The 57,671-nt window shown below is 51.8% G+C and carries 53 protein-coding genes, 2 tRNA genes and 1 pseudogene (2 of these 56 only partly in view); 32 read left to right on the top strand and 24 right to left on the bottom strand.

Annotated features, from left to right (window positions below; translation table 11 throughout):
* From M0646_RS08450 to M0646_RS08435, 4 genes are all read right to left on the bottom strand, one after another.
* Positions 1–609 carry the 5' portion of an ATP-dependent endonuclease gene (locus M0646_RS08450; protein ID WP_286625323.1) on the bottom strand. It extends 1,329 nt beyond the left edge of the window, so only the first 609 of its 1,938 coding nucleotides appear in the window; its start codon is at positions 607–609; its stop codon lies beyond the left edge, outside the window.
* The gene (locus M0646_RS08445; protein WP_286649515.1) at positions 606–2,819 is read right to left on the bottom strand and encodes a DUF559 domain-containing protein; all 2,214 of its coding nucleotides are present in this window, start codon (positions 2,817–2,819) and stop codon (positions 606–608) included. The genes M0646_RS08450 and M0646_RS08445 overlap by 4 nt, the downstream gene beginning before the upstream one ends.
* A gap of 348 nt (positions 2,820–3,167) precedes the next feature.
* Positions 3,168–4,001, bottom strand: a complete 834-nt coding sequence (locus M0646_RS08440) for a DNA methyltransferase (RefSeq protein WP_286625321.1) — start codon at positions 3,999–4,001, stop codon at positions 3,168–3,170.
* Between the two features lie 437 nt (positions 4,002–4,438).
* Positions 4,439–7,282: a UPF0182 family protein gene (locus tag M0646_RS08435; protein ID WP_286625320.1), complete on the bottom strand. Its 2,844-nt coding sequence runs from the start codon at positions 7,280–7,282 to the stop codon at positions 4,439–4,441.
* A 102-nt stretch (positions 7,283–7,384) separates the two neighbouring features.
* On the opposite strand from M0646_RS08435, the gene M0646_RS08430 reads away from it, so the two are divergent.
* A complete protein-coding gene (locus M0646_RS08430) occupies positions 7,385–7,924 on the top strand; it encodes a peroxiredoxin (RefSeq protein WP_286625319.1) in 540 nt (179 codons plus the stop codon).
* A 4-nt stretch (positions 7,925–7,928) separates the two neighbouring features.
* Here M0646_RS08430 and M0646_RS08425 read toward each other — a convergent pair whose 3' ends face one another.
* Positions 7,929–8,774, bottom strand: a complete 846-nt coding sequence (locus M0646_RS08425; protein WP_286625318.1) for a lipopolysaccharide assembly protein LapB — start codon at positions 8,772–8,774, stop codon at positions 7,929–7,931.
* Positions 8,775–8,896: 122 nt separating this feature from the next.
* Here M0646_RS08425 and M0646_RS08420 point away from each other — a divergent pair, with 122 nt between their 5' ends.
* The 3 genes from M0646_RS08420 (at position 8,897) to M0646_RS08410 (ending at position 10,679) form a co-directional block, all read left to right on the top strand.
* Positions 8,897–9,124, top strand: a complete 228-nt coding sequence (locus M0646_RS08420) for a hypothetical protein (RefSeq protein ID WP_286625317.1) — start codon at positions 8,897–8,899, stop codon at positions 9,122–9,124.
* Between the two features lie 21 nt (positions 9,125–9,145).
* Positions 9,146–10,171 carry an ABC transporter permease gene (locus M0646_RS08415; protein WP_286649514.1) on the top strand — a complete coding sequence of 342 codons (1,026 nt, stop codon included), beginning with the start codon at positions 9,146–9,148 and terminating at the stop codon, positions 10,169–10,171.
* Positions 10,172–10,241: 70 nt separating this feature from the next.
* Positions 10,242–10,679 carry a peroxiredoxin gene (locus M0646_RS08410; protein WP_286625315.1) on the top strand — a complete coding sequence of 146 codons (438 nt, stop codon included), beginning with the start codon at positions 10,242–10,244 and terminating at the stop codon, positions 10,677–10,679.
* A 68-nt stretch (positions 10,680–10,747) separates the two neighbouring features.
* Here the strand turns inward: M0646_RS08410 and M0646_RS08405 are convergent.
* Positions 10,748–10,834, bottom strand: a tRNA-Ser gene (locus M0646_RS08405).
* Between the two features lie 94 nt (positions 10,835–10,928).
* Between M0646_RS08405 and M0646_RS08400 the strand changes: the two genes are divergently transcribed.
* Positions 10,929–11,612, top strand: coding sequence for an O-methyltransferase (locus tag M0646_RS08400; RefSeq protein WP_286625314.1), 684 nt, complete (start codon positions 10,929–10,931; stop codon positions 11,610–11,612).
* A 33-nt stretch (positions 11,613–11,645) separates the two neighbouring features.
* Here the strand turns inward: M0646_RS08400 and M0646_RS08395 are convergent, their stop codons facing one another.
* The gene (locus tag M0646_RS08395) at positions 11,646–11,999 is read right to left on the bottom strand and encodes a hypothetical protein (protein WP_149819908.1); all 354 of its coding nucleotides are present in this window, start codon (positions 11,997–11,999) and stop codon (positions 11,646–11,648) included.
* A complete protein-coding gene (locus tag M0646_RS08390) occupies positions 12,000–12,539 on the bottom strand; it encodes a HEAT repeat domain-containing protein (RefSeq protein ID WP_286625313.1) in 540 nt (179 codons plus the stop codon).
* Between the two features lie 63 nt (positions 12,540–12,602).
* Between M0646_RS08390 and M0646_RS08385 the strand changes: the two genes are divergently transcribed.
* Positions 12,603–12,676, top strand: a tRNA-Asp gene (locus M0646_RS08385).
* Positions 12,677–12,695: 19 nt separating this feature from the next.
* On the opposite strand, the gene M0646_RS08380 is transcribed toward M0646_RS08385, so the two are convergent.
* Positions 12,696–13,274, bottom strand: coding sequence for a M23 family metallopeptidase (locus tag M0646_RS08380; protein ID WP_149819904.1), 579 nt, complete (start codon positions 13,272–13,274; stop codon positions 12,696–12,698).
* Positions 13,275–13,381: 107 nt separating this feature from the next.
* Here M0646_RS08380 and M0646_RS08375 point away from each other — a divergent pair, with 107 nt between their 5' ends.
* Positions 13,382–13,645, top strand: a complete 264-nt coding sequence (locus M0646_RS08375; RefSeq protein ID WP_286625312.1) for a DUF3493 domain-containing protein — start codon at positions 13,382–13,384, stop codon at positions 13,643–13,645.
* Here the strand turns inward: M0646_RS08375 and prmC are convergent.
* Complete coding sequence (prmC, locus tag M0646_RS08370) at positions 13,642–14,517, bottom strand: peptide chain release factor N(5)-glutamine methyltransferase (protein ID WP_206200408.1); 876 nt, start codon at positions 14,515–14,517, stop codon at positions 13,642–13,644. The genes M0646_RS08375 and prmC overlap by 4 nt on opposite strands.
* A 78-nt stretch (positions 14,518–14,595) precedes the next feature.
* On the opposite strand from prmC, the gene M0646_RS08365 reads away from it, so the two are divergent.
* Positions 14,596–14,949: a hypothetical protein gene (locus M0646_RS08365; RefSeq protein ID WP_149819898.1), complete on the top strand. Its 354-nt coding sequence runs from the start codon at positions 14,596–14,598 to the stop codon at positions 14,947–14,949.
* On the opposite strand, the gene M0646_RS08360 is transcribed toward M0646_RS08365, so the two are convergent.
* A complete protein-coding gene (locus tag M0646_RS08360) occupies positions 14,946–15,860 on the bottom strand; it encodes a DMT family transporter (protein ID WP_286625310.1) in 915 nt (304 codons plus the stop codon). The two genes, M0646_RS08365 and M0646_RS08360, sit on opposite strands and share 4 nt — an antisense overlap.
* Complete coding sequence (locus M0646_RS08355; protein WP_286625309.1) at positions 15,847–17,646, bottom strand: aspartate kinase; 1,800 nt, start codon at positions 17,644–17,646, stop codon at positions 15,847–15,849. The genes M0646_RS08360 and M0646_RS08355 overlap by 14 nt, the downstream gene beginning before the upstream one ends.
* A gap of 136 nt (positions 17,647–17,782) precedes the next feature.
* On the opposite strand from M0646_RS08355, the gene ftsH reads away from it, so the two are divergent.
* From ftsH to purB, 4 genes are read left to right on the top strand one after another with little or no spacing between them, the layout of a single operon-like run.
* On the top strand, positions 17,783–19,711 hold the full coding sequence (gene ftsH / locus M0646_RS08350) for an ATP-dependent zinc metalloprotease FtsH (protein WP_286649513.1): 1,929 nt from the start codon (positions 17,783–17,785) through the stop codon (positions 19,709–19,711).
* A 14-nt stretch (positions 19,712–19,725) separates the two neighbouring features.
* Complete coding sequence (locus M0646_RS08345) at positions 19,726–21,870, top strand: ATP-binding protein (RefSeq protein ID WP_286649512.1); 2,145 nt, start codon at positions 19,726–19,728, stop codon at positions 21,868–21,870.
* A gap of 31 nt (positions 21,871–21,901) precedes the next feature.
* On the top strand, positions 21,902–22,990 hold the full coding sequence (locus M0646_RS08340) for an LOG family protein (RefSeq protein ID WP_149819890.1): 1,089 nt from the start codon (positions 21,902–21,904) through the stop codon (positions 22,988–22,990).
* A gap of 56 nt (positions 22,991–23,046) precedes the next feature.
* Positions 23,047–24,342, top strand: a complete 1,296-nt coding sequence (purB, locus tag M0646_RS08335) for an adenylosuccinate lyase (protein WP_286649511.1) — start codon at positions 23,047–23,049, stop codon at positions 24,340–24,342.
* Here the strand turns inward: purB and pyrE are convergent.
* Entirely contained in the window at positions 24,339–24,908 is a 570-nt protein-coding gene (gene pyrE, locus M0646_RS08330; RefSeq protein WP_149819886.1) for an orotate phosphoribosyltransferase, read from the bottom strand. The two genes, purB and pyrE, sit on opposite strands and share 4 nt — an antisense overlap.
* Positions 24,909–24,922: 14 nt before the next feature.
* Positions 24,923–26,389 carry a cysteine--tRNA ligase gene (gene cysS / locus M0646_RS08325; protein ID WP_286625306.1) on the bottom strand — a complete coding sequence of 489 codons (1,467 nt, stop codon included), beginning with the start codon at positions 26,387–26,389 and terminating at the stop codon, positions 24,923–24,925.
* 98 nt (positions 26,390–26,487) lie between these two features.
* Between cysS and rpsN the strand changes: the two genes are divergently transcribed.
* The 3 genes from rpsN (at position 26,488) to M0646_RS08310 (ending at position 28,844) form a co-directional block, all read left to right on the top strand.
* A complete protein-coding gene (rpsN, locus tag M0646_RS08320) occupies positions 26,488–26,790 on the top strand; it encodes a 30S ribosomal protein S14 (RefSeq protein WP_011057663.1) in 303 nt (100 codons plus the stop codon).
* A 43-nt stretch (positions 26,791–26,833) separates the two neighbouring features.
* Entirely contained in the window at positions 26,834–27,121 is a 288-nt protein-coding gene (locus M0646_RS08315) for a 4a-hydroxytetrahydrobiopterin dehydratase (protein WP_286625305.1), read from the top strand.
* Positions 27,122–27,206: 85 nt separating this feature from the next.
* Entirely contained in the window at positions 27,207–28,844 is a 1,638-nt protein-coding gene (locus M0646_RS08310) for an acetolactate synthase large subunit (protein ID WP_286625304.1), read from the top strand.
* Here the strand turns inward: M0646_RS08310 and M0646_RS08305 are convergent.
* Complete coding sequence (locus M0646_RS08305) at positions 28,841–30,580, bottom strand: FAD-dependent oxidoreductase (RefSeq protein WP_286625303.1); 1,740 nt, start codon at positions 30,578–30,580, stop codon at positions 28,841–28,843. The two genes, M0646_RS08310 and M0646_RS08305, sit on opposite strands and share 4 nt — an antisense overlap.
* Positions 30,577–31,224, bottom strand: a complete 648-nt coding sequence (gene lepB, locus M0646_RS08300; protein ID WP_399374375.1) for a signal peptidase I — start codon at positions 31,222–31,224, stop codon at positions 30,577–30,579. Before lepB ends, M0646_RS08305 begins: the two co-directional genes overlap by 4 nt.
* Before the next feature lie 197 nt (positions 31,225–31,421).
* On the opposite strand from lepB, the gene M0646_RS08295 reads away from it, so the two are divergent.
* The 4 genes from M0646_RS08295 (at position 31,422) to M0646_RS08280 (ending at position 33,963) form a co-directional block, all read left to right on the top strand.
* On the top strand, positions 31,422–31,976 hold the full coding sequence (locus tag M0646_RS08295; RefSeq protein WP_149819878.1) for a protoglobin domain-containing protein: 555 nt from the start codon (positions 31,422–31,424) through the stop codon (positions 31,974–31,976).
* A gap of 79 nt (positions 31,977–32,055) precedes the next feature.
* A complete protein-coding gene (locus M0646_RS08290; RefSeq protein ID WP_149819876.1) occupies positions 32,056–32,451 on the top strand; it encodes a roadblock/LC7 domain-containing protein in 396 nt (131 codons plus the stop codon).
* Between the two features lie 17 nt (positions 32,452–32,468).
* Positions 32,469–33,059: an ATP/GTP-binding protein gene (locus M0646_RS08285; RefSeq protein ID WP_149819874.1), complete on the top strand. Its 591-nt coding sequence runs from the start codon at positions 32,469–32,471 to the stop codon at positions 33,057–33,059.
* 22 nt (positions 33,060–33,081) lie between these two features.
* Positions 33,082–33,963, top strand: coding sequence for a DUF4388 domain-containing protein (locus M0646_RS08280; RefSeq protein ID WP_286649510.1), 882 nt, complete (start codon positions 33,082–33,084; stop codon positions 33,961–33,963).
* A gap of 84 nt (positions 33,964–34,047) precedes the next feature.
* On the opposite strand, the gene M0646_RS08275 is transcribed toward M0646_RS08280, so the two are convergent.
* From M0646_RS08275 to M0646_RS08265, 3 genes are all read right to left on the bottom strand, one after another.
* Positions 34,048–34,911 carry a fructosamine kinase family protein gene (locus M0646_RS08275; RefSeq protein WP_286625298.1) on the bottom strand — a complete coding sequence of 288 codons (864 nt, stop codon included), beginning with the start codon at positions 34,909–34,911 and terminating at the stop codon, positions 34,048–34,050.
* Between the two features lie 11 nt (positions 34,912–34,922).
* The gene (locus tag M0646_RS08270; protein WP_011057657.1) at positions 34,923–35,150 is read right to left on the bottom strand and encodes a Calvin cycle protein CP12; all 228 of its coding nucleotides are present in this window, start codon (positions 35,148–35,150) and stop codon (positions 34,923–34,925) included.
* A gap of 127 nt (positions 35,151–35,277) precedes the next feature.
* The gene (locus M0646_RS08265; protein WP_149819868.1) at positions 35,278–36,879 is read right to left on the bottom strand and encodes an NAD(P)H-quinone oxidoreductase subunit 4; all 1,602 of its coding nucleotides are present in this window, start codon (positions 36,877–36,879) and stop codon (positions 35,278–35,280) included.
* Between the two features lie 327 nt (positions 36,880–37,206).
* Here M0646_RS08265 and M0646_RS08260 point away from each other — a divergent pair, with 327 nt between their 5' ends.
* From M0646_RS08260 to M0646_RS08225, 8 genes and pseudogenes are all read left to right on the top strand, one after another.
* Positions 37,207–37,548: a cation:proton antiporter subunit C gene (locus M0646_RS08260; RefSeq protein WP_149819866.1), complete on the top strand. Its 342-nt coding sequence runs from the start codon at positions 37,207–37,209 to the stop codon at positions 37,546–37,548.
* Between the two features lie 9 nt (positions 37,549–37,557).
* Positions 37,558–38,982 (top strand): cation:proton antiporter, encoded by a 1,425-nt coding sequence (locus tag M0646_RS08255; RefSeq protein ID WP_226972050.1) that lies wholly within the window; start codon positions 37,558–37,560, stop codon positions 38,980–38,982.
* Positions 38,979–39,368 carry a Na+/H+ antiporter subunit E gene (locus M0646_RS08250; RefSeq protein WP_149819862.1) on the top strand — a complete coding sequence of 130 codons (390 nt, stop codon included), beginning with the start codon at positions 38,979–38,981 and terminating at the stop codon, positions 39,366–39,368. Before M0646_RS08255 ends, M0646_RS08250 begins: the two co-directional genes overlap by 4 nt.
* Complete coding sequence (locus M0646_RS08245; protein WP_181495024.1) at positions 39,365–39,625, top strand: hypothetical protein; 261 nt, start codon at positions 39,365–39,367, stop codon at positions 39,623–39,625. The genes M0646_RS08250 and M0646_RS08245 overlap by 4 nt, the downstream gene beginning before the upstream one ends.
* 14 nt (positions 39,626–39,639) lie before the next feature.
* Entirely contained in the window at positions 39,640–39,918 is a 279-nt protein-coding gene (locus tag M0646_RS08240) for a monovalent cation/H(+) antiporter subunit G (protein ID WP_181496944.1), read from the top strand.
* Complete coding sequence (locus M0646_RS08235) at positions 39,911–40,441, top strand: DUF4040 domain-containing protein (RefSeq protein WP_149819858.1); 531 nt, start codon at positions 39,911–39,913, stop codon at positions 40,439–40,441. Before M0646_RS08240 ends, M0646_RS08235 begins: the two co-directional genes overlap by 8 nt.
* Positions 40,438–41,097, top strand: a complete 660-nt coding sequence (locus tag M0646_RS08230; RefSeq protein ID WP_286625295.1) for a Na(+)/H(+) antiporter subunit B — start codon at positions 40,438–40,440, stop codon at positions 41,095–41,097. The genes M0646_RS08235 and M0646_RS08230 overlap by 4 nt, the downstream gene beginning before the upstream one ends.
* Before the next feature lie 30 nt (positions 41,098–41,127).
* A pseudogene (locus tag M0646_RS08225) lies at positions 41,128–41,544 on the top strand (DUF2887 domain-containing protein); the annotation flags it as partial.
* 36 nt (positions 41,545–41,580) lie between these two features.
* Here M0646_RS08225 and hisH read toward each other — a convergent pair.
* Together hisH and M0646_RS08215 are read right to left on the bottom strand one after the other, a co-directional pair.
* The gene (gene hisH / locus M0646_RS08220; protein WP_399363219.1) at positions 41,581–42,198 is read right to left on the bottom strand and encodes an imidazole glycerol phosphate synthase subunit HisH; all 618 of its coding nucleotides are present in this window, start codon (positions 42,196–42,198) and stop codon (positions 41,581–41,583) included.
* 63 nt (positions 42,199–42,261) lie between these two features.
* Positions 42,262–42,873, bottom strand: coding sequence for a cation diffusion facilitator family transporter (locus tag M0646_RS08215; RefSeq protein WP_286625293.1), 612 nt, complete (start codon positions 42,871–42,873; stop codon positions 42,262–42,264).
* A 533-nt stretch (positions 42,874–43,406) separates the two neighbouring features.
* Between M0646_RS08215 and M0646_RS08210 the strand changes: the two genes are divergently transcribed.
* A complete protein-coding gene (locus M0646_RS08210; RefSeq protein WP_286625292.1) occupies positions 43,407–44,087 on the top strand; it encodes a transposase in 681 nt (226 codons plus the stop codon).
* On the opposite strand, the gene M0646_RS08205 is transcribed toward M0646_RS08210, so the two are convergent.
* Entirely contained in the window at positions 44,070–44,975 is a 906-nt protein-coding gene (locus M0646_RS08205) for a PD-(D/E)XK nuclease family protein (protein ID WP_286625291.1), read from the bottom strand. The genes M0646_RS08210 and M0646_RS08205 overlap by 18 nt on opposite strands.
* Before the next feature lie 340 nt (positions 44,976–45,315).
* Here M0646_RS08205 and M0646_RS08200 point away from each other — a divergent pair, with 340 nt between their 5' ends.
* The 4 genes from M0646_RS08200 (at position 45,316) to fumC (ending at position 55,814) form a co-directional block, all read left to right on the top strand.
* Positions 45,316–47,070 (top strand): hypothetical protein, encoded by a 1,755-nt coding sequence (locus M0646_RS08200; RefSeq protein ID WP_286625289.1) that lies wholly within the window; start codon positions 45,316–45,318, stop codon positions 47,068–47,070.
* 17 nt (positions 47,071–47,087) lie between these two features.
* On the top strand, positions 47,088–48,443 hold the full coding sequence (locus M0646_RS08195) for a hypothetical protein (protein ID WP_286649509.1): 1,356 nt from the start codon (positions 47,088–47,090) through the stop codon (positions 48,441–48,443).
* A gap of 2 nt (positions 48,444–48,445) precedes the next feature.
* Positions 48,446–54,178 (top strand): DEAD/DEAH box helicase, encoded by a 5,733-nt coding sequence (locus M0646_RS08190; protein WP_286625287.1) that lies wholly within the window; start codon positions 48,446–48,448, stop codon positions 54,176–54,178.
* 232 nt (positions 54,179–54,410) lie between these two features.
* Positions 54,411–55,814: a class II fumarate hydratase gene (fumC, locus tag M0646_RS08185; RefSeq protein WP_286625285.1), complete on the top strand. Its 1,404-nt coding sequence runs from the start codon at positions 54,411–54,413 to the stop codon at positions 55,812–55,814.
* Here the strand turns inward: fumC and M0646_RS08180 are convergent.
* Positions 55,766–57,031 carry a dihydroorotase gene (locus tag M0646_RS08180; RefSeq protein ID WP_286625284.1) on the bottom strand — a complete coding sequence of 422 codons (1,266 nt, stop codon included), beginning with the start codon at positions 57,029–57,031 and terminating at the stop codon, positions 55,766–55,768. The two genes, fumC and M0646_RS08180, sit on opposite strands and share 49 nt — an antisense overlap.
* Before the next feature lie 3 nt (positions 57,032–57,034).
* Positions 57,035–57,671: the final stretch of a histidine phosphatase family protein gene (locus tag M0646_RS08175; protein ID WP_286625282.1), read on the bottom strand. Its footprint extends 770 nt past the window's final position; 637 of the gene's 1,407 nt are visible here — the last part of the coding sequence; its start codon lies beyond the right edge, outside the window; its stop codon occupies positions 57,035–57,037.

The raw sequence follows: 57,671 nt of genomic DNA, 5'->3' as shown, positions 1-57,671 counted from the left end.
TTTCTCGAGAAGGTTTTTACCCTTTGATACACCATAGAACTCGTCCGCACTAGGGAGTTCTTCGCACAATTCCGGGTGCTTTTCTTCATACTCACGAAGTGCTTGGACCATTGCATCCTTTGTGCCAGGATGCGGAAGATCAGGGTACTTCTCTCGCACCCTGGTGTATATATCCTTCAGCTCAGCAACCTTTTTCCCAGCTTTTTCGGCTTCAAAAAACAGCGCGAAATCCTTGATAACCATCCGGCGACCGTACTGCTTTACTTCGGCTGTGTTTGCAACAGGATCAAATTGTGCCTCAACTGAGACAACCAATTGATCATGGCGCACATAATGCTGGAGTTCATTCTTAGCTTCCTCTGAGAAGTCTGTAAAAGTGATCGTTATCTCGATAGGATCCGTTGTGTTTTTGGCATGGAAATCCTCCTCACTGAGCGAACGCGTGTTGAGACCGGGTATCCCTGATTCACCAAAGAAGACGTTGAGGGCATGCAGGACACTTGACTTCCCTGAGCCGTTGGCTCCGACGAAGCACGTGTAGTCATCAAGTTCGATAGTCTGTTCCTTTATCGAGCGGAAGTTTCGAATGCGGACGGATTTGATCTTCATGTGTCAATCTCCATAATCTTCAAACTCTCGATCGGCTGGCCGATGAGCCAGAACGATTCGTTGCTGGCGCGCTTTTTCTTGAGGTCGTCGGTGAGCAGATCGGCGTTCATCTGCACCTTCAGAAACTGCATACCCGCGAGTTTCGGCTTCATCTCGTCAATATCCTTGGCGGCTTCCGGGTCGAACTGGAAGGCGGCGAAGACGATGAGCTTCGGCCTGGGCACCAGCGTATGCGCTTCTTCGATGGCCTGGGCCACCTGCCGCTGCTCCAGCGGTGCGTGCTCGGAACCAAAGGAGACCACCACGCGCATCGGGCTGTCGGCCGGGCCGGGCTCGCGCACCGAATCGGCACCTTCGTCGCTGGGGCGCGTCTCGCCGTCGGCGTGCAAAAAGCGGCAGCCGGGCAGCGGCTCTAGGCGCGCGAAGCGGATGTACTGCCCCGCCTTGCCGCGGATGCCGGCGCGCAGCAGTTCGTCGCGCCATTCGGCTTGGCGCAGCGTCTCGCCCGAGCGGGCGATGGATGTGTCGGCTGGTTGGGATCTGGCTTCGAGAATCTCCTCCGGCGACTTGACCGCCGGCGCGGGCACGGCCTCCACCGTGAACGGGCCAGTGACGCGCACCTTCTTGCGGTCCACGAAGGGCTGGTCGTAAAGGGTTTCCTGCGGCACGTGGCGGGCGATGGCTTCATCCATGGCTTTTTGCATGGCGCGGCGGGCGGCGTGAAATTCGTCAAAGGGCTTGCGGGCCGCTTCCGGCCAGTCGGCAGGGAACACAAAGGGCACCTCCCACTCCACCAGCTCATTGACCTTGACCACCTGGCCGGCGGGCATGGTGAAGGTGGCGCTGTCCGGCGCGGCAAAGTCCACGAATTGCCCGGCCCGGATGCCTTGCGTGACCTTGAAACGGGGATAGCCCTCACCCCCGGCCCACCTGCCCCCGTCAGGGGGTCTCCCAGCGGGAGAGGGGAGACGCAGCGCGGCGTTGAGGTCCGCCAGCGCCTGTTCGATGGCTGGGTGCATGCGGGCGTAGATGCCGTCGATCTCTGGGTTGTTGGCGATGGACTTGAGTGTCACATGCGGCACGGTCTTGTACTTGAAGCCGCTGCCCACCCCCTCTTCGGGATGCGCCAGCTCGTAGTAGTCGAAGACCGCGGTCATCAGGCGCTGGCGGGCGAGGGTGAGCGCCACGCGCGAGGTGTCGCAGGTGATCCAGCGCCGGCCCCACTGCTCGGCCACATAGGCCGTCGTGCCGCTGCCGCAGTTGTGTACGGCGCAGACTTCCGTTATAAACGAGTGAGCGTCCTCTACTTCTAAATCGTAAACCTCTTCCTCGGACAAGTCTCTAACCACCTCCACAACGCGCACGGGAACGCGGTCGGGACCGTGGAACAGGATGTCTCCCTCTTGTATCTGCTCTGCCTCCATCCACTGGGCATACTCTGGCGAAAGTTGCTCTTTACACGCCTGTTCAATAGCAGTGCAAACCCCTTCGAGATTATGCTCTACTTCTGCGGCGGGAACACGCAGCACTTTTAGATTCAGCGCGTGCATGAACTCATCGCGAACACGGTCATGTTCCATGGCGGCCGGAGTGCCATGAGCCATGGCGCCGTCCACTTCTACCACTAAGGCAGCTTCACGGCAATAGAAATCGGCGATATAGGGGCCAATAGGGTGCTGACGTCTGAAGGTAAAGCCCAACCCATTGCCTCGCAAGACTTTCCAAAGTTTCCGTTCAGGCGGAGTCATTTCCTTGCGGAGTATTTTGCTTCTGCCGCGCAGCGCTTTGGGAATACCTGACCAGTCGGAATGTCCACCCAGGCTGTGCGGTCGTCTGTGGGCCAACACCCTGTGATCGGGCGTAAGCCATAGGGTTTGCCCGCTAAGGTCGTGCCGGATGCCGATCATCACGCCGCGATACATTCGCCGTATCGTGCGCACGACGCGATGGGGCAAGCCGTCATGCGCCAGCAGGTAGTCGCCGGGGTGGATGTCTTCGATGGCGATGAGGGTAGCCCCCCTGTCATCCCCCCGCACGCGGGGGGATAGGGCTTCTCCCTCCCCACGTGTAGGGAGGGCCGGGGAGGAGCCGCAAACCCACACCCTCGTCCCCTTCCGCACACAGGTCGGGTCGAACACCAGGTCGCCAAGGTCGGTGGTCAGCGGCAGTATCATTCCAAAGGTTGTCAATCTGCTGGAGAGGAAAATCATCAAAGCATTGCTTGTATCTTGGAATGTTGCCGGTGTCGTATAGTCTGCAAGCGGTAATAAGGCGTTGCATTCCCTCCCTATGTGTGCGCCAGCTTTTCCTCTGTGCCGATATGATCCTTCCTGAGAACTCAAAGTCATAGGTGCAAGACTCGGTGTAACCAGAAGACTTGAGGTCACCCAAAGCCAGCCTCTTTGATCCTTCAATTTGGTCAAGCTCGGTTGACAATGCACGAATTGGTTTTACCTCTCCACTCGGCAACTCTACGAATCCAAACCAGGATTCATCAAGACTCTTCTCCGTGTAAAGCTGCCTATATTTCACGCCCTCCCTGTTTTTCGCATACCAAATTAATGATATCGTGAACTCTCGGTAATTCTCCAAACCCAAGAGGCGATGTTTTGCGGAAAGATATTTGTCTTACAAAAATTCCCCGCCCCGAACACCTCATCCATCAACTCCCGCACGTGGTGCACGTTCTCGTCACTGATCTGCACGAAGATGCTGCCGCTCTCGGTGAGCAGTTCCCGCGCCAGAAGCAGCCGGTCGCGAAGATACGTGAGGTAGGAGTGGATGCCCAGCTCCCAAGTATCGCGGAAGGCGCGGATCTGCTCCGGCTCGCTAGTTAAGTCCTCGTCCTTGCCGTCCTTCACGTCGCGCTTGTTGACGAAGGGCTGGAAGTTGGAGCCGTACTTGATGCCGTAGGGCGGGTCAATGTAGATCATCTGCACCTTGCCGGCCATGCCCTCCTTTTCCAGCAGCGAGTTCATCACCAGCAGCGAATCGCCGGCGATCAGGCGGTTGCTCCAGTCGTGCTTGTGTTGGTAGAACTCGACGACCTTGTGCAAGGGTTCTTGGCGCTCGACCTCGAACAACCCCAGTTGCACCGGTTCCTGTTGCCCATTTTTCTTGCGCACCGCCTCGATAATTGTGCGCGGGTCAATGCGCTCGTGCACGTGCAGCGACACCGTGGGCACTTCGAAGGAGGTATGCTCGGCTTTGCCCGCCCAGACCAGTTGCGGGTCGAGGTGCGGGTCGTAGGCGTAGCGCTTTTTCTGCTGTCCGGTGTCGGGGTCGGTTTCGGGCGTGACCAGCCCAACGGGCGGGTTGTTGACGCGCGCTTTGTCCCGATACTCGTAGGGTGCGATCGGACGCTTGGTCTCGGTCTTCTTTTTTCGGGCCATCAAGTCCTGTCTGCAGATTGGTGGTTTTGAAAGCTAAACAGTAATTAAACTGCAATAGTAGATACGTATGCAAGGACTTAATTTGTAACGATAAACAGCATAGAGACCCCATACTTAACCTGCTATCTAAGCAAAATACCCAAACAGAACAATGGCCTGAGTATCGAAAGTGAGTGCGCTTTTACCTGCATTTCTGCAACAAGTATGAGTCGGATTCTGGCAGCCTGCACTAGCTTCCAAGAGACAGACGGTGAAATAACAGGCTGAAGCCCAGCAGTCGATTGGTTATTACAGACCCCTCCTCTCGCCATTTAGTCAACCAAGGGGAAAAGCCCACTCCGAAACCATGGAATCTGTCACTGCTGATGAGAAATCAGGTGCTCCCATTACGGAAGTAATACCAATTAAACTATCTTTCAACGTTTCTGCGATGAAAGTTAATCAGGAAACAGTTTTTGCAAAGCCTCCTCTAGGGTAGGTGCCATCACAATCCGCTGGTTATCCATAACAATGACCCGTGCCAAGGTGGGCAGTTGATTTTGATCGGCTTCGAGGTAAATGGGTTCGACGTAGAGGAGCGATCGCTCGATGGGGATAATCAGAAGATTTCCCTGCACCGATCTTGACCCTTGGCGATTCCAGAGGGAAATTTGCTGTGAAATCATTGGGTCTTGATTGATCCGCGCCTCCATTTGTTCAGGGCCAAAGACCAGTTCTTGCTTGGGAAAGACGTACAGCAGGAGCTTGCCATAGTTTTGACCATCGGAGCGAGCCGCTAGCCAACCAATGAGGTTGGGGCGATTCACGGGCGTAAAGGGGACAAGCAGAATAAACTCCTCGGTGTAGCCAATGGGCAGCTTGGTAATGAGATAGTAAGGGGCAACGGCTTGGGGTTTTTCGCGGTAAATCTCCTTGGGAATTTGCCAGAGGTCTTCGCGGTTGTAAAAGACCACGGGATCCGTCATGTGGTATTTCAGGAGTTGTTCCGACTGCACCTGCATCAAATCAATGGGATAGCGAATGTGGCGGTAGAGGCGGTGGGGCATGGCACTCAGGGGATGAAAGAGGGTTGGAAAAACCCGCTGCCACGTGCGAATTATGACATCGTCGGGTTCCACCACATAAAACGTGACATCGCCGTTATAGGCATCCACCACCACTTTGACAGAGTTGCGAATGTAGTTAAAGGAGTGCTCGCCGGGATCGCCATAGGGATAGTAGCGACTGACGGTATAGGCATCAATAATCCAGTAGAGATAGCTCACCCCTGTGGCGCTAGGACTGGCGGCAATGTCCTGTTCAGAGCGTGGATCGGCGACCACAAGGTAGGGTTCACTGTCAAAACGTAAAAAGGGGGCGATCGCCCGCACCCGCTCTTGAATTAAGCGGCGAAAAAGCACCCGTGAGTCCGGTCGTAAATTGGGGGTCAACAGCAGTTGCCAGTCACCAAAATAGACACCGTAGACCAAGCGCCGCCACCAACTGGCAATGGGAACCCCCCCCGTACCGTCGTAGTGGTTATAGACATTTTCGGCGCCACGGGGAAAATCCAGCTCTGGAACCGCCGAAGGGGCAAAGACATAGGTATGGGTGAGTTCACCGTAGTAGATCCGGGGGTAGAAAAAGGGAATGCTTTCACGGATTTGCGGCGGATCGACCAGTAGCTCACCCGTATCGCCAATATCGCGGACAAAGTATTTGGGCAGACCATTGGCTTCGGCGGTATTCACGGGACTCATGGTGAAGCCATAGCCGTGGGTAAAGACCAAGTGCTCGTTAATCCAAGTACGGGCAAAGCGCTGAACCGCACTGTAGTCCACTTCGCGAGCGGCAATGAGGACTTGGCGAATTTCTGATTGGTCTTGCTCAGGGGATAGTTTGAGATAGTAGCGATCCAAAAAGGCCGCTGGAAACCGATAGTAGGAGCGCAGTTGTTGCAGTTGCCGGTTCGTTTCTAAAAGGGGGCGGGTATCCCAAAGGCGGATATTGCGGGTGGTGGCGGCGTTGGCAGCAATGATCTCGGCGTTGAGGTTATTTTCCGGCTGAAAGGGTTCGACCCGCATTTTTTCAAGGTTAAAGCCTTCGCGGGTGTGGGTAATGGTGCGTTGAATGTAGGGGAGTTCCCGTTGCAGTTGATTGGGTTGAACAATGGCCGCTTCAATGGCTGTGGGCAGGAGCCAATCGGCAATCAGGATGACCACCAAATAGCCCAATGTAAAGCCAAAGAGGCCGGGGGCGATCGGTCCTAGCCGCCGCTGCCCTTCGCCGCCCCGTCGAATCGCTGACCAAGCCAGTAAACAGGCGACGCCAAAAGCCGAGGCTGAAAGCCAACCATAGAGGGGTAAGCGTACAGTGACGTCGGTATAGCCGGCGCCAAAGGCAGCCCCATTGGTCGAATAAAGAAGTTTGTAGCGTTCTAGCCAGAAGCTAAAGGCCACTGTGGCAAAGACAAAGGCACTTAAGCCCTGTAAATGCCGCCGTTGCGATCGCACGAAGCCGAGGAATTTGCCATGACTGAGACTTTCATTGGCAAGGAGATAACCCAAGGCCGTTCCCCCTAAGCCGACAACACTGAGGTTCACCAGCCATAGGCGCAACAGTTCCCACAGGGGGATTTCAAACAGGTAAAAGCTAATGGAATGGCGAAATAGCGGTTCCGTATGGGGATCACTGGCGGCAAACAGTCCCTTGAGCACCACTGACCAGCTGAGGCTGGCGATCGCCCCCATCGCGAGGCTTAAGAGCATGCCCAATCCTTGAAAGAGGCGCACAGGCAACCACAGCCCCAGTAGCAATGCTGCCAAACTCGGCACTAATAGCCAAGGATTCTGCACCACTTGCAGTGATAGCTCTGCCACCCGCCAGACACTCAATTGCGGCAGCAGAGGGCTGTTAAAGGTGATTTCTGAACGCTGTTGCCACAGTTGCAGCGCGATCGCCCCAATGTGATAAGTAGCAACAATTAGCAGCCAAGTCAAACCGCTAGCACACAACAAAAGCCGCCACAGCCCCAGCCCCCGATAGGTACTCTGGGCGGTCAGGGTGGGATCGAGGGTTACGGTGCGTTGCCGCAGGAGCCAGCGTTGCTGCCAGCCATAGAACAGTGCCGATACCCCCGCAACCGCCAGAAACAGTAAAGCTTGGACACTCCAGCGCTGCCAGACCACCGCCAAATAGCCCAGTTGATCAAACCAGAGACTTTCGGCAATCAAGCGGCACAGCCCCACCCCAAGGGCGATCGCCAGCACGAGGCCAGAGAGCCAGCGCAACCAACGGGGCATAAACTGTATAGCGGAGAGCGACGGCATCAACCTCGAAAAATCGTTAAAACTACGGTACAGTGCAGCTAGATGCTTTCCTAAGGCCAGTTTAGCGATTTAGCCATGTTCTTGCGCTCACTACTTGTTGCCCTTTTGAGTTTGATTCTGTTTCTGGGTTCATCAGCCCCCACTTGGGCCCTCGGGGGTGAATTGCCGCCCCTCAATGCCCCAGCACCCAACTTTTCCCTTCCCAGCAGTGTCGATGGTCAGCCGATTTCCCTGAAGGACTATCGCGGCAAGTGGGTGGTGCTGTACTTCTACCCCAAGGACTTTACTGCTGGCTGTACCCTCGAAGCCCAACGCTTTCAGCGGGATATTGAGCAATTTCATGCCCACAATGCTGAAGTCATTGGCGTCAGTGCCGACTCCGTGGACTCCCACGAAGATTTCTGTGACAGTGAAGGCTTGACCTTTCCCCTCCTCTCTGACCCCGATGGCCGCGTCAGCAAGGCCTATGGCTCTTGGTTGGGGTTTGTCTCGCTGCGCCACAGTTTCATCATCGATCCTGAGGGGATATTGCGCGAGCGGTTTGTCAAAGTGAATCCCGCGATCCACAGTCAGGAAGTACTGGCTCGCCTAGAGGAACTGCAACAGCAAGTTTAGGCCTCTATTGCTGTGGCGGGGGTTCAGGGGTTGCTGGAGATTCATTTTGCACCTGCTGCGCTGCCTGCTGAATGGCATCTTTATATTTGGCGGGTGCAAGTTCCACGGCTTTGGCATACAGAGGCGCAGCTTCTGTCTTTTTCCCCTGTTCCGTCAGTGCCATCGCTTGGGCAAGCACCGGGCGAAAATCGTTGGGGTTTTCTTTGCCCAGATTTTGGAAGAGGGTCAGCGCCTCATCGTAGCGTTTTTGCGCCATATAGACATCGCCAAGGAGAAGTTGTACCGCCGTGACATCGACGCTCCCTGGTTGGACTTTGTTGGCTTGCTCTGCCCCTTTGAGGGTCTCTTCAATCAAACCAATAGCCGCTTGGGGACGATTTTCCTTGAGGTAGAGATCCACAAGCCCCCGCAGGGCATTGAGGTTCCCCGGAGATTTAGCAAGAACCCCCTGAAAGGTTTGGGCAGCCCCCTCGCGATCGCCCGTTTGCTGCTGTGCCTGTCCCAGCAGAATCGCATAATCGGTTTGTTCCGGTCGCTGCGCCGCCAAGCGCCGCAGGGGGTCAATAACACTGGCCATTTCCCCTTTGCCCAGTTGAATTAGTTGCAGCCGAGCCAGCAGCAAGCCTTCTAAAGCTGTGGCATTGTTGGGTTCACGCTCCAGCACCAGTTGGTAGCCTTTTTCTTGGGCTTGCAGTTCAGCAACTTTGTCAGTGGCGGCAGGACTGGTCACGGGGCTTGGCGTGGGTTGCGCTGGGCTAAAGGCACTGCTGAGCAGGGGCATCACCGAAATGGCGATGAAGGGAATCATCCCCAACACCAACACTAAAAGAGTGATCCATTTCTTGCGCATTCTGCCTCCTGCCCAACGTTTGCCTTGCCAGTACGATTCTAGCCTAGGGGGTAGGGCAATCATTGCCAATTTTTGCGTGGCTTCCCCTTGCTAAAATTTGAAGGATTCCTCGGAGAGCTGCCATGAGCGAACTAACGCCAGAAACGATTAATTGTGCAGAGGCCTGTGTCAATGGCTGTGTCCTTGGCGATCGCTGTCCCAACCGTGAGTACATTGCTGCCGCCACCAAGTTTATGAATGATACGCCCCTCGATCAAATTCTGCAAATTGCAGCGGATAGCTATCCCAAACGTCTTTTGGCCGCGATTGAGCGCGATCGCCAGCGAGCGGCGAACTCACCTCAAGAATAGCTATTTCCAGATGCTGTGATCATGTCTCGTCTGCGGGCATTGCAGGGGTACCTGCTCCTGCGGCTTTTACTGGCGCCGCTGATGCTGTGGACGATTGTCACCGTCGTCTTTTTGCTGCTGCGAGCCACGCCGGGGGATCCCGTGGATGCGATTTTAGGTCCCCGTGCTCCGGCGGCTGTCAAAGAGGCCTTGCGAGAACAATTGGGCTTGGCTCAACCCCTGTGGCAGCAATACTTGACTTACTTAGGGCAACTCCTGCGATTTGATCTGGGAACCTCCCTCACCAGTCAAGGGGAAGCCGTCACGAGTATCATTGCTCAGCATTTTCCTGCAACGGCAGAATTAGGCCTCGTCAGTCTAGCGATCGCCTTTGGTTTAGGGGTGCTCATTGGCAGTCTGGCTGCGGTCAAATCTGGCACTGCTTGGGATATCGGAGGGCGTCTCTTTGGCATCATCACCTATGCTTTGCCCCTCTTTTGGCTGGGGATGCTCTTGCAACTGCTCTTTGCGGTGAATCTGCGTTGGCTTCCCTTGGGTACCCGCTACCCAATCACGGAAACACCCCCCCAAGGTCCCACAGGGCTGTATCTGCTGGATGCGCTCCTGAATGGCAATCTCCACCAACTGGGAACTGCTTTTAGTTACTTGCTCCTGCCTGCGGTGACGCTGGCGATCGTCCTCAGTGGTATCTTTGAGCGCATTGTGCGGGTGAATCTCAAGCAAACCCTAGTGGCCGATTATGTGGAAGCCGCCCGTGCCCGTGGTATCCCTGAGCATCGGATTCTCATTCACCATGCCCTCAAGAATGCCCTGATTCCGGTGATCACGGTTTTGGGGCTGACCCTTGCGAGCCTCTTGGGGGGAGCCGTGTTGACAGAGGTGACGTTTTCTTGGCCGGGGTTGGGTCAGCGACTCTACGAGGCGATCGCGCTGCGGGACTATCCAACCGTACAGGGCATTGTGGTTTTCTTTGCCGTGATTGTGGTCGCCGCCAGTATTCTCGTTGACTTGCTCAATGCTTGGATTGACCCCCGCATCCACTACTAATTTTTTGGCACCTGCCGATAAAATAAAGAACAAGCAAGTAATAAAACTTAACATTAGGAGGTTATCCCCCATGGCTTTAGCCGTTGGTACACCCGCCCCCGCCTTTACTGCCAAGGACACCCACGGCAATACGGTGTCCCTCAGCGACTTTGCGGGCAAAACTGTGGTGCTCTACTTCTACCCTAAGGATGACACCCCCGGCTGCACCAAAGAGGCCTGTAGCTTCCGTGACAACTATGCCGCCTATCAGGGCAAAGAGATTGTCGTTTTGGGGGTGAGTACCGATGACGAAACCTCGCACCAAAAGTTTACCGAGAAATTCAATCTCCCCTTCCCCCTCTTGGCAGATGTGGATAAATCCATTATTAAAGCCTACGATGTGGACGGCGGCGGCTACGCCAAGCGAGTTACCTATGTCATTGACGGCAATGGCATCATTACCCATGTCTATACCAGCGTCAAAACCGATACCCACGCCACCGACCTTTTGGCGGATCTCGGCTTATAGGTGACTCTAAAAAGTCATCATTGGGTCAGGCGGCTGGAGAGGTTCTGGCTGCCTTTTTGTTGATTGAACGGAGAGAGAGGGATTCGAACCCTCGGTGACATCACTGCCACACTCGATTTCAAGTCGAGCGCATTCGACCACTCTGCCATCTCTCCCAGCATCCTATATTGTAACCTCAGCTAGGATAAGGTAGAGCCACAAGAAGTCGCTGCCGGAAATACTCCCATGAGTTTTAGTCCAGAGTACCTAATGACAACAGAAGCCTTAGCCCATAACCAGAAAAGAATGGACGGCTATTTTGGTGATTTTTTTGGCTTGATGCGGAAGGCACTTGTTGCTGGTGGCTCAGAACTGGGGTTGGGGATGACACTTTTTTCTCTGGCGGTGAGTATTCGTGCTACTCGCATCATTGAAATTGGCCGCTTTAAGGGATTTTCAACTCTCTGTCTAGCAAGTGCCCTACGATTCATTGATATTGGCTGGCAAGAACCACAACAACATAAGCAGCGACCTGACATCAATTACAACGAATTTGAAGCGCCGAAAAAACGACAACTGCTTTCAATTGATCCATTTCCAACCAAGGAAGCTGAGGAATTAATTCTTGAAGCAAATCTTGAAAACTATGTTGAATTTATTAATACCCGCTCAGATGAAGTCACGATTGACGGTTTAGTTGATCTCATTTTCATTGATGGTGATCACAGTTATGAAGGGTGCAAAGCGGATGTCTTCAATTATGTACCGTGGTATTTACGACCGGGGGGATACTTTATTTTACACGACTACTATGGCTGGTATGATGCCGCAGGGAATAATAACTCACCCGTTAAGCAGGTCATTGATGAATTGATTGCAGAGGAACTATTTGAGCATATCTTAATTGATACTGGCTATCAATCTTTTACCGTTTTTAGAAACTCCAATCCTTAGTAGACCACTTTCCTTAGCTTCTATGAGTCAACCCTAACTCTGAGATAGATATTCGTTAATGTTCAGTTCATCACTAACATTGATATTGGGGTTTTCCTCATCGGGATAGAATACAATTTCTAATCGTACTCTACCCTTATGCCAACCCGTCTTATCGAGCATCATAACTCTTGCTGAGCAACCTCTAACTAATGGTGGAATCAATCTAGCATCATTAAAAATAAGATTTAGAAATTCTTCTGGATAAGTAATATCAGTATTACGCTGTTTGTAAATAATCCTTGAGTTATCATCTTCATTCGGGATAAAACGAATGACCTCTTCGCGATCAAGAACATGGCAGTTTGTATTCATAAGTGCTGGTACAGATTTTATTGAGTCTTTCACTTAGTATAGCCTAATCCTTGTCAAAATTAGGTTTCCTGCCTCGCTGATGGCGACAATTTGGCGATCGCGCCCAAACAAGGCACATCCCACCTGTAATGACCGTCTGATGGGAGCAGCACAATGGGCATGGATATAGGTAATGGCGCGCTCATCAATGCGGTTGGCAATGTGGCTGAGAATCTCAGGTAAGGCTTGGGGAGCCATTGTTGCTAAAAATTTGAGGGCAGCCTCAACCGCTGGTGCTTGCCACACCTGATGCAGAATCTCTGGGTCTAAGCCTGCAAGGGCACAAAAGGCGGTGAGAATTTCCTGGCGAGCATCCGCAAGGTGGTGATCCGTTTCGCTGTCATGGAGCAGGCGATCGCGCAACAGGTCATGGGCTTGATCAAGGTTGACGTGCCTAAGGCTGGCAATTTGACTCACCGCAGCGTAGCGGACACGGGAATTTTCATCTTGGCTGAGGGGTTGAATGAGCCGAAAGGCATCGTTGGGGTCAAGGCTACGCAGTTGATTGATGCCCCGCAGGCGATCGCCCTGCAAGGCAAATTTAACCAGTTGACAAGGCTATGATTTTCCTGATAGTCTAAAAATCGCTCAAAAATTGGGACTGTAGTTCAATCGGTTAGAGCACCGCCCTGTCACGGCGGAAGTTGCGGGTTCGAGCCCCGTCAGTCCCGTTAGTTTTTAATCAGAAAGTTATCGCTGGGCTTGGCTACCATACATGGCCTGTAGAACCACGGCAGGGTTGACCAATTGCCCTCGGTGGCGGAGCGTCCAGTGAAGGTGAGGTCCGGTGGTGCGGCCTGTCATGCCCACGCGACCAATACGTGCCCCCGTGGGTACCCGCTGCCCCTCTAGGATGAAAAGGCCACCGGCGCGATCGACCATGGCTCGGCCTTGGGGGGTCTGCTCAACCCGCCCCATCATGTGGCAGTAAACGTGTTCCCAAGCCCCCGATTGAATTCGTACCAGTGTGCCACAGGCGGTGTGATCGGAAACTTCAATCACCTGCCCGACCCACCAATTACGGATATAGCTCCCTTGAGGAGCGGCAAAATCAAGGCCATTGTGAAATTCGGTCGTGGGTTCCCCTGTGGGCGATCGCCGGTAGCCAAAGGGAGAGGTATAGCCTTGGAAATTTTCCACAGGAAAGGAAGCATCGCTCCAGCGGAGTGTCCCTGCACCAGTATTTTGGGAGGGTTGACTGAGTTGGGGAATTGCAACCGTGCTACCCAAGGCGATCGCCAGTGCTACACTGATTCGCTGCCAATGCATATCAAACTCCTCACATCTCTTTTGGCCTACGGCCTTAGACCGTTATTGATGCACACCGTTCCCCATTGTAGGGACGTAGGATATTTTCAGGTGATGGGAAAATCAAAATGGCTACTCACAAACCCCAGCAATCGGCTGAAGTGACTCAATCAACCCTGCGCGATCGCCTGCGAGCCGAGGCAGTGGCTCCCTATCGGGGACTACGGCGCGTTTTCTATGCCGTTTTTGCCGCTTCCGGCCTCATGGGTGCCTTTATCCTTGGCCTCAAGGGATTGGCGGGCACTGCTGGTAACGATTTGGCGTGGAATCTGGCATTACAAATCGGAGTGGTTGCCCTGATGGTTGCCCTCTGGCGCTGGGATCGCGGCTAAACTGCTTGAGCGAGCAAAAAGCGATCGTGGCCACTGAGATCCCGAAGAATTTCCACTCGTTCATAGGCTTGGGTGGCCATTGCTAGCGCCGCCACAGCTTCCCCTTGGGTTGCCATCAATTCGATAAAGAGCCAGCCTTGGGGCTGAAGATACTCTGGCGCCGTCTCAACAATCTGACGAATCGCCTGCAAGCCATCCGCACCACCATCGAGGGCAAGGGGGGGTTCATGGTACTGCACCTCAGGTTGGAGAGTGGCCACTAGGCGGGTGGGAATATAGGGAGGATTACTGACGATGCCCTGCACCTGCCCTTGCAGATGGGTAAGGGGGGCAAACCAACTGCCAACATAGCAGCGCACGCGATCGCCCAAAGCGTACTTTTGAATATTGACTTGCGCAACCTCTAGGGCCTCAGGGCTACAATCTACAGCATGCACCAGCGCCGCCGCAAATAACCGCGCCAACCCAATAGCGATCGCCCCACTCCCCGTACCCAAATCCAGCCAATGCCCCTGTTGTTGCCAAGGGGGTACCGTTACTGCCACCACTTCTAGGAGTTCCTCTGTTTCTGGCCGAGGAATCAACACACTGGGGGTGACAACTAATTCCAGATCGTGCCAGTGAACCGTACCAATGAGATATTGCAGGGGAACCCGCTCCTGCCAGCGGCGTTGCCAACGCTCTTGGAGTTCTGCAAGGGGCAGTTTTAGAGGAATCTCGGGCGGAAATCGGCGCAGGGTGATGTCAAGGGGACTCAACTGTGTGAAGGCACTGAGAAATTGTTTTAACTCCCGTAGGCCACTCTCGCGCTCAGGGGCTGGAATGATCGCCTGTGCCCAGTGCCACCATGCTTGGAGTGCCTCGCTACTCACGAATATATCTTGACCCTTGTTTTCTGAGGATACTCGTATCAAAATAGCCCTAGAATTTCTAACTGTGCCTTATCCACTGTGGCAGATTTTCAGGAACAGCTTCAACGTCTGCAAGAGCAACTGCAACGGGCGCAGGCGCGAGCAAATGAACTGCCGTCACTGGTTCCTGAACCGCCCCAACCGCCTGTAGATCCCGAAGCCCCGGAATGGGCGGATGAGCGGGCACGGATTGAGGCCCGCGTGCGCAGTGAAACCTCTGTTGCCGAACTTCAGGCACAACTGATTGAAGCCCTCTTGGACAATGAACGGCTACGGCGTGCCCTAGAGGAGGAACGGCAAAATCATGCCCGTACCCGTGAGGGACTCATTACCGCCTTGGGGGATGCTTTGGATACCCTCAAACAGCGGCGGCGATCGCCGAAACCCCCCTAGGGACGAGGCCACAGTGCTACGCTTAAGCCCACCAGCACCAGACTGCCCCCCGTCATCACTGCCGTTGTCGGCACCTCACCAAACAGCAGCAGGGCAAAGAGACTCGCAGCAATCGGTTCTACCAACACCAGAAGGGTTACCCATGTGGGGGAGAGCCAACGCACCCCCCAATTGAGACTGGTGTGCCCCACCAACTGGGGGATCAAAGCCAGCAGGAGAATCGCACCATAGAGCTTCAGCGGCCAACCCGTGTAGGCAAAGCCAAGGAGGGGCGGCAAGGGGAGGAGCACCACAGCAGCAGTGGCATAGGCAACAAGGGCATAGTGGCGAATCGCCAGACCCGCCTTTTGAGCCGCTTGACCACAAATAAAGTAGGCACTGACCGCCCACGCCGCCGCGATCGCCAGCGCATTTCCGAGTAAGGGGTTCCTTGCCACAGCACTGGTCGGTTCTGCCGTTCCAATCAGGGCACTGCCACCAAGGGCGATCGCCATGCCCACCCAAGCACGGGGTTGAAGGGTTTGTCGCTGCCAAAGGTACCCGACGAGCGCCGACCAGATGGGCGTTGTGGTCACCAGCGTTGTTGAGGCTGCCACCGAGGTGTAGTTCAGTGACGTAAACCAGAGACTAAAGTGCGCCGCAAGGGCAACCCCAGCCGCCAGTGCCCAACGCAGATTTTGGCGAGTCAGGTCTAGCCACGGCCACGTGTAAAATTGCGGGATCAAAAAGAGAGCAGCCAAACTCAGGCGACCACTGGCCAAGAAAATACTCAACCCCACGGTCATGCCTAGGGAATCGGTGGCTAAACCAGCAACCCCCCAGCGCACCAGCACAGCAGCTGTAGAAACCGCCAACACGCCCACGCCGAGGACAAGGGCAATTTGCCAATGGGGCGGTCTATTTACCGACATCGGGAATGACGACGGGAGCCTCACCATCTAAACCAAAGGCCGTATGCACCGCCCGCAGCGCCCGCACCCCCTCGGATTCTGCCACCACACAACTCACGCGAATTTCCGAGGTGGCAATCATTTGAATGTTGATGTTCTCACGGGCGAGGGCAGCAAACATTTGGGCAGCAATCCCCGGCCGGTGGATCATCCCCACACCGACAATACTGACTTTGGCGATCGCTGTATCTATGAGGATGTCGCCGTAGCCCAATTGGCTCTGAACCCCCCTGAGCAGTTCCGTGGCTCGCTCGGCATCGGCAGAGGCCACCGTAAAGGCAATATCGCGGGTGATCACCCCCCCTAGGGAGCGCGATCGCTGGGATTGGATAATCATATCCACGCTAATGGCGGCATCCGCAAGGGTCTGGAAAATTGCCGCCGCCATACCGGGGCGATCGGGCACATCGCGAATCGCAATCCGCGCCTGCTTGGGATCAAGGGCAACGCCCCGCACCGCTGGGGCATCGGGGGTCTCTTGGGGGACAGTGGTGGCGGCTTCCACATCAAAGGTTTGGGAGAGAACAGCGATCGCTCGACCTGCATCCGCTGCGGCCACTGTACAACTGACATTCACTTCAGAGGTGGAAATCATTTGTAGGTTAATGCCCGCTGCCGCCAAGGCCGAAAACATCTGAGCGGCTACTCCCGGTCGGCCAATCATCCCTGCACCGGTGATACTCACCTTGGCAATGTCGGCATCCACGAGCACATCCGTCTCTTCAACCCGTGGATTCAAGCGGGGATAAAAGGCCACAGCAACAGCCTCGGCTTGTTTAAGAACGCGCTTTTGCACGGTGAAGGCAATATCGTTCGTTTGCCCTTCGTGAATGGATTGGATAATCAAATCCACATCAAGGTTTTGCCGTGCCAGTTCGCCAAAAAGCTGTGCCGCAACGCCGGGGCGATCGGCCACCCGCAGTAGTGCCACCTTCGCCTGATCCGTATCCAGCGCCACACCATCCACAGGTTTGCCCAGTTCAAGATTTTCCGCGGGACGCGGCGGCCGCGATGGTGCAATGACACGGGTACCGGGATCATCCGTCCAACTGGAGCGCACCACCAAATCCACGCCATAGTTGCGGGCAATCTCCACGGCGCGGGGGTGCAAGACCTTTGCCCCTAGGCTCGCCAACTCCAGCATTTCATCGCAGGTAATCTCGCTCATGAGTTGGGCATTGGGCACCAGTCGCGGATCGGTGGTCAAAATGCCGGGGACATCGGTGTAAATTTCGCAGCAATCTGCCCGCAGCGCCGCCGCCAAGGCCACAGCCGAGGTATCCGAGCCACCCCGCCCAAGGGTGGTGACTTCAAAATCCGCAGCAGCAGTAATCCCCTGAAAACCCGCCACAACCACCACTTGTCCTTCTTTGAGATGCCGTTCGAGGCGCTGGGTCTCAATGTGGAGAATGCGGGCACGGGTGTGGGCCGGTTCGGTGACAATGCCCACTTGGGCACCGGTGAGGGAGATGGCGGGTTCCCCCAAGGCATGGAGCGCCATCGTCAATAGGGCGATCGAGACCTGCTCCCCCGTGGAAAGCAGCATATCCATTTCCCGCTGACTGGGGCGATCGCTAATGGCATAGGCCAGTTGCACCAAGCTATCCGTAGTTTTGCCCATGGCCGAGACCACCACCACTACCTGATGTCCCGCTGCCACAGTTGCCTTGACCCTGCGGGCTACCGCTTGAATGCGCTCGACACTACCGACGGACGTGCCGCCATACTTTTGTACAATCAGTCCCATGGGCGTTCTAAAGAGAATGCTGTCCTATTTTATATTTAGGGCGGTGATTCTTGGCTGTGGCTGACCCAAGGCGCTAGGGAACTAAAAAATCGCTGTTAAACTGGAAATTAGAACTGAATTTCGGAAACGGGTGCCGATGAAATACGCTCAACGCCTTTCCCAACGGCTGAGTCAACTGGCTTTGGTCGTGGGTCTCTCGTTAGCTCCCACTCACATTGGTTTAGGGCAATCGAGCAATAACAACACCGTTTCCTACAGTCAATTCCTCAATGCCCTCAAGGCGGGTGAAGTCAGCTCCGTCGAACTCTATCAGGAACAGAGGCTAGCCAAGTTTCGCCGTAAAGATCAACCCGAACAATCTCCCCCCCAAGAGGTACGGCTCTTTGATCGCAATCCTGAACTTGTAGAACTGCTGCGCCAAGTGAGTACCCGCTATGACACGACGGTGCGGGTGGTGCCCTCTAGCAGTGATGGGGCAGTGGTTGGCGTCATTTCTAACTTGATGCTGGGCTTCTTTCTGCTGATTTTATTCCTGATGATTTTGCGGCGGGCAAGTAATGCCCCCGGCGGCCCTGGGCAGATTCTCAACTTTGGCAAATCCCGCGCCCGCTTTCAAATGGAGGCACAAACGGGGGTGACCTTTGGCGATGTGGCTGGGATTGAAGAGGCCAAAGAAGAGCTGCAGGAGGTTGTGACCTTTCTCAAGAATTCAGAGAAATTTACCTCCATTGGTGCCCGTATTCCCAAGGGGGTGCTGCTAGTTGGGCCACCAGGAACCGGAAAAACGCTCCTTGCCAAGGCGATCGCCGGTGAAGCCGGGGTTCCCTTCTTTTCCATTTCTGGTTCTGAATTTGTGGAAATGTTTGTGGGCGTCGGTGCCTCCCGTGTGCGGGATCTCTTCAGAAAGGCCAAAGAAAACGCCCCTTGTCTGGTGTTTATTGATGAAATTGATGCCGTCGGTCGCCAACGGGGTGCCGGCATTGGCGGTGGCAATGATGAGCGCGAGCAAACCCTCAATCAACTCCTGACGGAAATGGATGGCTTTGAGGGGAATACGGGCATTATTGTCATTGCGGCAACGAACCGCCCCGATGTTTTGGATGCTGCCCTACTGCGTCCGGGTCGCTTTGACCGCCAAATTACCGTGGATTTGCCCAGCTACAAGGGACGCCTGCAAATTCTCCAAGTCCATGCGCGGGACAAGAAAATTGCTCCCGAGGTGTCCCTAGAGGCGATCGCCCGCCGTACCCCCGGCTTTTCGGGTGCCGAACTGGCCAACCTCCTCAATGAAGCCGCAATTCTCACTGCTCGGCGTCGCAAACCGGCCATTACCAATGCCGAAATTGACGATGCCATTGATCGCGTAACGATTGGCATGACGCTCACTCCCCTCCTCGACAGCAAGAAAAAGTGGCTGATTGCCTACCACGAAGTGGGTCATGCTCTACTGATGACGCTTTTGAAACATGCGGATCCCCTCAACAAAGTGACCATTATTCCCCGGTCTGGGGGCGTTGGCGGCTTTGCCCAGCAGATCTTTGATGAAGAGCGGGTGGATAGTGGCCTCTATACCCGTGCATGGCTCCTCGATGAGATCACCATTCTATTGGGGGGGCGCGCTGCCGAAGTGGAAATCTTTGGCGATGCTGAAGTCACCGTGGGTGCCAGTAGCGACTTGCGAGCAGTGGCCAATCTGGCGCGGGAAATGGTAACCCGTTACGGCATGTCGGATTTGGGACACTTAGCCCTTGAAACGCCGGGCAACGAGGTCTTTCTGGGTCGAGATCTCATGCCGCGCGCTGAATATTCTGAAGCTGTGGCCGTGCAAATTGACCACCAAGTGCGCGAGATTGTTATGCACTGCTACGAGATTGCCCGCAAACTGATCCGCGAGCATCGGGTGGCCATTGATAAGCTGGTGGAGCTGCTCCTTGAGAAGGAAACCATTGACGGTGATGAGTTCCGTGCCTTGGTGCGCCAATATACTACCCTCCCTGTCAAAGAACCCACTTGGAAGGCGACAGCGACACCAGTATCCTTTCGTCAGGGTGCCCAGCCGTCCTAGGCAAGGAGGCAACGGTGAGCCACGAGCGGCAGGCGGTTCGCCACCTGTTAGTCCTCGAAGACAGTGAGGGGCGGCGACCCATTTTGCTAGAGGCGGCAACCTATTCCATTGGCCGTGATCCAACGAATTCGATTGTGCTTCACTCCAAGATGGTGTCACGGCAGCACGCGATTTTGTTACGGGTGACCAGTCCTGAAACCAATAGCCATCTTTTTCGCCTCATTGATGGTGATTTGCAGGGTAAGCGCAGTACGAATGGCACTTTGGTTAATGGCCAGCGGATTGTTGCCCATGATTTGCGTGGCGGCGACATGATTGTGTTTGGCGGCGATGTGCGTGCCCGCTACTTGACCTTGACCAACATGACGGATACGGAGTTTCAGGATTTTTGCCGCAGTACTGATGTCTTAGGATTTCTTTCCAAAAGCACCAATCCCTTTGCAACACTTGTCCCCCTCAGTGACGGCAATATCGAGAATTTTAGTGAAGCGGCCTTAGTGCGCTTGGCCTCCTATCCGGAGCTGACGCCCAACCCAATTTTGGAAGTGGATTTAGAGGGGAGGGTGACGTATCTCAATCCAGCGGCAGTGATGCAGTTTCGGGATCTACAGCAACAGAAGTTGACTCATCCTCTATTGCTGGGATTGCCGGAACTCGCACGCTACATGAAGCAAACCCAAGAAAAAGTGCATATGCGGGAGGTGGAGTACCAAGGGCGCATCTACGAGCAATCGATTCACTACATCTATGAAAGTGAGCTGATCCGCAGCTATGTCATGGATGTCACCGATCGCAAGCGAGCCGAGGAACAACTGCGCAACCAAGCCCGCCGTGAGGCCATCATTAACCGCATCATTCAAGCCATGCGCACCACCATGGTGGCAGCGGAAGTCCTGCAAATTACCGCTGATTTACTCCTAGAAGCCTTGGGATCGACCCTCTGCCTGATTACGCAAACCCATGCGCCCAATAGCCCTACCTATGCCAGCCGTCCTCAATTTGTCAGCTTACCCAACCACTTGATTGCGCTGAACCAGCAGGCGATCGCCCTCTTTGAGCCTGCCCTCAGCAACGGTGAGCAGGTGGTCTTGGCGGCGAGTTGTACGGATTTACCGCAGCCGCTGCAAACGGATTTCAGAACCTTCAACGTCAACGCTTTGGTAATCACCCCGCTGATTTACCTCGGCCAACTCCTCGGCCAAATTACGCTCCTCGATTGGGAGTGGGAACCCAGTGAGGCAACGTCCGTTTTGGCGAGCGATCGCCAGCTTTGGCAACAAACTCTGCCCAAGTCTTGGACACCAGAAGATTTAAGCCTCGTCAAAACCATTGCCGATCAGTGTGCCCTCGCCATTCACCAAGCGCAGCTTTACCAACAGGTGCAAGAACTCAATGCGGATTTGGAGCGACAAGTGCGCGCCCGTACTGCCGAACTGGAACAGAAAATGCAGGAGCTAGAGCGGCTCAATGCCATTAAGGATGATTTCTTGAGCACCGTTTCCCACGAGTTACGTACCCCCATGGCCAATATGAAAATGGCCATCTATATGCTGAAGCAATTTGCCACCGACGATCGCCAGAAACGCTACCTCGACATTCTCGCCAATGAGTGCAACCGCGAAACGGAATTGATCAATGATTTGCTGGATCTGCAACGCCTAGAGGCAGGGCGCAGCCAGATTCAACAGGAGGTGATTGATCTCGACAGTTGGCTGCCCTCGGTGCTCGAACCCTTCCGCAACCGCATGCAACAGCGGCAGCAATCCCTTGAGATTTTGCGCCCCGCCACGTTGCCGCCCCTCCTCTCCAACCGCCATGCCTTAGCCCGCATCTTGGCAGAGTTACTCAACAATGCCTGTAAGTACAGCCCTGCTGGCGCACAGATTGTTGTCCGTTTTGGTCCAATCGGGGGCGATCGCCTGCAAATTCAAGTGAGTAATCCCTCAGAGATTCCTAGTGAGGAGCTACCGCGCATCTTTGAAAAGTTTTATCGCATTCCCAATGCCGATCCGTGGCAACAGGGGGGAACAGGTTTAGGCCTTGCCCTCACCCAAAAACTCGTGGAGCAATTGCAGGGTGAAATTAGCGCCGACAGTGAAGCGGGCATTACCACCTTTACCCTCAGCCTACCCACTGCATCAGGTGATCCCGCTGCCTGATAAAATAGGGTGCTAACGTTCTTAGGGTGCCATGACCCTTTCGCGAGTCGCTTTAAGTAGCCTACAGCAAGACCTTGAACAGTTAATTCGTCGCTTGGATAGTGTGCCCCACGGCGACGTGATTTACCAAGCCCTGCAACTTTTTCTGGATATTGCCGATGAGGAACTGGAACGACTAGATTGGAAGATTCTGCGTTCCTGCCTGCGGGATATGCACCAAGCCCTGCGGGTCTTTGCCCCCTATCGCCATACCCGCAAAATTTCGATCTTTGGCTCCGCCCGCACCCCCTCCACCGCGCCAGTCTATGAAATGGCGGTGCGCTTTGCTCAAGCGGCGAGTGCCACGGGGTTTATGATTATCACCGGTGCCGGGGGTGGCATCATGGAGGCTGGCAACAAAGGGGCAGGCCCCAATAAGTCCTTTGGCCTGAACATTGAACTCCCCTTTGAGCAGGGTGCCAATCCCTACATTGAAGGGGATCCGCGTCTGATTCACTTTAAGTACTTCTTTACGCGCAAGCTCTTTTTGCTCAAGGAAACCGATGCCATTGCCGTCTTCCCCGGTGGCTTTGGCACCCAAGATGAAGCCTTTGAATGCTTGACCCTCTGCCAAACGGGCAAAGCCCCCCCTAAGCCCTTGGTCTTGATGGACATTGCCGGTGGTACCTACTGGCAACATTGGGATCGGTTTATTCGTGAAGAACTGGCAGCCAAGGGACTGATTAACGGTGAAGATCAGGAACTCTACCGCATCTGCACCAGTGTTGAGGAAGGTTTAGCCTATCTGAGTGGCTTTTATCGTGTCTATCACTCTAGCCGCTATGTGGGCGATCGCTTGGTGCTGCGGTTGAACCAAGACATTAGTGATGCCGCCTTGGCAGAACTCAATCGCGATTTTCAAGACATCCTCGTGTCGGGGCAGATTGAACGCACTGAACCGTTGCCTCGGGAAGTGGAAGACGAGCAACCCATTAACCGCCCTGCCTTGACCCACACGCTCCACCTGCCGCGATTGATCCTGCACTTTAACCAGCGGGACTACAGCCGTCTTTACCAACTCATCTATCGCCTCAATGGCTTTGCCACGGCGGAAACTGTGTACCATCCCGAACGCAAATAGGCGATCGCCATTCGATTAGCTTGCAGTTTTTGATCACTCTAGATAAGCACACGCCCATGATCGAACGCTATACCCTTGCCCCAATGGGGAACCTCTGGACGGATGCCTACAAATTCAAAACATGGCTCGATGTTGAGATTGCGGTCTGCGAAGCCCAAGCCGAACTGGGACATATTCCTGCTGACGCCGTCGCTGAAATCAAAGCCAAGGCCAAGTTTGACCCCCAACGGGTGCTGGCAATTGAGGCAGAGGTAAAGCACGATGTCATTGCCTTCCTCACCAATGTCAACGAAAATGTTGGCGATGCCGGACGCTATATTCACCTTGGCTTGACCAGTTCCGATGTCCTCGACACCGGTTTAGCCCTGCAATTGGTGGCCAGTCTGACGCTGATTCAAGAGCAGTTGGAGCAGCTCATTCAGGCAGTGCGCCACCGTGCCCAAGAACATCGCTATACGGTAATGGTGGGACGCAGTCATGGGATTCATGCCGAACCCATTACCTTTGGGTTCAAACTCGCGGGTTGGCTGGCGGAATTGCTGCGCCATCGCGATCGCCTGTGCCAATTGCAGCGCACCGTGGCCGTAGGCAAAATTTCGGGGGCAGTGGGCACCTATGCCAATGTGGATCCGCGTGTAGAGGCGATCGCCTGCCAAAAACTCGGTCTCCAACCTGATACCGCTTCAACACAGGTGATTTCCCGCGATCGCCATGCCGACTATGCCCAAACCCTTGCCCTCTTGGGAGCCAGCCTCGAGCGCTTTGCTGTTGAGATTCGCAATCTGCAGCGCACCGATGTCCTTGAAGTCGAGGAATTCTTCTCAAAGGGACAAAAAGGCTCCTCTGCTATGCCCCATAAACGCAATCCCATTCGTTCCGAACGACTGACCGGTCTAGCGCGGGTGCTGCGGGGGAATGCCTTGGCTGCCCTTGAAAATGTTGCCCTCTGGCATGAGCGGGATATTTCCCACAGTGCAGTGGAACGGGTGATTTTGCCCGATAGCTCAATTCTCAGCCACTTTATGCTGGTGGAAATGACTGACTTGGTGCAGACGCTACAGATCTACCCCGAAAATATGCGCCGCAATATGAACTGCTACGGCGGTGTCATCTTTAGTCAGCGGGTGCTTTTGGCGCTGGTGGAGAAGGGGCTGAGTCGCGAAGCCGCCTATGCCTTGGTGCAAAAACACGCCCATGCTGCTTGGAATCAACCCAATGGCGATTTTGCAGCCAACCTCAAAGGGGATCCAGAGATTCAGCGCTACCTGACACCAGAAGAACTCGAGGCCTGCTTTAACCCTGAACATCACCTCAAGCACCTCGAGGAAATTTACCAGCGGTTGGGAATTTAGACCGCATTGAGGTAGGCTTCGAGGTCGCTAATCCGAAAGAGCGATCGCAGGGGTATTCCTTGAGCGGCAAAGGCAGCTTCCCCGCCCGCTTGGCGATCGACAATGGCCAGAACCTCATTGACCACATAGCCTGCCTCTTGGAGCCGCAGCACCGCCTTGAGGGCAGACCCCCCCGTCGTGATCACATCCTCAAGCACCGTGACCACCGCCCCTTGGGGCAAGGGGGGACCTTCAATAAAGCTCATCGTGCCGTGGCCTTTGGCTTCCTTGCGCACAATCAGCGCTGCCCGATCCTGCCCCTGCACATTGGAGAGCACGCTCACTGCCACCACCAAGGGATCTGCCCCAAGGGTGAGACCCGCCACCGCCACCGCTTCAGGGGCTAACTGCGCCAAGAAGAGCCGCCCCACAAGGTAAGCGCCCCGCGCTGAGAGGGTCACGGGTTTGCAGTTGATGTAGTAGTGGCTTTTTTGGCCAGAGGAAAGGATAAACTCGCCGGCACGGTAGGCATCGCGGCACAGAAGCGCCAAGAGTTCCTGACGCAGGTCAGCAAGGGAATCGTGCATAGGGTTCTCCACAGTTAGGGGGTTGAGCCAGCGGGCACGCGAAACCAATGGGTGGTGCCGTCCTTTTGATCCACGAGTTTGACCCCTTGAGCCAAAAGGAGATCCCGCAGGCGATCGCTCTCCGCATAGTTCTTGGCTTGGCGGGCAGCGGTGCGAGCGGCAATCAGGTTTTGAATCTCCTCATCGGTGAGTCCCATCGTTGGCGAAGGTTTTGGCGCCTCTTTGGCCTCTAGACCCAAGACCTGAGCAAGGGCAACCAAGGTGTGCCAATCGCGACTCACCTCAGCGGGCGATCGCCCCCAGTCTCCCCCGTGGAGATAGCGATGCTGCTCACGATTCAGGATTTTGGCCAGTTCAAAGATGACCGCTAGAGCTGCTGCGGTGTTCAAGTCCTCATCCATGGCCTGACAGAAGGCTTGGGTACTGGGGTGAGCTTTTACCGCCTCTGGATCAATGACGGGCAGGGAGAGCTGCCGATTGAGCTGTAGCGCCTCCTGCAGGGTTTGCCAGCCCTTGGCAGCGGCGGTCAGTGCCTCTGGCGTGAAGTCCAAGGGTTTGCGGTACTGGGCTTGTAGAACCAACAGGCGTAGAGCCATAGGATGTACTCCCTGAGCCAAGAGGTCACGAATCGTCGTGAAGTTGCCCAAGGACTTGGACATTTTTGCGGCGTTTACGGTTACAAAGCCGTTGTGGAGCCAAAATCGCGCTAAGGGCTGCTGGGTCACTGCCTCCGATTGGGCAATTTCGTTCTCATGGTGGGGAAAAATCAAATCCATACCGCCGCAGTGGATATCCACCGTTGCGCCAAAGGCCTGCCGCACCATCGCCGAGCATTCAATATGCCAGCCGGGGCGCCCTTTTCCCCAGGGGGCTTCCCATGGCTCATAAACAGCCATTTCCTCCCGCTTTGCGGCTTTCCAGAGGGCAAAATCAAGGGGATGGCGTTTGCGCTGCTCCTCCTCTTCCTCAATGCGGCCACTGGCACCGGCCATGAGTTGCTCAAGCTGTCGCCCAGAGAGCTTGCCATAGCTGGGAAATTGTGCCACGGCATAGTAAACATCCCCGCCGGCCACATAGGCATAGCCGCGATCCAGTAGCCCTTGAATGAGGTGAATAATTTCTGGAATCACCTCTGTCGCGCGGGGATAAGCAGTGGCAGGTAGGATATTCAAGGCCGCCATGTCCTCGTGGTAGGCGGCAATGTAGCGATCGCTCACTGTGGCCATTGTCTCGCCGTTCTCATGGGCACGGCGCAAAATCTTGTCATCAATATCGGTAAAATTTTGCACATAGTGGACGTGGTAGCCCAAAAACATCAGATAGCGGCGCAGCACATCCCAAGCCACGTAGGAACGGGCATGCCCCAAGTGGCAGTAGTCATACACCGTAACCCCGCAGGCATAAATCGTCACCCGCTCTGGGTGCAGGGGCGAGAAGGGTTCAAGGCGGCGAGACAGTGTGTTGTACAGATGTAAGGGCACAGAAACACCCCGCAAGGATCAACAGTTGCAGCAACAAATCGCTCTTTGATAGGATATAGGATACCAAATTGATCATTATCGAGGACAAACACACCCCCATGGCCAAAAAAAGCATGATCGAACGGGAAAAAAAGCGGCAACGGCTTGTTGCTAAATACGCCAGCAAACGCCAAGAACTCAAGGCTCAACTGGCCAGCGCCGAAACCCAAGAAGAGATCATGAGCATCCATCGTCAACTGCAACGGTTGCCCCGCAATAGTGCCCCTTCGCGGCTGCGGAATCGCTGCTGGTTGACGGGTCGTCCTCGTGGTTACTATCGCGATTTTGGCCTCTGCCGCAATGCCCTGCGGGAAATGGCCCACCAAGGGCTACTGCCGGGGGTCGTCAAGTCCAGTTGGTAAATTACCTCTGCTACCCTAGAGCTAATAGGGTTGAGGCACAACCATGGCAGAGCGACTCTCCGCAGCCGATATTGAGGCACAACTAGCAAACCTAGCGGGCTGGAAATTGGCGGGCGATCGCCTTGAGCAAACGTTTGTTTTCAAGGATTTTCTTGGCTCCATTGCCTTTGTCAATCGTCTGGTGGATCCCGCTGAGGCGGCCGGACATCACCCTGATTTATCCATCTCTTGGAATCGGGTCACGGTCTGCCTCACCACCCATGATGCCGGCGGCATTACCCAAAAGGACATTGATCTGGCCAAGGTGATCTCCGATCTGGCCGCGGCATAAATTTCGTCAGCATTTGCCAACATTTAAGGATTGGGCGAAAAAGACAGAACTACGATAGGAAGTAGTGCCCGCGATCGCCTATCCTATGAATACCGCCGAATTACTCGTGAAATGCCTTGAAAATGAAGGCGTAGAATACATTTTTGGTCTGCCGGGGGAAGAAAATCTTGATGTCCTGCAAGCGCTGCGTCGCTCCCCCATTCAATTTATCACCACCCGCCATGAACAAGGGGCGGCCTTTATGGCCGATGTCTATGGTCGTCTCACCGGTAAAGCGGGGGTGTGTCTCTCTACCCTTGGCCCCGGTGCCACGAACTTAATGACGGGGGTTGCCGATGCCAACCTCGATGGCGCTCCTCTTGTGGCCATTACAGGGCAGGTAGGCACCGATCGCATGCACATCGAGTCCCACCAATATCTGGACTTGGTGGCCATGTTTAGCCCGGTAACCAAATGGAATGCCCAGATTGTCCGCCCCAGCATTACGCCAGAAATTGTCCGCAAGGCCTTTAAGATTGCCCAGAATGAAAAGCCAGGGGCGGTTCACATTGATGTGCCCGAAAACATTGCCGCCATGGAAGCTGAGGGCTATCCCCTCAAGCCTAGCCCGCCCGAAAAAACCTATGCCTCGTTCCAGAGCATTCTCAAGGCCGCTGAACTGATCAATGCTGCTGAGAACCCCCTGATCTTAGTGGGGAATGGCGCTATTCGTGCCCACGCTGCCGCTGCCCTCACCCATTTTGCCGAAAAGCTGAATATCCCCGTGGCCAATACCTTTATGGGTAAAGGGGTCATTCCCTATCAGCACTCCCTTGCCCTGTGGACGGTGGGACTCCAGCAGCGGGATTACATTAGCTGCGGCTTTGATCATGCTGACTTAGTGATTGCCGTTGGCTATGACTTGATTGAGTATTCCCCGAAAAGCTGGAACCCCGATGGCCGCTTGCCCATTATCCATATTGCGGCCACCCATGCAGAAATTGACAGCAGCTACATCCCTGTTGTTGAGGTCGTGGGGGATATTTCTGACTCCCTCTATGAAATTCTCAAGCGAGCCGATCGCCAAGATAAGCCCACCCCCTATGCCGTCCAACTGCGCCAAGACATTGTGGCGGACTATTGCCAATATGCCCAAGATGAGGGTTTTCCTGTCAAACCGCAAAAGCTTATCTATGACCTGCGCCAAGTGATGGGACCAGAGGACATTGTTATTTCTGATGTGGGTGCTCACAAGATGTGGATTGCCCGTCACTACCATTGCGATCGCCCCAATACCTGCTTGATTTCCAATGGCTTTGCCGCAATGGGGATTGCGGTACCGGGAGCAATAGCGGCGAAATTGGTCTATCCGCAGCGGCATGTGGTGGCAGTCACCGGCGATGGCGGCTTCATGATGAATTGCCAAGAACTGGAAACCGCCCTGCGCATAGGAACCAACTTTACAACCATCATCTTTAATGATGGCGGCTATGGCCTGATTGAGTGGAAGCAGCAGCGTTACTTTGGCGAATCCGCCTATGTCCGCTTTGGCAACCCCGACTTTGTTAAATTGGCCGCAAGCATGGGACTCAAGGGGTATCGCATTGAAACCACCGCTGACTTTATCCCAACCTTAAAAACCGCCTTGGCACAGGATGTCCCCACCATCATTGATGTCCCTGTGGACTACAGAGAGAATCTGCGCTTTAACCAACGCCTTGGGGAGCTAAGCTGCGACACTTAGGCCACGTGTTCCACCCGCATCCAAGGAGCATAGGGGTTGATAAAGCCCGTCACTGTGATCCGTTGCCCATTTCTATAGGTTTGCAGGCGATCGTTCACAGTGGGGTGCAGTGTCACCAAAGGCCAAGACTGTTGCTCAGTGCGCAGTTGATAGGCTTGCTCCCCCAGTTTGGCAAACTCGCCCGTGACAGTTTGCATTCTTGGGCTCATGGTCATCGGCGTGGGCTGGGCGATCGCCACTTCTGGGGGTAGGGGGACTGTGGGATCAAAGGTGTTTAATGTCTGGAGTTGCCAAGCTTCCCATTCGGGATGTTGCGGCGGCAGGTTAAAGAAGGGAAAGATTGCCTGTCGGCACTCCTGAATCAGGGGCTTCAGATCAAGGGTGCCCACCAGTTGATGCAGCGATTTCCCTTGGCGAATGGCTGTGGCGGCTAACCACCCTGCCCCCTGCCCAATGCCCATCACCAGCGGTTGCAAGCGGGTGGCACCATTGGCAATATGGGTCACCGAGATATTTTTCTCTGCCACTAGAAAGCCCTCTACCGTCTGGGGAATCAACGACGTATAGGCAATCACGAAGGGCGTTCCCGTCCAACGACCGCCCCAACGGATGGACTTAGGCATCAGGGGGAGTTCCATCCCCGGATAGTGGTGATCGTTCGGATAGTTGCCGATGGCAATGCCAGTGTAGTGACCTTGGGCATCAACGGGCGGTGGCGCACTGGGGAGAATATCCTGCTCGTGAATTGTGGTGACACCCATCAGGCGACGACTTTCGCGGTAATAGGGATGGAGGGCATAGGCTCCCCCCCCTAGCTGTCTGGGGAATTGGGGAAAGGTATCCTCCGCTAAACCATAGCGGCGACCCAACTGTTGCTGCACATAACGGGCAAAATCTTGGGCGTGCCAGCGTGCCTCTTGGCAAAAGGCCTGTCGCTCTTGGGCAGAGCTAATCAGCCGTTCCAGACCCACCCCATAGTCATTCCCCTGCTGCGGCCAGTTGAGCATAAAGCGGTTTCCAGGCAGGCGGCCATAGTTGAGAAAGTGCAGCGGGTCATAGCCTGCCCAAGCACCGTTAAACTTGTGCTCATCCCAAAGGGGGGAAGGGGGAATCTCTGGGGCAGTGGCACCCTCACCGTAGTCCTGTAGAACCACAATCCATGTGGGGGCTTGAACGGGATAGGTTTGAGTCAAGGCTGTGGGGGCTGACGGTGCGGAGGGTTCTTCGGTGTCTGCCTGCCACTCCCAGCCCCAGCGATGAGGAATTTCCCCCAAGGCAAGGAGATCGCCGAGTTCTGTGGCGTCAATGGTGATTTGGGCATGGAGGGTGAGGGTGGTCAATTCCACCCCGAGGATGCGATTGCCTTGGCGCAAAACCGCTTGGGGAACTTCACCAACAAGCCACGTCAGGTTGGGGGTTGCCTTGACCCACTCGGCAAAAAGATCAGCGGCGACCTTTGGCTCAAAGGTAAAGAAACTCACCCAAGCATGATCTAACCCCCCCGGCTGTCGCTGGGCGATCGCCCGCAGAAACTCGCCCCACAGCCCGGTTTGCCACGCCATGAGTTCATTGCCATCGGGCGCAGCCACCCCAGCACTCGTGAGCATGCCCCCTAGCCAAGGGGTTTCACTGACCAGCACCGTTTGTGCTCCCATGCGAGCCGCCGTTAAGGCAGCAGCTACCCCCCCTGTGCCACCACCCACAACGAGTACCTCGGTGCGCAGGGTTTGCCTCACTGTTGCGGTTCCTTGGGATCGGTAATCAACCCCCAACGATCGGGGGGCCAAAAGCGAATCGCCGCACGACCAATAATGTAATTGCGCGGTACCACGCCCCAGCAGCGGCCATCAAAGCTGTTATTGCGGTTATCCCCCAAGACCAAGTAGCTGTTGGCAGGAATCACTTGGGGTTGAGCCAGATAGGGCTGAATACCGGCACAGGTATCGACGGAGGTAAATGTCGAGGGAGCTAGATAGGGTTCGGGTAGGGGTTGATTGTTGATATAGACGCGCCCTTGGCGGAGTTCCACGCGATCCCCAGGCAAGCCCACCACCCGCTTGATAAAGGCATCACGAAAGCCTGCCTGCTGCAAGGCCGGAGTTGGATTGAAAACAATAATGTCGCCGCGATGGGGGGCATGGAAATGGTAGCTGATCTTTTCAATAATCAGGCGATCGTTAATCAGCAGAGTTTCTTCCATCGAGCCGGTGGGGATATAGCGCGCTTCTGCTACAAAGGTACGAATACCAAAGGCCAAGAGAGCAGCCAGCCCCAAGGTTTTGGCCATCTCCAGCCACCAAGGTTCTGTCGTCTTTTCGGCCTTGGCTCTCATGGATTCAGGGGTAGAAGCATTTGTGGGTGGCAGTTTGCCATCGGCCATAGAAAGGAACTCCGCAAACAGTAAATCAACCCTGTACTCCACCATACCCCATCACCAAGGTAACAGCGCCCCGATGGCCAGAATCCAACAATTTTGAGAATCCAGTTAGAAGCGACAGGGTATTTACAGGCCTCAAGAAAGGTGCTAGCCTTTTGTCGGAAATTTCACGTCATCTTAGTATTGAAATCAAAAGTCCAATGGCTATCGATCCAACCGCCTTCATGGCAACTATGACTCGCCGTGTGCAGTTGACGGAAGAAGACAAATCGGTGCTTGCCCAAGCAGCACCTTGGGGTAAGGAAGTTGCCCCCGCCATGGCAGATGTCTTTTATGATTACCTTGGCAAAGATGAAGAGATGAATGCCATTCTCAACGCTACCGAAGGGCGAGTTCATCGCCTCAAACAAACGTTTGTGGAATGGTTTTACGAGATGTTTACTGGCATGGATCAGTGGGGAAAAAGCTACGCTGAACGCCGTTGGAGAATTGGACTTATCCATGTCAAGGTTGGGATTGGACCCCAGCATGTTGTACCAGCCATGGCAGTTGTAGTCAACGCTCTACGGCAAAAACTGCGCCAAGATAATCAATCGGAGGCTCTTGGGGATGCCTTAAGCAAAATTTGCATGATTGACCTTGCCTTTATTGAGCAGGCCTACTTTGAAGTCTCTTCCCAAGCAGTTCTTCAAGAGACCGGATGGACACAAGCGCTCTTTCAACGTTTAATTGCTCAAGGGGCAACCGCGATGTAGCAATTCTCTTCTTTATCTTCATTGGTATCTATTTGCTCTTGCCATCATTTATTCGATTTATTTTGGGCTAGGGGGTAAAATGGCCATTAACGCCGTCAAAATTGAAGCAATTCTGCAAAATTTTGTAGCCACTGCCAGCAATGTTCAAGGGGCAGCTCTGGTTTCTCCGGATGGCCTGACGCTTGCCGCTGTCTTGCCTAGCGGCATGGATGAAGAGCGTGTTGCCGCCATGTCAGCAGCCATGCTCTCCTTAGGTGAGCGGATTGGTCGGGAACTGAGTCGAGGACAAATTGAGCGAATTTTGGTGGAAGGCAACAGTGGCTATGGCATCCTGACTAGCTGCACCGAAGATGCAGTTTTACTGGTTCTTGCCGATGCTTCAGCCAAGCTGGGGATTATCAATCTTGAGATTAAGAACGTTATTGCCGATTTGCAACAACAACTCGTTAGTGTGAGTCCAACTGTTAGTCTCTAGCCTGAGGTCACTACCCAATGGAAATTATGCGAATCGTAGTGACCGGTGCAGTAGGCGCTGGCAAATCTACATTTATTCGCAAAATTAGCGAAATTGAGGCTGTAGACACAGATCGCAAAGCTAGTGATCATGTTGCTGATCTGAAGCCAACAACAACAGTAGCGATGGATTTTGGGCGCTTACAGTTTAGTGCTGATAAGGCACTTCATCTCTACGGTACTCCTGGCCAAGAGCGCTTTGATTTCATGTGGGACATTCTTATTCGCAAAGCCCACGCTTTCATTTTGCTAGTGAGTTCCCATCGTCCCCAAGACTTTCGGATGGCTCGGCGCATCGCTGCTTTCATGCGCCACCGCACTCAGATACCCATGGTCATCGGCTGCAGTCATGCTGATCATCCTGACGCTTGGCCGGTGGAAGAAATTGGGGTTGCCCTTGGCTATTTAGATCCCCAAAGACGACCACCAATGATATCTGTGAATAGCTTGGATCGTTTTTCGGTTGCCACAGCGTTGACAACAGTTATTCAAGAATATGTCCGATTCCAAGCTAGACCAATCACTTCTCCGGATGCCACCGCTACAGTCAAAAGACAACAACTTGAGTGATTGAATTCAAGAGGAGATTCCCATGAAAATTAGCGGTTACTTTTCAGAATTTTCGCTAGGAGAGGTTTTTCGGTTGTTGGAACAAGGGCAGCGTACAGGATGCCTCTCCATAAAGTTGATCAATATGCCAAACATTTTAACCGTGCTACCGCAATCGCAAGAGTACTACCTCTTTTTTCGTTATGGAAACGTGGTAGCAGCAACCACTACACTCAACCAACAAGGTTTGTGGCAATTGATTGAGCAGCGGAAATTATTACACCCTTTGACCATTCAACGAGTGATGGACCGATATTCTCAAAATGTACCCTTGGGGATTTTCCTAAAATCCCAAGGAATCTTGGACACACAGCAACTTAGTTTACTATTCAAGCATCAAGTGCTGACGCCTGTTCCTTACCTGTTTAGCCTTGAAGAAGGCTATTTCGAGTTTGATGGCCGTCATCCCCTGCCGTTTTCTGAAATGACCGGTCTGAGTGCTTCACCCCAAGCGATTACCCTAGCAGGTCTGCGTTTATTACGCGACTGGACATCCTTGATGGATAAATTGCCCTCGGAGAGCTCGACGATTGTCGCTTTAGTTCATGAGCCACCCTCTGTGCAGTTAAGCGCAAAGGAGTGGCAGGTATGGGAGCAAATTGATGGCACAACAACAATTCAAGAGATTGCTAACACGCTAGGCTTGCACATCTTAGAGATTCAAAAAATCTGTTTTTGTTTTATAGTGATGGGCTTAGTAGAAGAAATCATTAGCATTTCTCCTCCGCCAGCAACTACCTTTCCTAAGCAGATTGACCTAGGCTTGTCCAATAGGGAAAGTGATAATAGGGCTGGCGCCGAATTGAGTTATTCCTTCCTTAATGGAATTGTTAGCTTTTTGAGAAACAAAGCAAAAGATAATTAAGTGTTCCCTTTCATGACATCCTTCCGATGCTTACCTAAAGTTGTGGAGCATAGGCTTACCGACTAAGAATTGCTTGGTAAGCGTCTATTGGTCAAGAATCGCAGCCATCATTTGCTCTGCTTGAGTCCCATAACTGCCGCCAAAGAGATTGAAGTGATTGAGGATGTGGTACAGGTTGTAGATAGTTTTCCGTTGCCTATAGCCAACTGCTAAGGGATAGGTGGCGTTGTAGCCCTCATAAAAGGCTGCAGGAAAGCCACCAAAGAGTTCACTCATGGCCAAGTCCACCTCGCGATCGCCATAGTAACTGGCGGGGTCGAAAATGACGGGTTCCCCCGTACGACAAAAGGCAGCATTTCCCGACCAGAGATCGCCGTGCACTAGGGTAGGGGTTGGCTCATGGTTCAGGAGTTCTGGAATGGCTGCTAGGAGCTTCTCCGCCTTGGGAAAGTGTCCACCCCGACGGCGAGCCAACTCCAGCTGATAGCGCAGGCGAGCATCGCGGAAAAACTCCCCCCAGTTGTCTGACCAAGGGTTGATTTGAGGAGTGGCACCAATGGTGTTGTTTTCGCACCAGCCGTAGCGATCGCCAGTGCCCTTGAGGTGCAACTGTGCCAGCTCTACCCCCATTTGCCACCAATCTCCGGCACTGGTGAGGGGCAAGTATTCCAACACTAAAAAACTCGCGTCCTCAACCACTCCCCATAGCAGGGGAAGGGGAACGCGAATCGCTTGAACCTTGGCGATCGCCCGCAGGGCATTGGCTTCGGCAGCAAACATGGCCTGCCGTTCAGGGCGATTGAATTTAACAAAGAGGGTTTGCTCAGGATGTTGCCACACATAGGTGGTGTTGATACTGCCGCCCCCTACCGCAAGGGCTTTACCCTCATGGAGCCGCTGACCCGTCGCTGCGGCAAATTGATCCCACAACTGTTGCCAGCGACCCACACCCTCAACCCTTAGTCGTCGTAAATGCGGCACTCAGCAGCATCAGGGTTGTCATCACAGTACTGCTGAAAGGAGGTTTTGTGATCTTGCTGCTCAGCGCGTTGGTGGGCAGCTTCCGCTTGCAGTTCCTCAAGGGCATCCCAAGCGGCGGCACACTGTCCAGAGGTTGCCCCTTCGGTATCACAGATTTTGTGGGCTTCCTCGCGGGCTTGTTCAATTTGTTTCTCGAGATTACTCATAGAGCCTTTATTGAATCACCGTATTCAGTTTATGCAATCTGCCCAAGGGCAGGAATGCCGTTACTCCACTCTAGCAATGAATGCCCTGAACTGCCAGTTGGAGACGGTGCATCCCCACCCCTCACCCCTAGAGGGTGCTGTCGGCAACAGTTGCTTCACTGACTAGGCTGGGGGCGGATTGGGTCAGTTGGGCATAGAGGGGCAGATGGTGCTGCGCTACCGCCGGCAGAGCCGCATGGACATGGCTAGCGATCGCTGTCGTGGTCACATCGTAGGTTTGGGTGGCTAGCTTGGGATACATCCCCACAGCAATAATCGGCACCAACAGGGACAGGGCAATGAAGGTTTCACGGGGATTGATGTCCAACAGCAGTTTGTCAAACATATCGCCCGCTTGTTTGCCCGTAAAGACACGGCGCACCATCGAGAGCAGATAGACGGGCGTAATAATCACCCCAACAGCGGCAAGGAAAATCACTCCCACTTTGAAACTCGTGGAGTAGGCATCACTATTGGTCAAGCCCAAAAAGACAGTGAGTTCACTGACAAAACCACTCATACCGGGCAGCGCCAGCGAGGCCATAGAGGCAGCGGTAAACAGGGCAAAGGTTTTCGGCATGGATTGGGCAATACCGCTCATTTTTTCCATGGCCAATGTGTGGGTGCGATCGTAGGTCACCCCGGCCAAGAAGAAGAGAACAGCCGCAATCAAACCGTGGGAAAGCATTTGCAGCATCGCCCCATTGAGACCAATGCCATTGAGGGCACCAATGCCCAGCAGCACAAAGCCCATGTGGGAAATCGAGGAGTAGGCCAGCCGCCGCTTCAGGTTTTCTTGGCCAAAAGCAGTCAGGGCACCATAGACAATATTCACGACCCCAAGGGCAATCAGCACCGGCGCAAAGTAGATGTGGGCATCCGGCAACATTTGCAGGTTGAAGCGAATCAGGCCATAGCCCCCCATTTTCAAGAGCACGCCTGCCAGCACCATTGACACGGGCGCCGAGGCTTCACCATGGGCATCGGGTAACCAAGTGTGTAGCGGGAAAATCGGCAGCTTGACACCAAAGGCAATCAGGAAACCACCATAGGCCAGCAGTTCCAGCGCCAAGGGATAGTCCTTGAGACCCAAGGCCGCCATGCTGAGCGTAAAGTCACCCCCATAGAAGGCCATCCCTAGGCCAGCAATGAGGATAAAGAGGGAACCAACGGCAGTGTAGAGGATGAATTTTGTAGCGGCGTATTGGCGTTTGGCTCCCCCCCAGATGGAAATGAGTAGATAGACGGGCACCAGTTCCAATTCCCAAATCAGGAAGAAGAGGATGAGGTCTTGGGCGGCAAAGACGCCAATTTGGGCACTGTAGAGCGCCAGCATCAAGAAATAAAATAAACGCGGCTTCTGCTTTACTTGCCAAGCCGCAAAGATTGCCACTGTGTTGACCAGACCCGTCAGCAAAATCAGGGGGACGGCAAGGCCATCAACCGCTAGGGACCAGTTCAGGCCGATTTGCGGCAGCCAAGGCACGGTTTCCACCATTTGGATCTGGGCGGATTGGGCATCGTAGTGCTGCCAGAAAACCATTGCCGAGAGGCCAAGTTCGAGGAGTGCGATCGCTAGGGCATACCAGCGGACTGTCTTCCCCTCACGGTCGGGCAACACGGGAATGAAAAAGGCTGCCCCTAAAGGCAGCAGTGTTAGTACAGTCAGCCAAGGAAATTGGACATTCATCAGACAACCCCCCAAGGGACGAGTCCAGTAATTCGTTCAAGTGTCTGAATAAGAATATATACCTATTTGCCAAATGTTGCAAATTGTTAAGCATTTTTCTAAATTATAAAGTTTGTGACACTGATATTGACAAAAATCTATTCTATAGAGAATTGATATTGATCTGAATAAAGTTAAGATGGGGGTTGACGGGCTTAAGGGTCCTCACCGTTGGTTGCGGCGGTGCAGTTCTATAGCAACAGGCAAGGTGTAACGGCAAAGCAGAATGTTACAGTTTGTTCTAAATACCTTTGTTCTAAATACCAAGGTGTCTGGGGGTGGGGTCTCATGATTTTCTTAGAAGCCAGTGTTTTTGTCACTATCCTCGTCGGGTTTCTAGCAACGATCGTCAAGAAAAACCTGCTAATGAAGATTGTGACGATGGATGTCATGAGCACCGGCGTAGTGGCTTTGTTTGTGGTCATTGCCACCCACAGTGGTCTGGTCACGCCCATTGCCCGTGGCGGAGCCTTTGATGCTGCCTATGCCGACCCCGTACCCCAAGCCGTGATTTTAACCGCAATCGTGATTGGCCTTTCGATTCAAACCCTGATGCTGGTGGCGGCAATGAAGCTAGCGCGGGATAACCCGACTTTAGAAACCCCAGAAATTGATCAAAAGTATCTGTAGGAAGTGGCAATGACGGCGCTGGCGATCGCTTGGATTTTGTTGCCTTTTGTGGCCGGCTTAACCCTTTATCTGCTGCCCCCCTTAGCGCGGGGTCTGACCCTAGCGATCGCCCTTGTTTCCCTCTGTGTCGGCTTAGGCATCACCATTAACCAAGTCAACACTGCGTTTGTCCTACTCGATAGCTTTGGCATTTCCCTGAGCATTGACCCCCTCAGTGGCTACTTTATTGTCACCAATGCCCTCGTCATTTTGGCAGCACTGTTACATACGTGGCAGGAGGGTTATAAAGCGTTCTTCTATGTGCTGCTGTGTCTGCTCCACGGCTGTGCCAACACCGTCTTTATTTCAGCGGATTTCCTCAGTCTCTACGTCAATATTGAGGTGCTGGGGATTGTTGTCTTTTTGTTAATTGCCTATCCCCGTAGCGATCGCCCCCTCTGGATTGGCCTACGCTACCTGATGGTGAGCAACGTGGCCATGCTCTTTTATCTAATGGGGGTGGCGCTCGTCTATCAGACAAACCATACCTTTGCCTTTAGTGCCCTGATGCAGGCACCGCCAGAGGCTGTGGCGCTGATTTTGATGGCATTGTTGGCCAAGGGCGCCATTTTCATTAGTGGGCTTTGGTTGCCCCAAACTAACGTCGTTGCTGCTCCCATTGTTGCTGCTCTCCTAGCCGGCATTGTCGAAAATGCTGGGGTGTTTAGCCTTGCTCGCGTCAGTCTGCTCTATAGCACCATTGCCGATATTGTGCGTCTGTTTGCCCTCGCCTCAATCTTTTTTGGCTTAATATTTGCCTTGGTGGCCGATGATGTACGACGGATGCTCAGCTTTAGTACCCTTGGCCAATTGGGATGGGTGATCATTGCCCCACCGGCAGCGGGTTTGTATGCCCTGATGCACGGCTTAGCCAAGGCCAGCCTTTTTTTGAGTGTGGGGGAACTGCGCCACTATCGTCTTAGTGAATTGCGCCAAGAGGGTCTGCCGCGCCCAGCGGCGATCGCCCTGATTATTGCCGGTTATGGCATTGTCGGTGTGCCCCTCCTTGCTGGATTTCCCGCTAAGGCTTTGACCCTAAGTTACCTTGACCCGTGGCAGCAGGGACTGCTCTATGGTGCTGGCTTTTTAACCGCCACAATTTACAGCAAATTCCTCTTTTTGCCTCGCTATCCTAGCAAGACCCCTATGGGCTATAGTGCCGCCACAATGGTGCTCTTGGGTGGGCTATTTCTGGCCAATGCCGGCTACATGGAAGCCTACAGTAGTGGCATGAGTTTGTTACGCGCCTTTTTGCCGCCCTTGGTGGGGTGTGGCCTAGTGGCTTTGGGGGTCTCCCGCTGGGAATCGCCATGGCGAGGGGCTTGGGAACGTCTAGAACATCTTCTAGGGGTGATGCTGTTACTCTTACTTGGCTTGGTGGGGTTAGCGCTATGAATTATTTGAACTTTGCCCTGCGCCTAACGATTTGGCTGCTGCTGACGGCGGACTTTGGCTTGGTCAATCTGGCGATTGGGATTTTGGTTTCGCTCCTGCTGCCCCAAGGGCGAGGGGGGATGGCAACACTGCGGCAGTGGCTGAGTACCCTAGGAAAAGTGGCGATGGCTGTTCCCCGTGCCTATATTGAAGCCATTGAAATGATGGTGCGTCCCCATCGCCATGAAGCGATCGTCCGTGAACCCGTTGATCCTACCCGTGCCCCCGGTCTGATTTTTCTAGATATTTTTACGATTACCTTCACCCCCAAGACGATCGTGCTGCACTACGACGAGGAGGGCTGGTTTGAAGTGCATCAACTAGTGGAGCGCAGACCCGAAAAATGACGGCCTTTTTAGTCATCATGCTGCTGATTCTGGGCATTCCCCTCTATGCTGCTTGGAAGGGGGAGCACATCTGGTCGAAGATGTTGGCCTTTGCCAGTATTGCCACAAAGGCAGCCATTATGATCTTGCTGGTGTCGGTGCAGCGGGATGATTGGATGATTGGCATTGTGGGGGTGATCATCCTTAGTGTGGGCAATGGTGCCCTGATGCTCTTGGCGCAGATTCTGCGGCGACTACGGGATGTCGCCAATCTTTAGGGAGGGGGTCAGTGATTTTACAGTGGATTAGTTATGCCTGTATTAGTTTTGGTCTCTTTCTTTGGCTGTGGGGAACATGGCCGCTGGTGGGTCGGCGATCGCCCCTCTATAAACTGCATTTTTTGTCAGTCTCCGATACCTTAGGTTCGATGGCAATCATGATCGGCGTCTTGCTGCGCATTCCCCGCGAATGGCCACTTCTGGTCTTGGCGTTGATCTCCCTCGCCCTCTGGAACACCATTCTGGGCTATGTTTTGGCCTACTGCTCCCAAGGGGAGGACACTGATGGATAGCTGGTTCATTGCTGTCACTGCACTCTTGCCTCTAACAGCTCTGATGCTGGTGTTTCAGGAGAATCCCTACCACGCCCTTGTCATTCGCGGCATTATTGGTGCGGTGGCGGCTCTCCTCTATGCCATTCTCGGCGCTGCTGATGTGGCACTGACCGAAGCCCTTGTGGGAACAATGCTCTCAATTATGCTCTACGCCGTTGCAGTACGCTCTTCCTTGGTGCTGCGATTGGGCATCTTAGCTTCGGCACTCTCCACCGATAGCTTGGATCATTTACTGGCAGCCATTCGTGAAGCCGTTGCTCCCTATCATTTGCGTGTTGAATTAATTATTTATCCCACCTTTGAGCAACTTAAAATAGCGCTCCGCGATCGCGAGATTCATGCCCTATGTGCTGAAGAAACCACTCAATTATTAACGATGACCCGTGTAGCACGCCTTTACACCATCCTCAAGCCCCACCTCACCAGTCTCACAGAACTCGTGTATTACCCCTTGCCCAGTGAAGAGGAGTCAGCGACATGATTTGGCTCTATGGCATTGCGGCAGTGCTGCTGCTGGTGAAAATGCTGATGATCCCCACCCTACCTGCGGTACCAACGCTTCCCATTGTCGAAACCCTTGTTAACCAGAGTGGCATTCCCAATGCCGTTACGGCTGTGATTTTGCGCAATCGCCTGTACGACACCATTTTTGAAGTGGTGGTATTCACTCTTGCCATCATGGGGGCACAGTATCTACTCAGCAATGAAAAACCCCTTGGCCACGTTAGCCGCTTTAATGATCAGCCCTCGATTGTTTTGGCAAGATTTGGCGCCACCATTTGCTCCCTTGTGTGTATTGAGTTGGCCTTGCGGGGGCACCTGAGTGCGGGGGGTGGATTTGCGGCTGGCGTTGCTGGCGGGACGGCGATCGGGCTTGTGGCCATTACCTCAGCTCCAGAATGGCTAGAGAGCATCTATCGTCGCTTCCATGCCGCCACATGGGAAAAAATCTCCGTGATTGTTTTCATTCTCTGCGGTGCCAGCCTGTTGATGGGGGTGGCCTTGCCGGCGGGTCAGTTTGGCACCCTCCTCAGTGGTGGCTGGATTCCTTGGCTGAATATCCTCATTGCCCTAAAAGTGGCCTTGGGGTCGTGGGCGGCAGTGCTGACATTTATTCGCTATCGCGGCCTGCTTTAATCCATGCTCCCGTGATATATTCCCTAGCCCATGCGCCGCGACTCCCTCTTTTACCAACTGTTTGCTCAACTGCCTCAGACGCTCTTTGAGCTGCTCGGAATTGACTATCCTAGAGGCTACCGCTTTGACTTCGTTGAACTCAAGCCAACCGCCTTCCGCATTGACGGTTTCTTTGTCCCCCCTGATCCCTCAGGAGTGGTCTATTTTTGTGAAGTCCAGTTTCAAAGAGATAATACCTTCTACGAACGCTTCTTTGCTGAAATCTTTCTCTATTTGCGTCTGTATCGCCAGACCTTCTCTGATGGGCAAGCCGTGGTCATTTATCCCAATCGATTACTTGCGCAGCGGAGTCAGCCAGAAACAGACCTGAAGCAGCAAGCCATAATAGAGTTAATCATAACAACTGTCCTGTACAAGTTCACCACACTAAGTCGCGAGGAGGTGCTGATGAGGTGATTCACAATTATTGTACTGGATAATATCTCATTCTTGATTAAAATGGCTATACTGGTGTTTGACGAGAGTGACAAAGTTGCGCAGTAGTTGCAGGCCGATCTTGCCCGACTTTTCGGGGTGAAATTGACAGGCAAAGATATTGTTGCGGGCGATCGCGGCTGTGACAGTTTGCTGACCATGACGGACGGTGGCGGCCACAAGCTCTGGATCATCAGGGGCGACAAAGTAGGAGTGGACAAAATACACCCAAGGGGTTGGCGGTAAATTCTGCCAGAGGGGACAGGCGGGTTGCGTTAGGGTGAGTTGGTTCCAGCCGATGTGGGGGATTGTGAGGCCGGGTTCAGACTGAAAGCGTTTGACTTTCCCCGCAAAAATACCAAGGCCGGGTTCTCTGCCTTCTTCGCTGCACTCAAACAAGACTTGCAGACCCAGACAAATCCCCAAAAAGGGCATCCCCTGCTGAATCACCCGCTGAATGACAGGCACCAGTTCCCGCTCGTGGAGATGGGTCATGGCGGGGTCAAAGGCACCGACACCGGGGAGAACCACGGCATCCGCAGCACAAATGTCACTGGCGCGATCGCTCACTAAGGGCGTTGCCCCCACGACATCAAGGGCTTTACTCACGGAATGCAGATTGCCCATATCGTAGTCAATGATGGCGATCGCTGGTCCGCTCACAGGAGACTTCCCCAAAAGTAACCCTACTTATTCTACAGGGGTGTTCATCACCGCCTGCCTTGCATCCCGCACAATACGAATTCCTCCCCAGAGCACAAGGCTGGCGATGCCAAAACCCACAATCAAATCAGGATAAGGGGATCGAAAGAGGGCGACCAGCCCGCCGGCGATAATTACGCTGACATTGGCAATCACGTCATTTTGGGTAAAAATCCAACTGGCGCGCATGTGCACCTCCCCTTGCCGATGTTTGGCAATCAAGTAAAGGCAGTAGCCATTGGCCACCAGTCCAAGGAGAGCGATCGCCATCATCCAATCGGCCTCTGGGGCACTACCGCTGACAAAGCGACGGATCACATCCAGCAAAATTAGGGCGGCTAGGGTTATTTGAAACAGGCCACTTAGACTTGCTGCACGGGTTTTCTGCTTGAGCGATCGCCCCACGGCATAGAGGGAGAGGCCATAGACGAGAGCATCGGCCAGCATATCAAGAGAATCAGCAATCAAGGCAGTGGACTGGGCAAGGACGCCAGTAATCACCTCCACAAAAAACATGAGCACGTTGATCAGCAGCACAATTCGCAGGGTTTTGCGCTCCGCCGCATTTCTTGCTTCGATGTGGCAACCACAATCGGACATGGGCTATTCCCAAACGTATCTAAATATCATGACTGAAGTAGCTATAGGGTTGCTAGACCTCGAATAGCACAATTGTTTAGCTAGTCAATGAAGATGTGACTTGCCGTACAACGGTCAGAGTTATTCTTTTAAATTAAACTGTCACAATTTTTGACGCAAAGTGGCTTTAACTAGCAGCTACAGCTACTTAGGGTACTAACCGGTATTCGATAATACAACAATAACATTGGCACTTTGATTGACAAGTAGGTCTGATTGTCACTTGATACGTTAATTTTTGTTGCAAGATTCAATATTTCTGCCTCAAATCAGATCATTTGACCATAGAATTTTTCTAGAACATCTTTTTTCAAGTGTTAAGACTGTATGACTCAGTAACACCAAGCTCTATACTGGTCAACTTTTGGGGCTATGCAGAGGTAGACTATAATGCAGAAGTGTTGAAAGGTAGTTTGAGAGGCTAGAAAAAAGGGAAGAAATGTCATATTCTTCCCCTAAAAGAAGAAAAAACAATCAACTTACTATACTATAGTATGGCATCTTTTACAACTCTTGTCAAGTCCATTCTCAATCGGCTCAGCCCCTGTGACTACCCCGTGCTGAACTCTCAATTGTTCTTCAAAATCTGGTTGACCTACGTTCTCGACCAAGGGTTAACCAGTATGAGAGCCTTATTTTATCGCTTGAATCATGCAGGGATTACAGTGGATATGTCCACGTTTTCCAAAGCCAACAAAACTCGGACAACCAGCTTATTTGAGGGGATTTACACTCAACTGATGTCTCAAGCTCAAAAGAGACATCGTACTTCAAGCATGACGCTGTTTCCTATCGATTCAACCATCATTACCCTGACCGGTAAACTCTTTTGGTTCTATAAATATCATCAAGTGAAGTTACTTACGGGATTTGATTTAACAGAGAACATCACGGGTAAAGCGGTAATTTCTTTTGGGGAGAGACATGACCTGAGCTTTCAAGAGGAGATTCTAGAAATGATCCCTGAGAATGCTGTTGTAATCATGGATAGAGGGTTTGCGAGCTGGCAATTTTTAGAGCGACTGAGTGAGAGGAAGTGCCCATTTGTTGTACGTATCAAGAATAACATGAGAATGAAGCTCAATCATGAGAGATATCGCGTGGTTCAATTTTTTGACGAGAATCAAAGGGAGTTTCGTATAGCGACAAAAGTCTCCTTACAAGCCCTCCACTGAGTCGGCATAACTATAGAGTTCAATCCCTAGCGCCTCAGCCACCGGTCGTGCGCGTGGATCAACCATTGGCGAAATCACAATTTTGCGGTCAATTTGGCGCTGGTGATGCCGCGCATAGAAATTCACCTTACGGTCAAAGATATACATCCCTGCCTTATCAATAGAAGATTTGATTTCACAGGCAATGGTTAAGCCATTTTTGATAATCAAGTCTAGCTCCACCTGATCAGGGCGACCAAAGACTTCACCCTCATGGTCGTAGAGGGTTAAGTTCAAAACCTCAACCCCAAAGGATTCCGTCAAAATGCCCGCGAGGGCGTTGCGAAAGCTGGTTTCTGAAGCAATTCCCCAGCGAGCACCAAGGGCTCCAATTGTACTGTCAAAGCGCTTGTCAAGACGCCGAATCTCTGCAAGTTGCTCATGCCACCTGCGATCCTGTTCTTCCCAACGCTTGGCCTGTTCTTGCCAGCGGCGGTCCTGTTCTTCCCAACGCTTGGCCTGTTCTTGCCAGCGGCGGTCCTGTTCTTCCCAACGCTTGGCCTGTTCTTGCCAGCGGCGGTCCTGTTCTTCCCAGCGCTTGGCCTGCTCTTGCCACCTGCGATCCTGTTCTTCCCAGCGCTTGGCCTGCTCTTGCCACCTGCGATCCTGTTCTTCCCAACGCCGGACCTGTTCTTGCCACTTGCGGTCTTGTTCCTGCCAACGGCGTGACTGTTCCTCGCGATCGCGCTGTAGTTCGCTGAGGATACGGTCAAACTTGATATCTGCCTCACGGCGAGGCAGAGAAACGTCCAAGACCATGCGCAGGATCAAATCTCTCAAGCTGGGATCTTGAGCCACAAGCTGCGGTAGCTCACGCTGAATGAGCGCAATAATTTCCTCTCGCTCCATTAAAATTAGCTACTCTGAAACCTGTAACCCTATTCTAAAGATTTTCGAGTTCGAGGTCATTGCCCTGCTGCCCTTAAAGGAGTCTGAGGAACTGGATCTAGCTGAAAAATGGTAGGGGTAAACTGTTTATTTACACATCTTAAAGGAGGAGCGTGACCGGTAAATTTAGGTCAGTTTTAATGATAGTAGCCAGCGAAGGAAAACCCGCATGGAATCTTCAAAAGAACATCAAACTATACCATTCTTCAGTCTACTCTCCATTTGCAACTGGAACTCAGTCGTCGCTGCTCGATAGTGCATTGGAGCTTTGATTGGCAGCCAGAGCTACTGGTCACTTAGGATGTTAATTTTTCTTGCAAGATTCAACACTTCTGATCCTGATCGTATGCTAAACTTCTCATATCATCAAAATTCAGTGACGGCGAGGATGAGCAATTATTCTGACTGGAATGCGTCTATCATCAGCTACTTCACCCAGAATGTGCCATATGGTACAAAAATCTACCTGAGCCTTGATGATGATACCTTAGGGAAAATTGGCAACAGTTTCAATCGCGACTGCAATCATGAATCATGGGTCACAAATTTCTGCCAAGCTGTGAGGGACGTCGTAGTAAAGGGTGAAGGAATAGACTTAGAGACTGTATCAGGCTTAGACGATTGGGGCTATCCGAAAGGGGTTGCTTTTTTAGGAATTATGGTCTTGGCGGCAAACCAAATGGCAGAAGATGAAGACAGTAAGTTAGACGAGACTAATTACTTCTCTAGGTTTCGGCAGATATTAAATTTACCTAAAGATGGGCAACCCAGCAGGCCAAAGGGATTACACATAAAACAAAATGAAGATGCTCCCGAGAAAGTGTTATGGGAAACATGGAATAGGTGGTTGCTTGAGCAGGGCTTCATTCCAACTGCTAAAGAAGGTTCTGGCAAGCAAAGAAAATACATCAACTATCCAATATCTCAATCATTACTTCGCAATACAGACAAGGATCGATTAATAAGACTCTTTACTAAAAAGCAATGGCAAACAAGATGGGATGAGCAAACATTATTTGCGAAAGTGGCTAGTGAATACTCAACATTTACTCAACATCTCAAAAAGTTAATAGATGATCGTAGTCGCTATGAATCAGTAGCTCAGGCAATTCATGAAACTTATGAAGATTGGCTGGCGAAAGGATCACCAAGCACCTTAACTGGTGGAACAAAGCATAGAGAATGGAGTCACCAGTTGTACACGGGGATATATCGCACTGAAGATTTTCTGGGAAATATTGAGTACTACCTGTATCCAAAGCAACAAAAAGGGCGATCGCTTGGTTCATTAACAGTAGAAGTCAATGGAGAACGATGGGATTTACGAGAAGATAGAGCGGGCTGGTATTTACCGATCGGACAACCTTTGTCGAGACAAGAAATATCCCAAGGCAAAACATATCAGATAAATCCCAATACCCAAGTTGAGAAGCTAATTTTACCCAAGCGAGACTTTTGGATATTAGTACCCGATCCAGATAACCCTGAATCAGGGGTATATGCAAGCTGGAGTAGTCCAAAATTGGGAGAGCAGTTTATTATCCTTTTTAGGGAATCATTATTTACAGATTTACAAAGATTGAGAGATGAAAACCTAATTCAATGGGAAGGCGATCGTGATACAAAATATCTAGTTTTTGGTGATAACTCAGATTGGTATGAGGTTTATCAGTGTCAAGTCCTTTCTAAAGCATGGGATGCAGTATTTATTCAATCAGCAGAATTGAAAAATGAACTACAACCGAAAACATCGCTATCTATTAGTTTTTCAGGAGGGTTAAGAGTACCCAAGAAGAATAATACATGGATCAGTGATCATCTCCCACAGGTAACAGTATTTGCATTTCATCCAACCGTTGCGGTAGAGATTACCAACATTACTACCAACGAAACGGTTTACTCTGATCAGTCTTTTTCAACTAATCAACGGCATTCAATTCCCAATTTGACTCAAGGTAGTTTTATAGTTAGTGCCACCTGTTCAGGGCAATCTGCTCAGGGACTAATAAAAGTTGTAACATGGGATGAAATTGATTTTACAAGTTTTAGTGCTTAATCAGCAAGGAGTTAGTCATGACCCAATCCAGACAAGAGAGAATAAGTAGACAAAGATTAGTGAGATGGTATATGGGATTTAAGCAAAGGACAAATAAATTAAAACCCGAACAGCTAATCGAAGTTATATCTAGGTCAGTTCAGTCTAGAAATCTTGTACAGTACATACCATTATTAAGAATCGAAAAAAAACCAAAAGGGGAATATTACTTTTTTGTTGCCATTGAGAGCATAAAAATGGGGGATATTCCATCTGAAGTAGATAGTTTTATTAAAGACTTAAAGGAAATTTTTTTTAATTTTCCTGTTGACAAGAAACGCAACCAATTTACTATTGACGATATTAAACCAATGGTTGGGGCAGCACATGATGTCCAAGATTACACAAATCCTATTCCATACCGATCGCAACAAAAAATTATTCGTGAGAGTCCTTTAGACTTGGTTGATAGTACAAACACTCAAAACCTCAGCGATGAGCAAATTAGACAATTCTCAACTAAGCATGAACATCTGCTTTATTGGCTATCTGCTTCAGGAAGCGGCACATGGGAATCCTTTAAGAAAACCTGTGAAATTCTTGATCTCCCTGAGCCAAAGCGCATTTTAAGGCGGCTAAAACTACTGAATCATTTAATTACCTCTGATAATGGCTCTAAATGGCAAGTTAATCCGCCCTCTTTAGTACATGTGGGTACTGATTCTGAACCTAGCGATCAGACTTTTTTACTTCATGGTCAGCGTAGCCATCGCTTTTTACAGAGGCTTAGAGAATTTGGATCACTAGAGGAAAGACATCAGCCAAGAGGGGAAGCACCTCGCAGAATTGAGGTAATTTTACCTAGTCAAATTACCATTGAAATTCTAGCTCAAAAAACTGGGTATTCTATTAATTTAGCTGAATCCCCAAGTATTCTCAGTCTTAATGATTGGCAGAATAGTTTGAATAGAATTGATGGTGTTCTCCCTTTTAATTTTGATCTAAAGAGATTTGATGGAGCAAACTTTATTAATTGTATTTTCCAAAATGAAACGGGATTTTATCAGTTTTGGACAAAAGACTCTAGACAGCTTAGATATAGTTTTTTCTACAATCAAAATACACAATCATGGTTACAAGGTGATTATTATGGATTAAGATTTTTGGCAATTTTATCGCTTGGGCAGAATGTTGAGTTTTACTACGATCGCCAAGAAAAAACTTTGGCAATTCCTATATCTCAAAGGTTGCCAGAGATTTATGAATCTCATTTAGTTATGGCATCTGGCATGTTACCTACCTACCGAGATGGCTTCTTGATTTATAATAGAATTAGTTCACGGCTGGCTAGAGAAATTTCAAAAGCTCTCAAGATTACACTAACTGAGCAGTAGTTATGCATGACTTACTTGGCACATATCAAAGACTTGATCGCATTTATCAACTTTACATCAAGAGTGCATTTCCCTTGCGGTATCCTGCCCTAGGCAAAGAACGCGATCGCCGCTTGCAATTTCTTCGTGATCCCCATAATCCTGTCCTGACTATTCCACCATTAGTTGAGCCAGTACCAATTTATCCCTCATCAGGCATGAGCTTGTCTGATGCCGCAAGAAATTTACCAAGAGAATATCAAGAGTTAGACCAACTTGGACAAACTCTCTTTGATGATGGAATTCAGCTTTATCAGCATCAATGGCAAAGTTTACAAGAGGCGATTGTTAATCAAAGAGATATTGTGGTTACAACGGGGACAGGATCGGGTAAAACAGAGTGCTTTCTCTTGCCACTTTTAGCTGAGTTAGCCAAAGAATCTCAAAGCTGGACAGCACCTAATGCTAAACCTGCAAATCAACGTTGGTGGGATGAAACTGATAATCCTCGTGGTGATTGGGTTGCTCAAAGGAGCCATGAAACTCGTCCTGCGGCTGTACGCGCCTTGATTCTCTATCCCTTGAATGCTTTGGTAGAAGACCAATTACGCCGATTACGCAAAGTTTTAGATAGTCCTACTGTGCATGAATGGCTCGATCGTACTAGAGCAGGAAACCGCATTACCTTTGGACGCTACACAGGGCTTACCCCTGTACCTGGAACAAAAACTAGGCTAAACCGTAGAAATGAGCAGGTAACCAATTCAGTCAAGTTGAATGAATTAAGAACTATCATGCGAACTATGGAACAGGAATATCAAAATCTTCAAAATGGTATTGCAAGTGATCCATCAGTGCTTAATGACATGCCCGACTTACCCTTCTACTTTCCAAGATTAGATGGCGGTGAAATGCGATCGCGCTGGGATATGCAAGACCATCCCCCTGATATTTTGATCACCAACTATTCAATGCTGAATATCATGATGATGCGAAGTATCGAAAACAATATATTTGATGCTACAAAGAGATGGTTAGAAAGTAATTCAGAAAATAAATTCTACTTAATTATTGATGAGCTGCATGCCTATCGGGGTACACCGGGTACAGAAGTTGCCTACATCCTTCGCCTGTTATACTATCGCCTCGGTTTAACTGCTGATTCACCCCAACTGAGAATCTTAACGACCACAGCTAGTTTAGAAGCAGGACAAGAGGGAAACGACTTTCTGCGGCAGTTTTTTGGTCGGGGGGACTTTAGTTTGATTACTGGGGAGCAAACTCCACCTAGAGAAGGAGCACGGTTAAATATCAATCAATATAGCGATGTTTTTGCTCAGTTTGCTCGCTCAGTTCAGCCCGATCCATTTCGTCCCATGCAACCACCTGATATTGAATCATCACTGCCATACATAACTACTTTGGCAGAAAATTTAGGAACTTTCAGTAGTGACTCTGACCCACGCAGACAACTGGGTGAAGCTCTAGAAAATATAGAAGCGGCAGATGCTATCAGAGATGCTTGTAGAGCCGTCAATGGTAGTGTTCGTGCTACTGATGTAAGAGATTTAGATGATCAGCTTTTTCCCAATGCTAGAGAACTAGGACAGCTTACTTCTGATGCTATGCGAGGATTTTTAATGGCATTGGGAATGAGTACCTTGGCTAACGGCCGATCGCCCCAACCAGTGAGAGGTCATTTATTTTTTCATAACTTGCAAAATCTTTGGGCTTGTACTAATCCCAATTGTACCGATCCAGCCGTTGATCAAGAGTTACGAAATAGTCAGCCAAAACCAAGTAGACCAACTATAGGAGCAATTCATGCCAACCATAGTTTATCTTGCTCCTGCGGTTCTCGTGTCTTAGATTTAATTGTTTGTGAAGTCTGTGGCGAAGTCCTAGTGGGCGGATACAAAGCTACAAGAAAGGTAGGAAATACTACTGTGGAAATTCTCACTCCTGATCAACCTGACTTGGAAGGAATTCCAGATGCGGTTATATTAAGTCAAAAGTATGGCAACTATCGCATTTTTTGGCCCCTACCTAATGATCGCAATCCTTGGGAAACTCAACCTCAAGATGAGCAATGGACTCACAATGGAATTATGCGTAAATGGACTAAAGCAAAACTAGATCATGTAACTGGAATGCTTGATCAGTCGAATACACCGCCAAGGAAAAATCAGGTACCAGGTTGGCTTTATCAAGTGATGGGTAGTGGCTCAGATGAAGCTTCCGCTTTTCCGAGTAAGTGTCCCCGATGTGATGCAGACTACAGCAGAAGAAAAATATTTCCAACTCCACTGCATACCCATCGCACAGGTTTTCAGAAGGCTTGTCAGGTGATTGCAGGCGGCTTGTTGAGAGAAATGCCTGCACCTGCCCCTCAAAGTATTCGTTCTCCTCGTAAATTGGTGATTTTTTCTGATAGTCGTCAAGATGCGGCAAAACTGGCGGCGGGGATGGAGCGAGATCACTATCGAGATATGGTGCGATTACTACTAATTCAATCCTTTAAGGATTATTGGGGAGATTTATTATCATTTGTGAAACAAACCTGCACGAACCAAGATATTCTTGACAGAATAGAAGATTTGAATCCTAGGCTGAGAAATGATCTGAATCTACCTAATTCGTCAGATGACATGGAGCGGTACAAACGCTTTGCTAATGCCTATCCTACTCTCACAACAGAGGCACTTTTTTGGAGTATGAATCATCCTTCTGCCAACGAATCAGCAAGAAGTGAATGGCTAAGAATGCTCCGAGATTATCCAAATCGTGTCCCCCTCTTGGATTTAAGGCGCAGACTACGAGATTCTTTACTGCAGTATGGAATTTGTCCAGGTGGAACTGACTTCAGCGCCCTAAACTACTCAGTAGGTCAAAACAGTGGAAGAGAGTGGCATTATTGGTTTGAGTGCTACAACTGGGACACCGCAGTTGTTCCAATATCTCCTATTACTCCTGAACAAACTAATCATCTTGATCGTTTAGAAGGGAAGTTAGCTGATGAGATGATGTACGCTATATTCATTCATGTAGCTAGGGTACTTGAGAATATTGGACAAGAGTGGGTTAGCTATTCACCTGTCGGGAATGCCTCTGATGTTTTGGTTCAAGTCGTGGATGCTGTCATTCGCCAATTAGGTATCCGCCGACTTCATAGATACTCCAGTTATTTCCATCCAGGGACTAATCAAAACTTACCCGGCTATTCTGAAAGATATTGCAACCGTATCGCTAATGTTTCTTCCGCTGATGTTCTAAAACAGCTTGCTGGCTCTAATGCAGGCATAGCTAGTAGCCAGAGTCTTGCTCTCAATCCAGACAGACTTTATCTTGTACCTCCTCCTCCTACACAATTGAATAGTGATGGCACTCGCCCCGGTTATCGCTGTCCCCAATGCAATGCTTTTTATCTTCATCCTGCGGGTGGAATTTGTCCTGAATGCAATACTTCCAAAAATAAAAATGCGCCAATAGTAAGGCTTGAACCTAGCCAAAGCAGATCGGATTTTGATTACTACACTTATCTTTCGGAGCAGTCGGGGAATCCTTTTCGGATGAATGCGGCAGAACTCACAGGACAAACGGATAAGGATGAGCGACCAAAACGCCAGCGCTGGTTTCAAGATGTATTCATCAGTCAAGAAATTCCCAAGGTTCAAGGCATTGATCTTTTAAGCGTAACGACCACAATGGAGGCTGGTGTTGATATTGGAGCGTTATTGGCGGTGATGATGTCTAATATGCCCCCCCGCAGATTCAACTATCAGCAACGGGTAGGACGGGCAGGACGGCGTAGTGCAGGAGTTTCTCTAGCGGTTACTTTCTGTAGGGGTAGAAGTCATGACGATTTTTATTTCCAGCGTCCAGAGAGCATTACGGGTGATCCACCTCCCCCACCCTATGTGGATATGCGTAGTGAGGAGATTTTTAGGCGAGTGTTGATCAAGGAAGTTTTACGACAGTCATTTAAAGAAAAAGAGATTAGTAGCTCTTTGGAGCTAACTGATAGCGTGCATGGTGAGTTTGGCAAAGTTGAAGACTGGCATAAATACAAACCTCAAATTATTGCTTGGTTGCAGGATAATTCTAATGAGTCAAAAATTCTATCTATTTTAAAGGCATTAAAAATCCAAGTTGATTTAAGCACAGAAGACTCTCAATTTCTGACTTATCTTCGTAATGACCTTATTCCTGAAATTGATCGTATTGTGGCAGATGCTACCTACACTCAAAATAATTTGAGCGAGCGATTAGCAAATGCGGGATACTTGCCTATGTTTGGCTTTCCCACTAGGGTAAGGCTTCTCTACACCAAATGGTCAAATAAAGAAGCCATCGATCGTGATTTGGATATAGCGATCGGTCAGTTTGCGCCTGGTTCTCAGACTGTAAGAGATAAGGCAGTGCATACCGCCTGTGGAGTTGTGGAGTTAGTACCTCAAAATAATGGTAGCTATATTGATGTTAAGCCCGGTTTTTCGCCCCCTTTATCTGAGCCTAACCAAGCACTGGGGTTATGCAGTAATTGTCAAGCTGTAGTTTATCCCTATCAACCTGATCAACCTATTACTGGCAGTAACATAAATCAACTATCTGAATGCCCTGTGTGCCATCAACAAAGTTTGCGATCATTGGATGCTAGAGAACCAAAAGGTTTTTTTACGAATTTGAAACCAGAGGATTATGATGGGCAGTTTGAGTGGCAACCTCGTTCTACACGTCCCACTGTTAGTATCAATTCTCCTGCTGGTAATCCAATCTTAGTTTTGAACGCTAATGTTTCTTCTGTAAGCGATCGCATTATTTCAATCAATGATAATGGCGGGAGGGGAGGATTCGATTTTCAAAATGCCTCAGTATTCGGTAACCCCAAATCAGGAGCTTATGTAGTTGCCGATGCCATTGAAGGGAGCGATCGTGTTACTGGTTCAGGGCAGAAATATAAAATTGCACTTCTTTCACGGCGCAGAACTGACATTCTCTTGGTAAACATTGCCCGGTGGAGTGAGGGGGTATTTGCTGATCCAATGACGGTAGAAGGGAGAGCGGCATGGTATTCCTTCGCTTTTTGGCTCAGGATTGCCGCCTCTGCTTATTTAGATGTCGATCCGCTGGAATTGCAAGCAGGATTTCGTACATTAGCTCAAGATGGCAAAGTTGTAGGCCAAGCGTTTCTCTGTGACAGTTTGGAGAATGGTGCAGGCTACTGCAATTTTTTAGCCAATCCTCATCAATTTGAGAAAGTCATGGCTCAATCAGACCCTAATAATTCTCTGTCAATAGCCTACCGTTGGCTGAATTCTCAAGGTCACGGCAGAAACTGTGATACTTCTTGTAATGACTGTTTGCGGGATTATCGAAATCTTGCCTATCATGGTCTCCTAGACTGGCGATTGGCTTTGGATATGGCTCGATTGGTCAGAGACTCATCCGTTACTATAGACTTAGCCTCTAATTGGGGGAATTTCCCTAATCCTTGGCAAAGTTTAGTAACTGGTGCAATTTCTACAACTTTTCAACACCTTGGTTATGGCAGTCCTACTCAGTTTGCTAATCTAACTGGTTTTGTGAAAAATCAGAGAAACAACAGTGTGATTCGAATTATCCGCCATCCCTTGTGGAACGATCGGCATCCTGAATGGATAGAAGCTGTGGCAGATGCTAGAACACGATACCCTAACTATCAGATTGAACATGCTAATCCTTTGATTGCCCTCCGACGACCCGGAGATTATGTTTAGATGAGCACTGGTAAATTCATTTGATTTGATGAGAGATCAGGCAATAAAATCGGCTTTACAATATAACTTAAATCATTCCCAGCCAAATTTCCCGACGCTAAGTTCTCTGACTCGGAATATTGACTTAGACTATTTCAGTTGTTGCCACTCTATCTCTGATAGGTCTAAGGTAAGCATTGGCTCTTCTTCTGCAATGATGAGAGATGGGTTCTCCCCCTCGGTATGACGAATCATGACAATTGCAACTCGCCTAGAATACGACTCCCTCGGCGCCATTGAGGTACCAGCGGACTGCTACTGGGGTGCCCAGACGGCGCGCTCCCTAAAGTATTTTCCCATCAGTCACGAGCGCATGCCCCTCGAGGTTATTCATGCCATGGCACGGCTAAAGAAGGCAGCCGCGATCGCCAACCGCGATTTAGGGGTTTTAGCTACCGATAAAGCAGCATGGATTATGCAAGCAGCCGATGAGGTCATTGAAGGGCGCTGGGATGATCAGTTTCCCCTTTCCATCTGGCAGACCGGCAGCGGTACCCAAACCAATATGAATGTGAATGAGGTGATTGCCAACCGTGCCATTGAACTGGCGGGGGGCGTTAAGGGGAGCAAAACGCCAATTCATCCCAATGACCATGTGAACTGTAGCCAGTCTTCTAATGACACCTTTCCGGCGGCGATGCATATTGCCACGGTCATTGCCCTCCACCAGCGCCTGTTGCCGATGCTGTGGCACTTACTGGCGGTATTGCAGGAAAAAGTGACGGCCTTTGCCGACATTATTAAAATTGGGCGCACCCACTTGATGGATGCCGTGCCTCTCACCCTAGGCCAAGAATTCTCGGGCTATGCCAGTCAAATTGCTGCCTGTCAAGGCCATATTGAATACGCACTCCAGCATCTGTATCCCCTTGCCATTGGCGGTACGGCCGTGGGGACGGGTTTGAATACCCCCGCCGGTTTTGGCGATCGCGTGGCAGCGGAACTGGCAGAGATGACGGGGTATCCCTTCTGCAAAGCCGAGAACCCCTTTGCCGCTTTGGCCGCCCATGATCCCTTGGTGATGCTCAGTGGTGCCCTGAAAACATTGGCCGCAGCGATGATGAAAATGGCCAATGATATTCGTTGGTTGGCTTCAGGCCCCCGTTGTGGTCTAGGAGAACTGATCTTACCTGCTAATGAGCCAGGGTCGTCGATTATGCCCGGCAAGGTGAATCCCACCCAATGTGAAGCCCTAACAATGGTCTGTGTGCAGGTGATGGGCAACGACGCCGCAGTGGGCATCGCCGGCAGTCAAGGGAATTTTGAACTCAATGTTTATAAGCCCCTGATCATTCACAATGTGCTGCGCTCCATTGAACTGCTGAGTGATGCCGGGGAAGCCTTTACCCAGTTTTGTCTAGCGGGCATTGAACCCAATCGGGAGCAAATTCAGCGCCATTTGCAGCGATCGCTCATGTTGGTAACGGCCTTGAACCCCCACATTGGCTACGACAAGGCAGCAGCCGTCGCAAAAAAGGCCTACAGCGAAGGTAAAACCCTGAAGGAAGCGGCGGTGGAATTGGGGTATCTTACGGCTGAGGAATTTGATCAGTGGGTGCGGCCAGAGTTGATGCTGGGTGAAAAGGACACTAATTGACCCCGCAGGGAGTGCTGCCAAAAGGGCGTATTGTGAGCGCGCGATCGCAGGCTTTGGTGTGTCACTGTCCAAGTCACCGTCGGATCAAAAAGCACAAAGTGGCGACTGTTCAGTTCGAGGCGGGGTGGCTCAATGCTCAAAATCCGCGCCGGTGCCGTACTGAGGGCATGCCACAGGTCAAGGGCACTCAAGTATTCCTTGGCAACCAGTTCCTGCCAGAGGGCGGGTAGGGCTAATTCGAGACCAATGGCACCGGGGAGTGCCTCGGCAAAGGAAACCATTTTTTCTTCATAGAGCAAGGGGGTGTGGTCAATGGCAATCGCCTCAATAACCCCCGTTTTGAGTCCTTCGATCAAGGCTTGGCGATCGCTGGCCGTTCCTAGGGGCGGGTCAAGGCGCAGATGCGGATCGTAACTGGCTAGATCCTCAACCGTAAAGAGCAAATGTAACCACGACACACTGGCACTGACCTGTTCAGGTTTGTCCTTAGCGAGAATCTCGACACTGCGAGCGGTTGACAGGCGCATGAGGTGAATGGAGGTTGAGACGGTGCGTGCCAATTCCAAAATCGCCAATAGGGGAATGGTTTCACAGCAGACCAGTTGCTCCACCAATCCGAGACGAGTGGCTACCCCACTTTGCCGCGCCACCCCATTGGCGGCCAAGGCCGGGTCAAAGGGCCAAAGGGCAACGGGTTTGCCTAGGGGCTGGAGATAGGTGAGTGCCCGCTGCACCAAAGGCCAATGGGTCAACCCCCGATCATCACAAAAGCCAACTACCCCACTGGCGGCTAGTTCCGCTAAATCGGTTAAAGCCGTCCCTTGGCATCCTTGGGTGAGTGCGCCCCAAACCCGTACCTGTGACCAAGCGGTGGTTGGTATCTCCTGTTGCAGCGCTTGCCAAACAGCAGGATGGTCAATCACGGGGTTTGTGGTTGGTAAGAGGGTTAAATGCTGCACCCCCCCAGCAGCAGCGGCGGCCAAGAGTGTCTCAAGGGTTTCTCGCGCCTCATAACCGGGTTGACCACTGTGGCTGTAGAGATCCACTAAGGGGGGAGCCAACACCCATTCTGAGGCATCAATGATTTCGGCGTCAGCAGGCACCTCTTGGGGGGCGATCGCCACCAATTGATCCGCCGCCAGCAGCACATCGGCGCGTTGATCTTGGCGGTTGACCGGATCCAGCAGCCGCACCTGTTGCAACAGTCGCCACACCATGGCTTACAAGGCTCCCGCCGCCGTCCGATCCAGCACGCCCCCCAAATGGGTGGTGATATTCACTGCCTGCAATCGCGGCAGACCGCCCTTGAGGGGATAGTCAATTACCGTGACGCTGCCATTGCCCTGCTTAAAGAGCCAGAAGTTTTCAATGCCTAGGCCAACAATGTGGCAGAGCAAGACCTTATTAGTGGCATCATGAGCCACAACCAAAACATTGTGGGGGGTGGGAGCATTGGTTTTCCAGCGCTTCAGCCACTCTTCCCATGCCTTAACCACGCGATCGCGCACCTGTTCGAGGTTTTCCCCATTGGGCATTTGCACCAGGGCCGGGGTTGTGCGCCAGCGTTCCAGTTCCCCCGGATAGGCCGCCGCCACCTCCGGTTCAAACTTGCCCTCCCAATCCCCGTGGCTAATCTCGGCAAGGGCTGGTTCTAGCGCTAGCTCGACATCAGGGTGGTACTGCAAAATCGCCAAGGCCGTATCCTTGGGCCGCCGTAGGGGACTACTCAAGGCATGGTGAAAGGGCACCGCCTTGAGGAACTCGGCCACCGCCGCCGCTTGGGCACGGCCATTTTCATTCAGGGGCACATCAATTTGCCCTTGGAAGCGTCCCTCGCGATTCCAGTCGGTTTCACCA

The sequence above is a fragment of the Thermosynechococcus sp. B3 genome (assembly GCF_030323045.1).
Lineage (GTDB): Bacteria > Cyanobacteriota > Cyanobacteriia > Thermosynechococcales > Thermosynechococcaceae > Thermosynechococcus.
This window is presented reverse-complemented; position numbering and strand designations above follow the sequence as displayed.

Coding starts and splice junctions, on each gene's coding strand:
- rpsN (WP_011057663.1), top strand. CDS start 26,488: ATGGCCAAAAAAAGCATGATCGAACGGGAAAAAAAGCGGCAACGGCTT.
- M0646_RS08215 (WP_286625293.1), bottom strand. CDS start 42,873: ATGTCCGATTGTGGTTGCCACATCGAAGCAAGAAATGCGGCGGAGCGC.
- pyrE (WP_149819886.1), bottom strand. CDS start 24,908: ATGCACGATTCCCTTGCTGACCTGCGTCAGGAACTCTTGGCGCTTCTG.
- M0646_RS08340 (WP_149819890.1), top strand. CDS start 21,902: ATGACCCTTTCGCGAGTCGCTTTAAGTAGCCTACAGCAAGACCTTGAA.
- M0646_RS08210 (WP_286625292.1), top strand. CDS start 43,407: ATGGCATCTTTTACAACTCTTGTCAAGTCCATTCTCAATCGGCTCAGC.
- M0646_RS08270 (WP_011057657.1), bottom strand. CDS start 35,150: ATGAGTAATCTCGAGAAACAAATTGAACAAGCCCGCGAGGAAGCCCAC.
- M0646_RS08360 (WP_286625310.1), bottom strand. CDS start 15,860: ATGTCGGTAAATAGACCGCCCCATTGGCAAATTGCCCTTGTCCTCGGC.
- M0646_RS08250 (WP_149819862.1), top strand. CDS start 38,979: ATGAATTATTTGAACTTTGCCCTGCGCCTAACGATTTGGCTGCTGCTG.
- M0646_RS08290 (WP_149819876.1), top strand. CDS start 32,056: ATGGCCATTAACGCCGTCAAAATTGAAGCAATTCTGCAAAATTTTGTA.
- M0646_RS08260 (WP_149819866.1), top strand. CDS start 37,207: ATGATTTTCTTAGAAGCCAGTGTTTTTGTCACTATCCTCGTCGGGTTT.
- M0646_RS08310 (WP_286625304.1), top strand. CDS start 27,207: ATGAATACCGCCGAATTACTCGTGAAATGCCTTGAAAATGAAGGCGTA.
- fumC (WP_286625285.1), top strand. CDS start 54,411: ATGACAATTGCAACTCGCCTAGAATACGACTCCCTCGGCGCCATTGAG.
- M0646_RS08265 (WP_149819868.1), bottom strand. CDS start 36,879: ATGAATGTCCAATTTCCTTGGCTGACTGTACTAACACTGCTGCCTTTA.
- M0646_RS08195 (WP_286649509.1), top strand. CDS start 47,088: ATGACCCAATCCAGACAAGAGAGAATAAGTAGACAAAGATTAGTGAGA.
- M0646_RS08415 (WP_286649514.1), top strand. CDS start 9,146: ATGTCTCGTCTGCGGGCATTGCAGGGGTACCTGCTCCTGCGGCTTTTA.
- M0646_RS08205 (WP_286625291.1), bottom strand. CDS start 44,975: ATGGAGCGAGAGGAAATTATTGCGCTCATTCAGCGTGAGCTACCGCAG.
- M0646_RS08315 (WP_286625305.1), top strand. CDS start 26,834: ATGGCAGAGCGACTCTCCGCAGCCGATATTGAGGCACAACTAGCAAAC.
- M0646_RS08235 (WP_149819858.1), top strand. CDS start 39,911: ATGGATAGCTGGTTCATTGCTGTCACTGCACTCTTGCCTCTAACAGCT.
- M0646_RS08445 (WP_286649515.1), bottom strand. CDS start 2,819: ATGATTTTCCTCTCCAGCAGATTGACAACCTTTGGAATGATACTGCCG.
- M0646_RS08420 (WP_286625317.1), top strand. CDS start 8,897: ATGAGCGAACTAACGCCAGAAACGATTAATTGTGCAGAGGCCTGTGTC.
- M0646_RS08410 (WP_286625315.1), top strand. CDS start 10,242: ATGGCTTTAGCCGTTGGTACACCCGCCCCCGCCTTTACTGCCAAGGAC.
- M0646_RS08245 (WP_181495024.1), top strand. CDS start 39,365: ATGACGGCCTTTTTAGTCATCATGCTGCTGATTCTGGGCATTCCCCTC.
- M0646_RS08280 (WP_286649510.1), top strand. CDS start 33,082: ATGAAAATTAGCGGTTACTTTTCAGAATTTTCGCTAGGAGAGGTTTTT.
- M0646_RS08230 (WP_286625295.1), top strand. CDS start 40,438: ATGATTTGGCTCTATGGCATTGCGGCAGTGCTGCTGCTGGTGAAAATG.
- M0646_RS08180 (WP_286625284.1), bottom strand. CDS start 57,031: ATGGTGTGGCGACTGTTGCAACAGGTGCGGCTGCTGGATCCGGTCAAC.
- lepB (WP_399374375.1), bottom strand. CDS start 31,224: ATGGCCGATGGCAAACTGCCACCCACAAATGCTTCTACCCCTGAATCC.
- M0646_RS08425 (WP_286625318.1), bottom strand. CDS start 8,774: ATGCGCAAGAAATGGATCACTCTTTTAGTGTTGGTGTTGGGGATGATT.
- M0646_RS08375 (WP_286625312.1), top strand. CDS start 13,382: ATGGCTACTCACAAACCCCAGCAATCGGCTGAAGTGACTCAATCAACC.
- purB (WP_286649511.1), top strand. CDS start 23,047: ATGATCGAACGCTATACCCTTGCCCCAATGGGGAACCTCTGGACGGAT.
- M0646_RS08295 (WP_149819878.1), top strand. CDS start 31,422: ATGGCTATCGATCCAACCGCCTTCATGGCAACTATGACTCGCCGTGTG.
- ftsH (WP_286649513.1), top strand. CDS start 17,783: ATGAAATACGCTCAACGCCTTTCCCAACGGCTGAGTCAACTGGCTTTG.
- M0646_RS08255 (WP_226972050.1), top strand. CDS start 37,558: ATGACGGCGCTGGCGATCGCTTGGATTTTGTTGCCTTTTGTGGCCGGC.
- M0646_RS08200 (WP_286625289.1), top strand. CDS start 45,316: ATGTTAATTTTTCTTGCAAGATTCAACACTTCTGATCCTGATCGTATG.
- M0646_RS08400 (WP_286625314.1), top strand. CDS start 10,929: ATGACAACAGAAGCCTTAGCCCATAACCAGAAAAGAATGGACGGCTAT.
- hisH (WP_399363219.1), bottom strand. CDS start 42,198: ATGGGCAATCTGCATTCCGTGAGTAAAGCCCTTGATGTCGTGGGGGCA.
- M0646_RS08435 (WP_286625320.1), bottom strand. CDS start 7,282: ATGCCCCGTTGGTTGCGCTGGCTCTCTGGCCTCGTGCTGGCGATCGCC.
- M0646_RS08430 (WP_286625319.1), top strand. CDS start 7,385: ATGTTCTTGCGCTCACTACTTGTTGCCCTTTTGAGTTTGATTCTGTTT.
- M0646_RS08380 (WP_149819904.1), bottom strand. CDS start 13,274: ATGCATTGGCAGCGAATCAGTGTAGCACTGGCGATCGCCTTGGGTAGC.
- M0646_RS08285 (WP_149819874.1), top strand. CDS start 32,469: ATGGAAATTATGCGAATCGTAGTGACCGGTGCAGTAGGCGCTGGCAAA.
- M0646_RS08355 (WP_286625309.1), bottom strand. CDS start 17,646: ATGGGACTGATTGTACAAAAGTATGGCGGCACGTCCGTCGGTAGTGTC.
- M0646_RS08440 (WP_286625321.1), bottom strand. CDS start 4,001: ATGGCCCGAAAAAAGAAGACCGAGACCAAGCGTCCGATCGCACCCTAC.
- M0646_RS08190 (WP_286625287.1), top strand. CDS start 48,446: ATGCATGACTTACTTGGCACATATCAAAGACTTGATCGCATTTATCAA.